This window comes from Mycobacterium montefiorense (genome assembly GCF_003112775.1).
GTDB lineage: Bacteria > Actinomycetota > Actinomycetes > Mycobacteriales > Mycobacteriaceae > Mycobacterium > Mycobacterium montefiorense.
In genome coordinates, this window is the sequence record NZ_BFCH01000036.1 from 338,419 (window position 1) to 396,089 (window position 57,671).

The 57,671-nt window shown below is 64.3% G+C and carries 47 protein-coding genes (1 of these 47 running past the window's edge); 28 read left to right on the forward strand and 19 right to left on the reverse strand.

What is annotated here, in order from left to right; translation table 11 throughout:
• The 11 genes from DB708_RS25445 to DB708_RS25495 all read right to left on the reverse strand — a co-directional run.
• Window positions 1–335, reverse strand: partial view of an RNA polymerase sigma factor gene (locus DB708_RS25445; protein WP_108926213.1) — the start only. Its footprint begins 892 nt before the window's first position; 335 of the gene's 1,227 nt are visible here — the first part of the coding sequence; the start codon lies at window positions 333–335; its stop codon lies off the left edge, out of view.
• Window positions 336–344: 9 nt separating this feature from the next.
• Window positions 345–1,043: a YciI family protein gene (locus DB708_RS25450; protein ID WP_108926214.1), complete on the reverse strand. Its 699-nt coding sequence runs from the start codon at window positions 1,041–1,043 to the stop codon at window positions 345–347.
• A gap of 102 nt (window positions 1,044–1,145) precedes the next feature.
• Entirely contained in the window at window positions 1,146–2,042 is an 897-nt protein-coding gene (mmaA4, locus tag DB708_RS25455) for a hydroxymycolate synthase MmaA4 (RefSeq protein ID WP_108926215.1), read from the reverse strand.
• A 143-nt stretch (window positions 2,043–2,185) separates the two neighbouring features.
• The gene (locus DB708_RS25460; RefSeq protein WP_108926216.1) at window positions 2,186–3,067 is read right to left on the reverse strand and encodes a cyclopropane mycolic acid synthase family methyltransferase; all 882 of its coding nucleotides are present in this window, start codon (window positions 3,065–3,067) and stop codon (window positions 2,186–2,188) included.
• 147 nt (window positions 3,068–3,214) lie between these two features.
• Window positions 3,215–4,078 carry a cyclopropane mycolic acid synthase MmaA2 gene (mmaA2, locus tag DB708_RS25465; RefSeq protein WP_108926217.1) on the reverse strand — a complete coding sequence of 288 codons (864 nt, stop codon included), beginning with the start codon at window positions 4,076–4,078 and terminating at the stop codon, window positions 3,215–3,217.
• A 91-nt stretch (window positions 4,079–4,169) separates the two neighbouring features.
• Window positions 4,170–5,033, reverse strand: coding sequence for a cyclopropane mycolic acid synthase family methyltransferase (locus tag DB708_RS25470; protein WP_108926218.1), 864 nt, complete (start codon window positions 5,031–5,033; stop codon window positions 4,170–4,172).
• 151 nt (window positions 5,034–5,184) lie between these two features.
• Window positions 5,185–6,045: a cyclopropane mycolic acid synthase family methyltransferase gene (locus tag DB708_RS25475; protein WP_108926304.1), complete on the reverse strand. Its 861-nt coding sequence runs from the start codon at window positions 6,043–6,045 to the stop codon at window positions 5,185–5,187.
• A gap of 98 nt (window positions 6,046–6,143) precedes the next feature.
• Entirely contained in the window at window positions 6,144–7,049 is a 906-nt protein-coding gene (locus tag DB708_RS25480) for an alpha/beta fold hydrolase (protein ID WP_108926219.1), read from the reverse strand.
• On the reverse strand, window positions 7,049–8,395 hold the full coding sequence (locus DB708_RS25485) for an ABC1 kinase family protein (RefSeq protein WP_201263618.1): 1,347 nt from the start codon (window positions 8,393–8,395) through the stop codon (window positions 7,049–7,051). The genes DB708_RS25480 and DB708_RS25485 overlap by 1 nt, the downstream gene beginning before the upstream one ends.
• A gap of 129 nt (window positions 8,396–8,524) precedes the next feature.
• Entirely contained in the window at window positions 8,525–9,973 is a 1,449-nt protein-coding gene (locus DB708_RS25490; RefSeq protein WP_108926306.1) for a gamma-aminobutyraldehyde dehydrogenase, read from the reverse strand.
• A gap of 78 nt (window positions 9,974–10,051) precedes the next feature.
• Window positions 10,052–11,524 (reverse strand): APC family permease, encoded by a 1,473-nt coding sequence (locus DB708_RS25495; RefSeq protein ID WP_235616955.1) that lies wholly within the window; start codon window positions 11,522–11,524, stop codon window positions 10,052–10,054.
• Window positions 11,525–12,217: 693 nt separating this feature from the next.
• Between DB708_RS25495 and DB708_RS25500 the strand changes: the two genes are divergently transcribed.
• The 6 genes from DB708_RS25500 (at window position 12,218) to DB708_RS25525 (ending at window position 21,478) form a co-directional block, all read left to right on the forward strand.
• On the forward strand, window positions 12,218–12,661 hold the full coding sequence (locus DB708_RS25500; protein ID WP_235616956.1) for an Lrp/AsnC family transcriptional regulator: 444 nt from the start codon (window positions 12,218–12,220) through the stop codon (window positions 12,659–12,661).
• On the forward strand, window positions 12,658–14,013 hold the full coding sequence (locus DB708_RS25505; RefSeq protein WP_108926221.1) for an aspartate aminotransferase family protein: 1,356 nt from the start codon (window positions 12,658–12,660) through the stop codon (window positions 14,011–14,013). Before DB708_RS25500 ends, DB708_RS25505 begins: the two co-directional genes overlap by 4 nt.
• Before the next feature lie 546 nt (window positions 14,014–14,559).
• A complete protein-coding gene (gene ald, locus DB708_RS25510) occupies window positions 14,560–15,675 on the forward strand; it encodes an alanine dehydrogenase (protein ID WP_108926222.1) in 1,116 nt (371 codons plus the stop codon).
• Window positions 15,676–15,788: 113 nt separating this feature from the next.
• Window positions 15,789–19,952, forward strand: a complete 4,164-nt coding sequence (locus tag DB708_RS25515; protein WP_108926223.1) for a glycoside hydrolase family 38 N-terminal domain-containing protein — start codon at window positions 15,789–15,791, stop codon at window positions 19,950–19,952.
• Window positions 19,949–20,566, forward strand: a complete 618-nt coding sequence (locus DB708_RS25520) for a DUF7158 domain-containing protein (protein WP_108926224.1) — start codon at window positions 19,949–19,951, stop codon at window positions 20,564–20,566. The genes DB708_RS25515 and DB708_RS25520 overlap by 4 nt, the downstream gene beginning before the upstream one ends.
• Window positions 20,567–20,572: 6 nt before the next feature.
• On the forward strand, window positions 20,573–21,478 hold the full coding sequence (locus DB708_RS25525) for an ROK family protein (protein WP_108926225.1): 906 nt from the start codon (window positions 20,573–20,575) through the stop codon (window positions 21,476–21,478).
• Here the strand turns inward: DB708_RS25525 and DB708_RS25530 are convergent.
• Window positions 21,475–21,810: a winged helix-turn-helix transcriptional regulator gene (locus DB708_RS25530; protein ID WP_108926226.1), complete on the reverse strand. Its 336-nt coding sequence runs from the start codon at window positions 21,808–21,810 to the stop codon at window positions 21,475–21,477. The two genes, DB708_RS25525 and DB708_RS25530, sit on opposite strands and share 4 nt — an antisense overlap.
• A gap of 81 nt (window positions 21,811–21,891) precedes the next feature.
• Here DB708_RS25530 and DB708_RS25535 point away from each other — a divergent pair, with 81 nt between their 5' ends.
• The 3 genes from DB708_RS25535 to rplL all read left to right on the forward strand — a co-directional run bounded on the left by DB708_RS25535 (window position 21,892) and on the right by rplL (window position 23,657).
• Window positions 21,892–22,332 (forward strand): DUF1772 domain-containing protein, encoded by a 441-nt coding sequence (locus DB708_RS25535; protein ID WP_108926227.1) that lies wholly within the window; start codon window positions 21,892–21,894, stop codon window positions 22,330–22,332.
• A gap of 255 nt (window positions 22,333–22,587) precedes the next feature.
• On the forward strand, window positions 22,588–23,229 hold the full coding sequence (gene rplJ, locus DB708_RS25540) for a 50S ribosomal protein L10 (RefSeq protein WP_108926228.1): 642 nt from the start codon (window positions 22,588–22,590) through the stop codon (window positions 23,227–23,229).
• A 32-nt stretch (window positions 23,230–23,261) separates the two neighbouring features.
• A complete protein-coding gene (rplL, locus tag DB708_RS25545) occupies window positions 23,262–23,657 on the forward strand; it encodes a 50S ribosomal protein L7/L12 (RefSeq protein WP_108926229.1) in 396 nt (131 codons plus the stop codon).
• 66 nt (window positions 23,658–23,723) lie between these two features.
• Here the strand turns inward: rplL and DB708_RS25550 are convergent, their stop codons facing one another.
• Window positions 23,724–24,398 (reverse strand): TetR/AcrR family transcriptional regulator, encoded by a 675-nt coding sequence (locus DB708_RS25550; protein ID WP_108926230.1) that lies wholly within the window; start codon window positions 24,396–24,398, stop codon window positions 23,724–23,726.
• Between the two features lie 94 nt (window positions 24,399–24,492).
• On the opposite strand from DB708_RS25550, the gene DB708_RS25555 reads away from it, so the two are divergent.
• The 4 genes from DB708_RS25555 to DB708_RS25570 all read left to right on the forward strand — a co-directional run bounded on the left by DB708_RS25555 (window position 24,493) and on the right by DB708_RS25570 (window position 35,135).
• On the forward strand, window positions 24,493–26,019 hold the full coding sequence (locus DB708_RS25555; RefSeq protein WP_108926231.1) for a carotenoid oxygenase family protein: 1,527 nt from the start codon (window positions 24,493–24,495) through the stop codon (window positions 26,017–26,019).
• A 172-nt stretch (window positions 26,020–26,191) separates the two neighbouring features.
• Complete coding sequence (locus DB708_RS25560; protein ID WP_201263619.1) at window positions 26,192–27,202, forward strand: ABC transporter ATP-binding protein; 1,011 nt, start codon at window positions 26,192–26,194, stop codon at window positions 27,200–27,202.
• A 441-nt stretch (window positions 27,203–27,643) separates the two neighbouring features.
• Entirely contained in the window at window positions 27,644–31,126 is a 3,483-nt protein-coding gene (gene rpoB, locus DB708_RS25565) for a DNA-directed RNA polymerase subunit beta (RefSeq protein WP_409347630.1), read from the forward strand.
• A gap of 58 nt (window positions 31,127–31,184) precedes the next feature.
• Entirely contained in the window at window positions 31,185–35,135 is a 3,951-nt protein-coding gene (locus DB708_RS25570) for a DNA-directed RNA polymerase subunit beta' (RefSeq protein ID WP_108926234.1), read from the forward strand.
• Window positions 35,136–35,232: 97 nt separating this feature from the next.
• Here DB708_RS25570 and DB708_RS25575 read toward each other — a convergent pair whose 3' ends face one another.
• From DB708_RS25575 to DB708_RS25585, 3 genes are all read right to left on the reverse strand, one after another.
• The gene (locus DB708_RS25575) at window positions 35,233–36,930 is read right to left on the reverse strand and encodes an APC family permease (RefSeq protein WP_108926235.1); all 1,698 of its coding nucleotides are present in this window, start codon (window positions 36,928–36,930) and stop codon (window positions 35,233–35,235) included.
• A gap of 111 nt (window positions 36,931–37,041) precedes the next feature.
• A complete protein-coding gene (locus DB708_RS25580) occupies window positions 37,042–38,259 on the reverse strand; it encodes a saccharopine dehydrogenase family protein (protein ID WP_108926308.1) in 1,218 nt (405 codons plus the stop codon).
• Between the two features lie 169 nt (window positions 38,260–38,428).
• Window positions 38,429–39,919 (reverse strand): gamma-aminobutyraldehyde dehydrogenase, encoded by a 1,491-nt coding sequence (locus DB708_RS25585; protein ID WP_108926236.1) that lies wholly within the window; start codon window positions 39,917–39,919, stop codon window positions 38,429–38,431.
• Between the two features lie 564 nt (window positions 39,920–40,483).
• On the opposite strand from DB708_RS25585, the gene DB708_RS25595 reads away from it, so the two are divergent.
• The 5 genes from DB708_RS25595 (at window position 40,484) to DB708_RS25615 (ending at window position 45,382) form a co-directional block, all read left to right on the forward strand.
• Window positions 40,484–41,242, forward strand: a complete 759-nt coding sequence (locus DB708_RS25595) for a deoxyribonuclease IV (RefSeq protein ID WP_108926237.1) — start codon at window positions 40,484–40,486, stop codon at window positions 41,240–41,242.
• A gap of 66 nt (window positions 41,243–41,308) precedes the next feature.
• Window positions 41,309–42,937 (forward strand): acyl-CoA dehydrogenase family protein, encoded by a 1,629-nt coding sequence (locus DB708_RS25600; RefSeq protein ID WP_108926238.1) that lies wholly within the window; start codon window positions 41,309–41,311, stop codon window positions 42,935–42,937.
• An 8-nt stretch (window positions 42,938–42,945) separates the two neighbouring features.
• Entirely contained in the window at window positions 42,946–43,893 is a 948-nt protein-coding gene (locus tag DB708_RS25605; RefSeq protein ID WP_108926239.1) for a crotonase/enoyl-CoA hydratase family protein, read from the forward strand.
• A gap of 2 nt (window positions 43,894–43,895) precedes the next feature.
• Window positions 43,896–44,618, forward strand: coding sequence for a PaaX family transcriptional regulator C-terminal domain-containing protein (locus tag DB708_RS25610; RefSeq protein ID WP_108926240.1), 723 nt, complete (start codon window positions 43,896–43,898; stop codon window positions 44,616–44,618).
• Window positions 44,615–45,382, forward strand: a complete 768-nt coding sequence (locus tag DB708_RS25615; protein ID WP_108926241.1) for a crotonase/enoyl-CoA hydratase family protein — start codon at window positions 44,615–44,617, stop codon at window positions 45,380–45,382. Before DB708_RS25610 ends, DB708_RS25615 begins: the two co-directional genes overlap by 4 nt.
• A gap of 13 nt (window positions 45,383–45,395) precedes the next feature.
• Here DB708_RS25615 and DB708_RS25620 read toward each other — a convergent pair whose 3' ends face one another.
• Complete coding sequence (locus DB708_RS25620) at window positions 45,396–45,875, reverse strand: DUF3060 domain-containing protein (protein ID WP_108926242.1); 480 nt, start codon at window positions 45,873–45,875, stop codon at window positions 45,396–45,398.
• Window positions 45,876–45,913: 38 nt separating this feature from the next.
• Window positions 45,914–46,291: a DUF3060 domain-containing protein gene (locus DB708_RS25625; protein ID WP_108926243.1), complete on the reverse strand. Its 378-nt coding sequence runs from the start codon at window positions 46,289–46,291 to the stop codon at window positions 45,914–45,916.
• A 199-nt stretch (window positions 46,292–46,490) separates the two neighbouring features.
• Here DB708_RS25625 and DB708_RS25630 point away from each other — a divergent pair, with 199 nt between their 5' ends.
• From DB708_RS25630 to DB708_RS25675, 10 genes are all read left to right on the forward strand, one after another.
• The gene (locus DB708_RS25630) at window positions 46,491–47,138 is read left to right on the forward strand and encodes a TetR/AcrR family transcriptional regulator (protein WP_235616940.1); all 648 of its coding nucleotides are present in this window, start codon (window positions 46,491–46,493) and stop codon (window positions 47,136–47,138) included.
• Between the two features lie 271 nt (window positions 47,139–47,409).
• Complete coding sequence (gene rpsL, locus DB708_RS25635) at window positions 47,410–47,784, forward strand: 30S ribosomal protein S12 (RefSeq protein ID WP_007167812.1); 375 nt, start codon at window positions 47,410–47,412, stop codon at window positions 47,782–47,784.
• On the forward strand, window positions 47,784–48,254 hold the full coding sequence (rpsG, locus tag DB708_RS25640) for a 30S ribosomal protein S7 (protein WP_108926244.1): 471 nt from the start codon (window positions 47,784–47,786) through the stop codon (window positions 48,252–48,254). The genes rpsL and rpsG overlap by 1 nt, the downstream gene beginning before the upstream one ends.
• Before the next feature lie 106 nt (window positions 48,255–48,360).
• Window positions 48,361–50,466 carry an elongation factor G gene (gene fusA, locus DB708_RS25645; protein WP_108926245.1) on the forward strand — a complete coding sequence of 702 codons (2,106 nt, stop codon included), beginning with the start codon at window positions 48,361–48,363 and terminating at the stop codon, window positions 50,464–50,466.
• Window positions 50,467–50,567: 101 nt separating this feature from the next.
• The gene (tuf, locus tag DB708_RS25650; protein WP_077086305.1) at window positions 50,568–51,758 is read left to right on the forward strand and encodes an elongation factor Tu; all 1,191 of its coding nucleotides are present in this window, start codon (window positions 50,568–50,570) and stop codon (window positions 51,756–51,758) included.
• 168 nt (window positions 51,759–51,926) lie between these two features.
• A complete protein-coding gene (locus tag DB708_RS27115; protein ID WP_133251056.1) occupies window positions 51,927–52,739 on the forward strand; it encodes a PE family protein in 813 nt (270 codons plus the stop codon).
• A gap of 94 nt (window positions 52,740–52,833) precedes the next feature.
• Complete coding sequence (locus DB708_RS25660) at window positions 52,834–53,658, forward strand: SHOCT domain-containing protein (RefSeq protein ID WP_108926246.1); 825 nt, start codon at window positions 52,834–52,836, stop codon at window positions 53,656–53,658.
• An 89-nt stretch (window positions 53,659–53,747) separates the two neighbouring features.
• The gene (locus tag DB708_RS25665) at window positions 53,748–54,575 is read left to right on the forward strand and encodes a mycofactocin-coupled SDR family oxidoreductase (RefSeq protein WP_108926247.1); all 828 of its coding nucleotides are present in this window, start codon (window positions 53,748–53,750) and stop codon (window positions 54,573–54,575) included.
• A 25-nt stretch (window positions 54,576–54,600) separates the two neighbouring features.
• Complete coding sequence (locus DB708_RS25670; protein ID WP_108926248.1) at window positions 54,601–55,773, forward strand: NAD(P)/FAD-dependent oxidoreductase; 1,173 nt, start codon at window positions 54,601–54,603, stop codon at window positions 55,771–55,773.
• Between the two features lie 5 nt (window positions 55,774–55,778).
• A complete protein-coding gene (locus DB708_RS25675; protein WP_108926249.1) occupies window positions 55,779–56,762 on the forward strand; it encodes a D-2-hydroxyacid dehydrogenase family protein in 984 nt (327 codons plus the stop codon).
• 3 nt (window positions 56,763–56,765) lie between these two features.
• Here DB708_RS25675 and DB708_RS25680 read toward each other — a convergent pair whose 3' ends face one another.
• Window positions 56,766–57,593 (reverse strand): inositol monophosphatase family protein, encoded by an 828-nt coding sequence (locus tag DB708_RS25680; protein ID WP_108926250.1) that lies wholly within the window; start codon window positions 57,591–57,593, stop codon window positions 56,766–56,768.
• Between the last annotated feature and the right edge of the window lie 78 nt (window positions 57,594–57,671).

Consider the following 57,671-nt stretch of genomic DNA (forward strand, 5'->3'; position numbering starts at 1 on the left):
GTAAACATCATCCGCAGTTCGTCGTCGCGAACCGGATGTGGATCGGTCCGGTCGGTGCGTGCTCTGATGTCGTCCACGTAGCTTCTCCAAGCGGCCAATTCCTTTCCGGGACGGACAGATTCGCGGCGCAGCCGATCCCGGGCGCGGTTGCGGGCGACAGTGACCAGCCACCCGCCGGGGTTATCGGGCATACCGTCGTCGGGCCAGCTGCGCAGCGCCTCGGCGCAGGCCTCCTGGACGGCGTCCTCGGCGACGGCGAGGTCGCCCGACCACCGCGCGAGCGCGGCGACGGCGGGCCCCCATTCGCGCCGGAAGACGCCGTCCAGGTTGGTCATTGCGGGCGGTTAGAGTGCCGAGACGCCAGCCAATTGCCGCAGCTGCACCGTCGAAGCGGGGATCATCGATGCGATCTTGACGGCCTCGTCGCGATCCGCCGCGCCAATCAGGTAGATCCCGGTGGCGATTTCGGCGCCTTCCACATACGGCCCATCGGTGATCAGGACCTCGCCATCGCGCACCCGCACGGTCGTCGCGGTGGACCGATCGTGCAGCGCGGCGCCGCCGATCACATGATCGCCCGCGGCCGCGTGCAGATCCGCGTGCTTTGCCGCCACTGCTTCCCATTCCGGTGTGCCGGGCGTATGTGCGGTTGCCGGCGGTTCCAGCAGCAGCGCGAGCCAGTCGTTGCCGGTCAGCTCGCGGGACGGCTCAATCGAGTGGACCTCCGGCCACAACTCCACGGCACCGTATGTGGCGATCGGAATATCGCGGGCCAGTGCCAGCGCCTCGTCCAGGTTTTCCGCCTCGAACACGTAGTAGCCGCACGCCACCTCGGCGGCCTCGGCGAAGGGGCCGTCGGTGACCATCGGCGCATCTGGGCCGCCGGTGATAACCACCGCAGCGGCAGCGGGTGTCAGCGCGTCTCCGGCTTTGATCGCCGGACCGGCCTTGGTGTGGAAGTTCACCCATGCTTGCATCGCGGCGGCGGGGTCGTCGGGTGTGCGGTCTTGTTCCTTGCTGATCAACAGCGCGAAATACTGCATGTTCGTCACCTCCGGTAGCGAGCGAAGCCTCGTGCTCCACTCTCTACCTATCCGACGAACGACGCAGCCCTAATCCGACAGCTGCGGTGATATGGGGCCCAATTAGTTCGAGGCGCCCGGCTTGAGGTAGGTCACCAGGCTGCAGTCGAGAATCTCGTAATCGAAATAGTGCTCGCAGCCGCGCAGGTACTTCATGTAGCGGTCGTAGACCTCTTCGGACGTGACCTCGATGGCCTTGTCCCGGTTGGACTCCAGCGTGTCACCCCAGATATGCAGCGTCTTGACATAGTGCGGCTGCAGCGAGAGTGGTTCGGGGACAACAAATCCCGCTTTTTCGCCGTGTTCGACCATCATCTCGGTGGTCGGCAGACGGCCGCCCGGGAAGATCTCGGTGACGATGAACTTGATGAAGCGCACCGTTTCGAAGGTCAGCTTCTTGCCGCGGGCATTCATGTTGTAGGGGTGGTAGCTGACGCTGCTTTGGACGGTCATCCGGCCGTCGTCGGGCATGACGTTGAAACACCGCTTGAAGAAATCGTCGTAGTTCTCGTGTCCGAAGTGCTCGAACGCCTCGACCGACACGATCCGGTCGACCGGCTCGGTGAAGTCCTCCCAGTTCTGCAGCCGCACCTCACGCGAGCGGTTGGTGTCGATTCCGGCCAGCACCTGCTCGGCACGGGCGTGCTGATTCTTGGAAAGCGTCAGCCCGATCACATTGACGTCGTACTTCTCGATCGCGCGGCGGATGGTGGTGCCCCACCCGCAGCCGATGTCCAGCAGGGTCATGCCCGGCCTGAGATCCAGTTTGTCCAGGTTGAGGTCGATCTTGGCGTATTGGGCCTCTTCGAGGCTCAGGTCGGGGGGCTCGAAGTAGGCGCAGCTGTAGGTTCGGGTGGGGTCCTGGAATAAGGCGAAGAAATCGTCGGAGACGTCGTAGTGCGCCTGGATGTCTTCGGAGCGCGTCCGGATCTTCGTCGCACTAGTCGGTTGCTCAGCCATTGTCGTTTAGTTCTCCTGAATTCACTACTTCAAACCCATCGCCCACCGTCACCCGATTGACCAGCAACGATACTCACCCTTAATCGGACCGCTTAACCGCCGGCATTGCTGCGCGCCCGGCGCCCCCGTTGCCCCACACGAGTCTACTTTTCCAGCGTGAACTGGTTGCAGTCGATGTAGCCCACCCGGAATGCATTGGCGCAGCCGGTCAGGAACTTCATGTACCGCTCGTACATCTCCTCGGACTGCATCTCGACGGCCTGGTCCTTGTGCGCCTGCAAGGCCTGCGCCCACAGGTCGAGGGTCTGGGCAAAGTCCGACTGCAGCGAATGCCGGCGGGTCACATTGAAACCCACCTTGGCGCAGTGGTCCTGGACCTTCTCGATCGACGGCAGCCGGCCCCCCGGGAAGATGTCGTTCAGGATGAACCGGATGAACTTCGCCATCTCGATGGTCACCGGGATGCCGCGCTCCATCATCTGCTTTGGATGCAGCGCCGTGATCGAGTGCAGCAGCATCACCCCGTCTGCCGGCATGGAGTTGTAGGCGAATTTGAAGAAGTCGTCGTAGCGTTCGAAACCAAAGTGCTCGAGCGCCTCGATGATGACGATACGGTCGACGGGCTCGGTGAACTCTGCCCAGTCGCTCAGCAGCACCCGACGCGAGCGGCTCGAGTCGACGGTGCCGAGCACCTGCTTGCAGTAGGCGTACTGGTTCCTGGACAGGGTCACCCCGACGACGTTGACGTCATATTTCTCGATCGCACGCTTCATCACCGAACCCCAGCCGCAACCGATGTCGAGCAGGGTCATGCCCGGCTCCAGTCCGAGCTTGTCCAGCGTCATATCCAGCTTGGCGAGCTGCGCCTCCTGCAGCGACATGCCCTCGCGGGGAAAGTATGCGCAGCTGTAGGTGCGGGTCGGATCCTGGAACAGCGCGAAGAATTCGTTGGAAATGTCGTAGTGCGCTCGGACATCGGCCGCGTTGGACCGCGTCCGGGTGGCGCTTGCTGAGCTACTTGTCATATGTCCTCCCCGATGGACAGGCACCTCGGCGAGGAGGCTATGCCGGGGACCCTACACGTAGCCAGGCGCATCTCTGGCATTTGAGGTGTGATGCCACTGGATTTCTCGATGGCAGGTCCGCCACCCCTCAGTGTGACGACGTGATCGTTACTTCTCCAGGGTGAATTGGTTGACGTCGATGTAGCCGACCCGGAACGCGTCGGCGCAGCCGGTCAGGTACTTGATGTAACGCTCGTACACCTCTTCGGACTGGATCTCGATGGCCTCGTCCTTGTGCGATTCAAGGGCGGCGGCCCAGAAATCGAGTGTCCTGGCGTAGTGCGGCTGCAGCGATTGGCGGCGGGTCAACCGGAAACCGTGCTTCGACGAGTGGTCCTGGACCTTCTCGATGGAGGGTAGCCGGCCGCCCGGGAAGATCTCGGTGACGATGAACTTGATGAAGCGGGCCATGTCGAACGTGAGCGGGATGCCGCGTTCGGTGCACTGCTCTGGCTTTAGACCGGTGATGGTGTGCAGCAGCATCACGCCGTCGTCGGGCAGTACGCCGCGGGCCATCGTGAAGAAGTCGTCGTAGCGGTCGTGGCCGAAGTGCTCGAACGCGCCGATCGACACAATGCGGTCGACGGGCTCGTCGAACTGTTCCCATCCTTCCAGCAGCACCCGTCTGGTTCGCGGAGTGTCCATTTCGTCGAAGGACTTCTGCACATGGGCGGCTTGGTTTTTGGACAGCGTCAGGCCGACGACGTTGACGTCGTGCTTCTCGACCGCGCGGCGCATGGTGGCGCCCCAGCCGCAGCCGACGTCGAGCAGCGTCATGCCGGGCTGCAGTCCCAGCTTGCCGAGCGCCAAGTCGATCTTCGCGATCTGCGCCTCTTCCAGCGTCATGTCGTCGCGCTCGAAGTACGCACAGCTGTAGGTCTGGGTGGGATCCAGGAACAGCCGGAAGAAGTCGTCGGACAAGTCGTAGTGAGCCTGCACATCGGCGAAGTGCGGGGTCAGTTTTCGAGCCATGACAGTGAGCCTTCCTGACGAAACGCACCTAAAGATACCGTGTGCAAGCGTCAGGGCCAGCTATTCGATCCCGCAGCTCAAGGCTGCCGATTTACTTAGCCAAGGTGAATTGGTTGACGTCGACGTAGCCTTGCCGGAATTTGTCGGCGCAGCCGGTCAGGTATTTCATGTAGCGCTCATAGACCTCTTCGGACTGGATCTCGATGGCCTCGTCCTTGCGTGCCTGCAGCGCCTGCGCCCACAGGTCGAGGGTCCTGGCGTAGTGCGGCTGCAACGACTGGCGGCGAGTCAGCCTGAAACCGGCTTGGCTCGAATGGTCTTCCACCATCGGGATTTTCGGCAACCGGCCGCCCGGGAAGATCTCCCGCTGAATGAAGATGATGAAGCGCAGCAGGTCGATGGAGATGGGTAGACCCTGGTCGACGATTTCCTGTTTCGTGAAATCGGTGATCGTATGCAGCAGCATCACGCCGTCGCCGGGCATCACGTGGTAGGCCATTTTGAAGAAGTCGCTGTAGCGATCGTGGCCGAAATGCTCGAATGCGCCGACCGACACGATGCGGTCGACGGGTTCGTCGAACTCCTCCCAGCCGGCCAGCATCACGCGCGTGCTCCGTGGGGTATCCATTTCGTCGAACGACTTCTGCACGTGGGCGGCCTGGTTTTTGGACAGCGTCAGGCCGACGACGTTGACGTCGTACTTTTCGACCGCGCGGCGCATCGTGGCGCCCCAGCCGCAGCCGACGTCGAGCAGCGTCATGCCGGGCCGCAGACCCAACTTGCCCAGCGACAAGTCGATCTTGGCGATCTGCGCCTCTTCCAGCGTCATATCGTCGCGCTCGAAGTACGCACAGCTGTAGGTCTGGCTGGGATCCAGGAACAGTCGGTAGAAGTCATCCGACAGGTCATAGTGCGCCTGCACGTCTTCAAAGTGTGGTGCCAGTTTTTGAGTCATCAGTGTTACGTCCTCCCCGTAAAGCCCACCGAAAATCCCCCGAGCCGAGTGGGTGGAATTTTATTACTCAGCCTCTGCCCGGTTTGACGAACGGTGAAACCTCGCAGTTCAACGCGAATGTCACGTCGGGCGTGTCGCGGGCGGCAACGCCCTATTTGGTGAGGGTGAACTGGCCGACGTTGGAAATGCCTTTGCGGAAGAGGCCCGAGCAGCCGGTGAGGTAGCGCATAAACCGGTCGTAAACCTCTTCGGACTGGACTGCGATGGCGCGTTCGCGATTGGCCTCCAGATTGGCCGCCCACATGTCCAGAGTCCGCGCGTAATGCGGTTGCAGATATTGGGTCTGCTCGAGCGAGAAACCGCTGGCTCGTGAAAGGTCGACGATGTCGGGTTCGCCGCACATCTGCCCGCCGGGGAAAATCTCCTTGCCGAGGAAGTGCAGGAACCGCAGATCATTCATCGTGATCGGGATGCCGTGCTCTTTCCAGTACGACTGGGGATGCGTGAAGATGCTGTGCATCAGCATCCGGCTGCCGTCGGGGAGCGTCTCATAAGCCCAGTCCCAGAACGCGGGCCAACGCTCCTTTTTGAATGCGTCGAACGCCTCGAAGCTGATGATCCGATCGACGTGGTCGTCGAACTCTTCCCAGCCCTGCAGACGGGCTTCGGTCCGCCTCGTAGTCGGGACCGCAGCCAGCCTTTCTTTGGTGCGCGCGTAGTGATTTCGGCTGAGCGTGATGCCGATGACATTCACGTCGTATTTCTCAGCCGCTCGAACGACGGCTCCGCCCCAGCCGCATCCGACGTCGAGCAGCGTCATTCCCGGCTCGAGGTTCAGCTTGTCCAGCCCGAGGTCCAGCTTCGCCAGCTGCGCCTCTTCCAGCGTCATGTCATCGTTCTTGAAGTACGCGCAGGTATAGACCATGTTGGGGTCTAAGAACAGCGCGAAGAAGTCATCCGAAATGTCGTAAGTAGCTTGCGACTCTTCGTAATACGGCTTCAGTTTCGCCACCATCACGTCCCCTTCGGTGTTAACGCTACAACGCTGTGAGACCCCGCGGGAAAATCACCACGAACTATGAACGCCGAAGCCGCCTGCTCGACTCTGACTCAGCTGGCCTCGGCGAAATTGCCAGTCAAAACACCGATCACCGGATCCCACAGCTGCTGTGGCAGATCATGTCCCATTCCCTCGAATAACACCAATCGGGCTCCAGCTATTGCCCTCGCGATCGCCCGTCCGCCGAAAGGCCGCATGAGTTTGTCGGACCGACCGTGGATGACAACTGTCGGTGCCACGATGCGGCGGTCGTGGTGGGCCAGGCTCCCGCTTCCCAGAATTGCGCTGAATTGCCCGACGACGCCTTGCGGGTAGTAGTTGCGGTCGTATCCCTCGGCGGCCTCGGCGCGAACCTGCTCGTCGGGTATCCGGTAGCGCGGGCTGCCGATGATCCTGCTCACCCGGACCGCGTAGTCCAGGATCACGTCGCGGGGTGAGCTCGGCGGCGGGCCTTTGAGGAGCGCCAGCAGTGCGCGTGGTGCCGGCGGCGGCAGGAATGCCGAGTTATTGCTGGAGAAGATGACCCCGAGGGTTCGGGTCCGCTCGGCGAACTGCGCGGCGAAGACCTGGGCGATCATCCCGCCCATCGACGCCCCGACGATGTGGGCAGCCTCGACGCCCAGATGATCAAGCACGGCTGCGGCGTCGTCGGCCATGTCCTCGAGCGTGTAAGTCGCCTTGCTGGGCAGACCCACAAAGGAGCGGGCCAATCGCGTGACCAGTGGCTGTCCGACGCTGCGGCGCTCGGTTTTGCCGGACAGGCCGACATCGCGGTTGTCGTAACGGATTACCCGCAGGCCCTGGCTGACCAGCCTCTCGCAGAACTCGGTCCGCCACAGCAGCAGCTGCGCGCCGAGCCCCATGATCAGCAGCACGGGCGGGTCGTCGATATCGCCCATGTCCTCGTAGTAGAGCTTCAGGTCGCCCGAGGCGGCGCTGCCGCTGCGAATTTCCATCAGACCTCGACGTCTGACTGATGCTCGCGGCTGACCTCGACCATGAAGTTGGCGAAGTATCCCGTCAGCTGAGGGTCGGACATCATCTGCCATTTCGGTGCCAGCAGCTTCATGTATCGCTCGACGTAGAGGAACTGCTTGCCGATCAACACCAACTCGCGGGGCAGCTTGACGTCGTAGGCGTCGGCCAGTGTCGACAGTTGCCGCCCGATGTCGGCATAGGACATGTCGCCCAGCGTCTGCATGGTCAGCGGGGTGGCGAACTTCTCCAAATCCTTGGCAGCCACGGCTTCGGGCTTCATCGTGCCGACGGCCCCCATCAGCACGACGATCTTGCCCGCCGCGGCGTGGTCCTTCTTGACCAGCAGGGCGTACACCAATTCGCGCAGCAGCCAACGGGTGCGCGGGTCGATGCGGCCCATGATCCCGAAGTCGAAGAACACGATGCGGCCCTGGTCGTCGACGTAGAGGTTTCCGGCGTGCAGGTCGCCGTGGAACAGCCCGTGCCGCAGCCCGCCTTCGAAAAGCGAGAACAGCAGCGCCTTCACCAGCTCGGTGCCGTCGAACCCGGCCTTGCGGATGGCGGCGACGTCGTCGATGCGGATGCCCTGCACCCGCTCCATCGTCAGCACCCGGTCGCTGGTGAATTCCCAGTGCACGGTCGGCACCCGGATGTTGCGGCCCAGCGGCGACACGTGCAGGTGCGAGACCCACGCCTCCATCGACTGCGCCTCGAGGCGGAAATTCAGCTCCTCGGCCAGGTTGGCGGAGAAGTCGGCGACCACGTCCTGTGCCGAGAGCCGGCGGCCCAGCTTGGCCAGCTCGACGGCTTGGGCGAAGCGCTTGAGGATCTGTAGGTCGGCGGCGACGCGGCGGCGGATGCCGGGGCGCTGGATCTTGACGACGACCTCCTCGCCGCTGTGCAGCGTGGCGTAGTGCACCTGGGCGATGGAGGCCGACGCGAACGGGGTTTCGTCCCACTTGGCGAACAGGTCGGCCGGGTCGGCGCCGAGCTCGTCGACGAACAGCCTGTGCACTTCGCCGGAGTCGGCCGGCGGCACCCGGTCGAGCAGGCCACGGAATTCGCGCGACAGCGATTCGCCGAACGCGCCCGGGCTGGACGCGATGATCTGCCCGAACTTCACATACGTCGGTCCGAGGTCGGCGAAGGTCTGGGGGAGCTGTTTGATCACCTTTTGCTGCCACGGCCCTTTGCCTGACAGCTTGGCGACGACGCGGCCGGCGGAGCGGGTGAGCTGCCAACCAGTAACTGCGACTCGGGCCGCTTCGACCGGCAACGGCACCCGGTCCAGCTTGGCCAAGTCTCGGTGTTTGGTAGAACTCATCCCAGCAGTCTGCCAAACCGGGGTAAGCAAGAACCAATTCTTCTGCGCGTGCCTGCAGCGGGAGGCTGTGGATGGGCATCCAGCTGGTGGTTGCAATGGCCGCTGCCGCGAACGAGAGGGCTGACGGGCTTAGGCCTGAAACCCGTGCCAGTGCATCACGTGTTTGATCCGGGTGTAGTCCTCTAGGCCGTACATTGAGAGGTCTTTGCCGTAGCCGGAGTGTTTGAACCCGCCGTGCGGCATCTCGGCTGCCAGCGGAATATGGGTATTGATCCAAACACAGCCAAAATCCAGCTGGGCGGCCACGCGCGCGGCGGTGTCAACGTTTTTCGTCCACACCGAGGACGCCAAGCCGTATTCGGAGCCATTGGCCAACTCAAGCGCCTGGTTTTCATCGCTGAATCGCTGGGCGGTCACGACGGGTCCGAAAATCTCGGTCTGGACCAACTCGTCGTCCTGGCGTAGGTCAGCGATCAGGGTGGGCTCGTAAAAGAAGCCAGGGCAGTCTTTCCGCTCGCCACCGGCAAGAATTCGAGCATGTGCAGGCGTGCGGGACACCAGCTCGCAGATGCGGCGCATTTGGTCGGCGTTGTTGATCGGCCCGAACAAGATGTCCTCATCCGTCGGGTCATAGCCGGTGTTGGTGGTGGCGACCGATTCGACCATCGCGGACAGGAACTCGTCATAGATGTCGTCGTGGATGATGATCCGGGTGGCCGCGGTACAGTCTTGACCGGCGTTGAAATAGCCTGCGGCCGTGAGCCCCTCGACCGCGGCACCGATGTCGGCATCATTGAAGATAATCACCGGAGCTTTGCCGCCGAGTTCCAGGTGAGCACGCTTGAGGTCATTGGCCGCGCTGGCTGCCACGGCCATGCCGGCTCGGGTGGATCCGGTGATCGACACCATCCGCGGCACCGGATGCGCGACGAGCGCGGCACCCGTTTCACGACCGCCGCATACCAAATTGCACACCCCGGGTGGGAAGATCTCCTGCATCTTCTCCACCATCCAGTAAGACGATGCCGGCGTGGTTTCGGATGGCTTGAGCACCACGGTGCAGCCAGCGGCTAACGCCGGAGCGAACTTCCATGCCGCCATCATCATCGGGTAGTTCCACGGCGCTACCTGCGCGACCGGGCCGACCGGCTCACGACGGATCGACGAGGTATGCCCGCGCAAGTATTCGCCTTGTGAGCGACCTTCGAGTACTCGCCCTGCACCGGCAAAGAATCGGATCTGGTCGACCATCGGGGGAATCTCCTCCGACATGGTTAACGAGATCGGCTTGCCCGTGTTCTCGCTCTCGATCGCGACGAGCTCACCGGCGTTGTCCTCGATGACATCTGCGAGTTCCAGCAGCGCGCGCTGGCGTTCACTGGGGGTGGACCAGCGCCACGATTCGAATGCCGTCGCTGCCGCCTTAAACGCCTCATCTACGTCCCTGGCAGAGGAGTTCGGCGCCGATGCATATACCTCCCCCGTCGACGGGTTGACGAGATCCATCGCGTGGCCGTCGGCCGCTGCCTGGACTTGCCCTCCGATGATGTTGTAGAAGGACTTCTTTTCCGGTAACACGATCACCTCTTGGAGTTGTTTGTTCTCAACGTTGGGTATCCGGGCCGGCGCCCGCGTGACTTGCGGGGACGCGGAGGGTCATCGCAGGACACGGCTGGCCTGAGCCGTGGAAGTGGCCGCGGCCGAAAAAAATTTGGGCCGCAATATCCGCATCACAATCATCAAAACGAAACCGAGCAACAAAATGCCAAAACCCAGATAGAAGACCAACCCGATGCCCCCGATGGAGGCGCCGCTGCCATGGCTGGGGTTCATGCTCTCGCCTTCCGAGATCACGAAGACGAGCGCCAGCATGACTCCGCCCAGCAGTGGAAAGAGAAACTTGAACAGCGCGTTGCGGATGCTGTGGAAGAGCACCTTGCGGAAATACCATACGCATGCGAACGCGGTGATTCCGTAGTACCAGCACACCAGAATGCCAAGTGCTGCAACAGTATCCAGCAAGACTCTATCGGACAGCAATCTTACGATGACATAGAAGGCACTAGTGATGAGGCCAGCCGCGACAGTGCTGAAGACCGGCACCCGGAAGCGCGGGCTCATCCGTGCGAAGCGTTTGGGAAAGGCCTCGCTGGCACCCATCGCAAGCATGCATCGCGCCGCAGGCAGGATCGTGGTCTGTACGCTGGCTACCGCCGATGCAAGGATCGCCAAGAACAGTAGCTGGCTACCCCAGCTGCCGAGCACCGGTTGTGCCAGAGCGCCAAATGCGTTGTCCGAGTTGGCTGGATTTCCCAGACCCAACCCCTTGGTGCCGACGCCGGCGTACATCATCACTGCCACACTCACCAGCAAGTAGGTAAGCAGAACCGTGACGACGCACAGCATTCCGGCGCGGCCCGGCACTTTTTCGGGATCTTTGCATTCTTCCCCCAGGGTGAGGCAAGTGTCCCAGCCCCAGAAGGCGAACACCGAACCGGTGACACCAATGACGAACGCGCCCACGGTAATACCGGTGAAGGGGTTGAACCAGTCGAGGCTGAAGCTGAGGTCGGTCGGCCCGTAGCCCTGATCAGGACTAACGCTCACGATGGCCGCGATCGCGAAGCCCACCAGTACCACTATCTGGAAGCACACCAGGGCCCGCTGGAGTCGTGCGCTAGTTTCAATGCCGCGACTTGAAATCCAGGTTGCCACGACGATAAACGCCAGCGTAGTGACAATGTCGATCCATTTGTTCGCAGCCAGATCGGCGATTCCAGGATCATGAAACAGGCCTGCGAGGAACAAGTAGAAGAACTGAACCGCTACGGCGGCTGTGTTCGATAGGACGATAATCGTCGCGATCACCATCCCCCAACCGCACATCCATCCCACGTAGGGCCCAAATGCCTTGGTGGACCATGTAAACGATGCTCCGCAGTCAGGAGAATCAGAGTTAAGTTCGCGGTAGGCGAAGGCGGTCAGGAGCATCGGGATAAAGCCGCCGATAAATACCGCTGGCATTTTGAGTCCGACAGCGGCGACGATAAGGCCAATGCTTGCCGTCAGCGTGTAACCTGGTGCGACGCAGGAGATGCCGAGTATGGCACCAGAGAACGTGCCCACCATCCCGGCGGCTAGACCTTTGTCAACCGTTCCGCCGCCCTCGGGACCGTGGCCATTGCTAAGTGGCGCACTTGACGTTGAAATCGCTAATTGGCCGAGCTCCGATTCGGTGTCGGTCATGACGGGCCGTTCACCCGCGGTGTATCGGTACTTGGCAGGGACAATCGCCTGCATCGAGGTGCGCGGCCAGTCGGGTTGAGACCGCTCGTTCGGGAGGCACCCCGCTGGAGCGCTTGCACCACAACGACAATTTGCCAAGGTTGTCCAGATCCATTTGCAGGAGCCCCTTCGATCATGCTGCCTGGATAAAAACACCGATAGCCGAGGTGTTCGCGATCAACGACTGTCACGTCGCGCGGCACCGTATGCCGACGCGCGCGCCGTACATCAGGTAGAGCAGCGGTGCCCACCGACAGCCATTCTCTGGCTGGCACGTCTTCCACTGCTCCGCCGGTGACTGTTGATCAATCCCCTGCCAACGACACAGTTGGTGTCATGGAGCGAACATAGCCGACCGCCATGCGTGTGGCTACTGATTCCATGTAAAATCCGTGTTTATCCGATTGATTTCGTGTTTCAGTTGCATCTTTGACATGGATTCAGTACATAATGTCTCCTATGGGCAATTCCGTCGTTCCCGCCGGCGAGGAGCCGGCGCCGCGTTGCGCTCCCGGTGCGCTGAACCAGGGCGCGGCGATGCTCGATGAGTTGTCCAAAACGATCATCGAGATCCTGCAGGAAGATGGCCGGTCTTCTTACGCGAAGATTGCCAAGACCGTTGGGTTGTCGGAGGCAGCGGTCCGTCAGCGCGTACAACGGCTGATTGACTCCCGGGTGGTTCAGATCGTGGCCGTCACTGACCCAATGCAGCTCGGATTCGCCCGCCAGGCAATGATCGGTATCCGCTGTGCCGGCGACACCAACAAGCTCGCCGCTCAACTGGCGGCTATCGACTCGATCGATTACGTGGTGCTGACTGCAGGGTCTTTCGACCTGATCGTCGAGGTGGTCTGCAAAGACGACGGGGACCTGCTCGACCTACTCAACAGCAAGATCAGGGCGCTGGCCGGAGTCATCTCCACCGAGACATTCGTCTACCTGAAACTCGTTAAGCAACAATATAACTGGGGGACCCAATGACAGAAGTTTCCACCAAGGGCGCAAACCATCTGTGGGGCCACTTCGCCCGTCACGGCGCCGGCATCACACCTCCGATCATTACCCGGGGCGAGGGCGTAACCATCTGGGATGATCGGGGCAAGAGCTACCTCGACGGGTTGTCGGGATTGTTTGTTGTGCAGGCCGGACACGGCCGTCGCGAACTCGCCGAGGCCGCCACGCGGCAGGCGGAGACACTTGCTTTCTTCCCGCTGTGGTCGTATGCCACTCCGACCGCGGTCGAGCTGGCCGAACGTCTGGCGCACTATGCACCCGGCGACGACAACCGAGTGTTCTTCACCACCGGCGGCAGTGAGGCAGTCGAGTCGGCCTGGAAACTTGCAAAGCAGTACTTCAAGCTGACCGGTAAACCCGGTAAGTACAAGGCGATTTCGCGATCAGTCGCCTACCACGGGACACCCCATGGCGCGCTAGCCATCACCGGCGTGCCCGCGTTTCAGGCGCCGTTTGCACCGATCACCCCCGGCGGCGTGCGAGTCCCGAATACAAACTTTTATCGGGCGCCCGCGCGGTTTGACAACGATCTGAAGGCGTTCGGGCTGTGGGCGGCCAACCGGATTGCCGAGGCCATTGAGTTCGAAGGGCCCGATTCGGTAGCGGCGGTGTTTTTGGAGCCCGTGCAAAACGCGGGCGGATGCTTCCCGCCGCCGCCAGGCTATTTCGAGCGGGTACGTGAAATCTGTGATGAGTACGATGTGCTGCTCGTTTCCGACGAGGTGATCTGTGCGTTTGGTCGGGTAGGAGCGATGTTCGCGTGCGACGAGTTTGGCTACGAGCCCGACATCATCACCTGCGCCAAAGGCTTGACGTCGGGCTACTCCCCGCTTGGGGCGATGATCGCCACGGGCAAGCTATTCGAGCCCTTTAATGACGGTAAGACGACGTTTTCGCACGGCTACACCTTCGGTGGGCATCCAGTGTCGTGTGCGGTGGCGCTGGCCAACCTCGACATCTTCGAGCGTGAGGACCTCAACGATCACGTGAGAAGGACGGCGCCCGCCTTCCGCGCCACCCTAGAAGGTTTGCTTGACCTGCCAATCGTTGGCGATGTACGCGGCGAGGGATTCTTCTACGGCATCGAGCTGGTCAAGGACAAGGCCACCAAAGAAACCTTCAATGCCGACGAGAGCGAGCGGCTGCTACGCGGCTTCTTGTCGGGGGCGCTACTCGAGGCTGGACTGTATTGCCGCGCCGACGATCGTGGCGATCCGGTGGTCCAATTGGCGCCCCCGCTGATCAGCGGCCAAAAGGAATTCGACCAGATCACGCAGATTCTGCGCAGTGTCCTCGCGGAAGCCTGGTGTCGGCTGTAGCCATTGCCTGACGTTGCGAGGCGCCGCTGCGCGAGCTGAGCGACATCGTGCGCAAAGTTGTACTCGGCGGATGTCTAGCGGATCGACGGTGCTGAAGCGCGAAATGGATTGTGAGTGAGGAACATTGACTGAAATCGACTTCAGTGAGGCATTCGCCTTGGTTGATAACGGACTTCATCCTTGCCGTCAGTGCGATGACGGCCAGCCGCGACGGCGATGGCCGTTCGGTGGGAGATTTCGGCAGCGCCGCCGCGTGCTTTTCAGCGGCGGTCCAAAAACTCATGCCGAGCTTCGAGCGAAACGCGCCAAGCGCCGCGGCCGTTGATCGTGCGCCAATCTGCCACGCACACAACCGCACCCGAGAGCCCTGACTCAACACCTAGCAACGAGAGGAGGCGCGCCGGGTTGCCGAAGATTCATCGTCGAGTTCCGCCTCGCACACCGTGGGATCGATAAATATTCGAGTTTCTGCGACAGGCTTGCGAATAGGGCAGGTCTTCTTCGTCGTTGGGACGACCATTCCGTACCTTCTTCAGAGGAGTCACTATGCGTGTCGGCGTACCGGCCGAGATCAAGAACAATGAGTTTCGCGTAGCGATCACCCCCGCCGGGGTCGCAGAACTCACCCGACGTGAACACGCCGTCGTCATCCAGGCTGGAGCTGGCGAAGGCTCTGCGATATCTGACGCGGATTTCAAAGCCGCCGGCGCAGAAATCGCTGACACCGCCGACCAGGTATGGGCTGAGGCTGACCTCTTGCTCAAGGTCAAAGAACCCATTGAGGCCGAATACACCCGGATGCGGCGCGACCAGACGCTGTTCACCTACCTGCACCTGGCAGCGTCGCGACCGTGCACCGATGCGTTGCTTTCGTCCGCCACGACGTCCATTGCCTATGAGACGGTGCAGACTGACGACGGTGCGTTGCCGCTGCTTGCCCCGATGAGCGAAGTCGCCGGCCGGCTGTCGGCTCAGGCCGGCGCCTACCATCTGATGCGCACCCATGGCGGGCGCGGAGTGCTGATGGGTGGTGTTCCGGGCGTAGCGCCTGCAGATGTTGTGGTCATCGGTGGTGGGACGGCCGGGTACAACGCCGCCCGTGTTGCCGGTGGGATGGGTGCTGACGTGACGATCTTCGACATCAATATCAACCGGTTGCGCGAGCTTGACGCGGAGTTCGGCGGCCGCATTCAGACACGCATTTCGTCTGCGTACGACCTGGAGTCTGCGGTCAAAGACGCCGATCTGGTCATCGGAGCGGTGTTGGTGCCCGGGGCCAAGGCTCCCAAGCTGATCCCGAACTCTCTTGTCGCGCACATGAAGCCGGGCTCAGTGCTAGTGGATATCGCGATTGACCAAGGCGGATGCTTCGAGGACTCCCAGCCGACCACACACGATGATCCGACATTCACGGTGCACGACAGCGTGTTTTACTGTGTCGCCAACATGCCGGGTGCGGTGCCGAGGACGTCGACCTACGCCCTGACGAATGCGACCATGCCTTACGTACTGAAACTGGCCGGTCTCGGCTGGCGAGCGGCATGCACGTCCGATCCGGCGCTGGCAAAGGGTTTGTCGACCCACGATGGAAAATTGCTGTCGGAACAACTAGCAGCCGACCTAGGTCTCCCGTCAGCCGATCCGGCCGCAGAGCTGGTTTAGGGGCTCGGGAATCTGGCGCGGAAGCCTCCGTTGAACGTGGCGCGCCAACTCAATTGATGACGTGCAGGATCACTGATCGCACCGACCAGGCCGCCGCGAGTTAAGGTGCGGGCATGCAGCTGGTTTCGGCGCAGTCGACCGAACTGTTCGTCGGGCCGCCCGAAGCGCCATTACAGCTGGCCCGGGTTGTTGTCGGCGATGTAGCAGAGCCGACGCCGATCCGTATCGACGGCGACGGCCTGAGCGGGCAAGGGCTCGCCGGCGTGGGCGACGAGATCGTCGAGATTCCGGTGACGGTGCGCAGGCCGGTCGTCGGGCAGCGGCGGGCCGCTCGGGTGCGTGCCGGCGGCGCCAGCGCGCAGTTCGAGTTCAGCGTGGCTGAGCCCGGCTGGACGATGTACATGGTCAGCCATTTCCACTACGACCCGGTCTGGTGGAACACGCAAGGCGCCTACACCAGCGAATGGCGCGAAGACCCGCCAGGTCGACAAGCCAACGCTTTCGAATTGGTGCATGCGCACTTGGAAATGGCCCGCCGCGAGCCCGAGTACAAGTTCGTGCTCGCGGAGGTGGATTACCTCAAGCCGTACTGGGACACCCACCCCGAGGACCGTGCCGATCTTCGGCGCTTTATCGCCGACGGTCGAGTCGAAATCATGGGCGGCACCTACAACGAACCCAACACCAACCTCACCAGCCCGGAGACGACGATCCGAAACCTGGTGCACGGCATTGGTTTTCAGCGCGACGTGCTGGGTGCTGACCCGGCAACGGCATGGCAGCTCGACGTGTTCGGCCACGACCCGCAGTTTCCCGGGATGGCCGCCGATGCCGGGCTGACGTCGAGTTCGTGGGCCCGCGGACCGCACCACCAGTGGGGCCCGACCCACTCAGGCGGCGTCGAGGGCATGCAGTTCTGCAGCGAGTTCGAATGGATCTCCCCATCCGGCCGCGGTCTGCTCACCCACTACATGCCGGCGCACTACGGCGCGGGCTGGGGAATGGATTCGTCGGCCTCGCTGGCCGAGGCCGAGCAGTCCACCTATGCGTTGTTCGATCAGCTCAAGAGGGTCGCGCTGACACGCAACGTACTGCTGCCCGTCGGCACCGACTACACCCCGCCGAACAAGTGGGTCACCGAAATCCACCGCGATTGGGCCGCGCGCTACACCTGGCCGCGATTCGTGTGCGCGACACCGCGCGAGTTCTTCGCCGCGGTGCGCGCCGAGCTGGACGAGCGGGGGTCGGTGCCGTCGCCGCAAACGCGCGACATGAACCCGATCTACACCGGCAAGGACGTCTCTTACATCGACACCAAGCAGGCCAACCGGGCTGCCGAAACGGCGGTGCTGGATGCCGAGCGCTACGCGGTGTTCGCCGCGCTGATGACCGGCGCCGACTACCCGCATGCCGCCTTGGCCAAGGCGTGGGTGCAGCTGGCCTACGGGGCGCACCACGACGCGATCACCGGGTCCGAATCCGATCAGGTGTACCTCGACCTGCTGACCGGTTGGCGCAACGCGTGGGAGCTGGGTCGCGTGGTCCGCGACAACTCGTTGGCGGCGCTGTCGCGCGCCATCGACAGCCCGGCGGATGCCGTCGTGGTGTGGAACGCATTGACACACCAGCGCACCGACGTCGTCACCGCCCGGGTTGATCCGCCGCTGGCCGCCGGGGCGCGGGTGCTCGACGCCGGCGGTGTTGAGCTGCCGGCGCTGGTCGAACATGATGGTCGGTCGGTCAGCTGGCTGGCTCGCGACGTCCCGTCGCTGGGCTGGCGGGCCTATCGGCTGGTTCCCGCGGACCAGGTCACCGGCTGGGAACCGCTGTCCGGGCACCAGATCGAAAATGAGCATTACCGGTTGGCCGCCGATCCGGCTAGGGGCGGGGCGGTGGTGTCGCTCGTTCAGGACGGCCATCAGCTGATCGCGCAGGGACGGGTGGGCAACGAACTCGCCGTCTACGACGAATATTCCGCACACCCGCAGCAGGGTGAGGGTCCTTGGCATCTGCTGCCCAAGGGGCCGGTGGTGTGCTCGTCGGAATCGCCGGCGCAGGTGCGGGCCTACCACGGACCGCTCGGTCAGCGACTCGTCGTGCACGGCCGGATTGGCGAGATGCTGCGCTACACCCAGACCTTGACGTTGTGGCGCGGCGTGGCCCGGGTCGACTGCCGCACCACCATCGACGAGTTCACCGGCGAGGACCGGCTGCTGCGGCTGCGCTGGCCGTGTCCGGTGCCGGGCGCCATGCCAGTCAGCGAGGTGGGCGACGCCGTCGTCGGCCGAGGGTTCGCGTTGCTGCACGAAGGGTCGCGGTCGGTCGACACCGAGCATCTGCCCTGGACGCTGGACAACCCGGCTTACAGCTGGTTCGGGCTTTCATCGGCTGCCAGGATTCGATTGGGAGATAACGATATTCGTGCAATATCGGTAGCCGAAGTGGTGTCACCGTCGGAAACTGCGTCCGGCCCGCTGGCGCGTGGGCTGATGGTCGCGCTAGTCCGCGCCGGCGTCACGGCCACCTGCAGCGGCGCCGGCAAACCTCGCTACGGCAACCTCGCGGTTGACTCCAACCTGCCGGACGTCCGCATCGCGCTCGGCGGCCCGGACCGCAACGAATTCACGAAAGCGGTTCTGGCCGAGTCTAATCCGGTGTATGCCAAAGAGCTCGTTAGCCAACTGGCGAAGACCGGCCGGGCTCGGGTGTGGGTGCCGGCGGCGGCGCCGTTGGCGGCGGCCTGGGTGCCCGGCGCCAACCTGAGTGCGGTACTTGCGCTGCCTGTGCTGGTGATCGACGGCGCCGACGACAGCCGCCTCGACGCCGAGATTGCTTCCGTAACAGATGATCTCGATGACGCCGAGATCGTCGTCAAACAACAGGCCGGGCCCGGTACCCAACAGTTCGAATCCCGCACAGTCGCGTTGCTAAATCGCGGCGTGCCGAGCTTCGCCGTCGACACCGAAGGCACGCTGCACACCGCGCTATTGCGGTCCTGCACCGGCTGGCCGTCGGGCACCTGGATCGACGAGCCGCGCCGCACCGCACCCGACGGCTCTAACTTCCAACTTCAGCACTGGACACACCATTTCGACTACGCACTGGCAGGTGGGGACGGCGACTGGCGGCACGCCGAGATCCCGACCCGTAGCGCGCAGTTCTCCCATCCGCTGCGCGCGGTCTTCCCGAACCAGCGACGAGGCGACCTGGCGCCGACCGGATCGCTGCTGCAGGTCGAGCCCGCCGACACGGTGCATCTCGGGGCGTTCAAGGCGGCCGGCAACCCACTGACTGCCGGTCGTGCCGAGCCCGTCGACCCGGGCGCGGTGGCACTGCGGCTGGTCGAAACGACGGGTTCGCGCGCCCGCGTCTCGATCGGCTGCCCGCTCGGCAAGCTGGGCGGAATGCAGCTGGCCGACCTGCTGGAGACACCGCGGTCGCGCAAGCGATCGGTGGAACTGCACGGGTACCAGGTCGCCACCGTGCTGGCCCGGCTAAAGATCCCCAAGGCATTCGACGAGCCCAGCGCACTGGGCCCGGACGCCGAGATCGCTCAGCCGCTGTATGCGCGCTACTGGCTGCACAATCGCGGGCCCGCACCCCTGGGCGGCCTGCCGGCCGTCGCGCATCTGCACCCGCAGCGGGTCACCGCCGAGCCGGGTGCTGAGCTGGCGTTGCGGGTTACCGCGGCCAGCGACTGCACCGACGCGCAGCTGCACGGCGCTGTTGTACTGACGTGTCCGGACGGCTGGACGGCGACACCCGCGGAGTTACCGTTCACGCTGGGCTGCGGCGAGCACCGGGAGGCCGATGTGGGGCTGGCAATTCCGGCCGATGCCGCGCCCGGGCTGTACCCGCTTCGGGTGCAGTTGCGCATCACCGGCGACAAAGTTCCGGCCGCTTGGCGGCAGACGGTCGAGGATGTGTGCGTCGTGGAGGTCGGCGCGGGCCAGGACACCGAGCTGGTCTACCTCGTCGACGGGCCCGACCAGATCGCGCTGCGCGGCGGCGAGACGGCCCGCCTGGCCGTGACGATCGGCAGCCATGCCGGGGCGGACCTGTCGGCCGAGGCGCATCTGATCAGCCCCTGGGGCACCTGGGAGTGGATCGGTCCGGCCAGCCTCGGTGCGGTGCTGCCGGCCCGCGGCACCGTCGAACTCGGCTTCGACGTCAGTCCGCCCGTGTGGTTGGAACCCGGCGAATGGTGGGCCCTGATCCGGGTCGGCTGTGCCGGCCGGCTGGTCTATTCGCCCGCGGTCAAGGTGACCGTGACATGAGCGTGCACCCGGTTGCTACCGTCGCCGGCACGCCCGTCGCGGTCGAGGAAGTCGACGCGGCCGAGGCGCGACTGCGCAACGGCCCAGCCGCTGCCGCGCTGCCGGCCGGTGGCACCAGCGAGGGCCGCCAACTGCGGCGCTGGCTGACGCAACTGCTGGTAACCGAACGCGTGCTCGCGGCTGAGATCGCAGCCCGCGGATTGACCGCGCTCGGCGCACCGGCCGAGGACGAGTTGCTGCCCGACGTGACGGCTCGGCTGGAGATTGGCAGCGTGGCAGCGGCGGCGCTGGGGGACCCGCGGGCCCGGGCGCTGTTCGCCGACGTGACCTCCGCGGTCCGGGTCAGCGATCGCGAGGTGGCTGACTACCACGCCCGCAATCCGCTGCGGTTCGCCGCGGCGCGCCCCGACCAGCACGGCTGGCTCGCGCCGTCGTGCGTCGCGCCGCCGCTGGCCCAGGTCCGGTCCGCGATCACCGAGCACTTGGGTGGCGCCGCGCGGCGCCGTGCCTTCCGGATGTGGCTGGATGCCCGACGGTCCGCACTGGTCGAGCTTGCTCCGGGCTACGAGCACCCCGGCGACCCGCGCCAACCCGACAACACCCATCGGCACTGATCCGCCATGCTCACCCTCTGCCTGGACATCGGCGGCACGAAAATCGCTGTGGGCCTTGCTGATTCCGAAGGGTCGCTGGTGTACACCGCGACCCGGCCCACCCCGGCAGGCGGTTCAGCCGATCAGGTGTGGGCAATGGTCGCCGCGATGATCGCCGAGGCGTTGGCGGCGGCCGACGGTGCGGTGCGTGCGGTGGGCATCGCCTCGGCGGGCCCCATCGACCTGCACAGCGGAAGGGTCAGCCCGATCAACATCGAGGGCTGGCAAGGGTTTCCGTTACGGGACCGGGTCGCCGCCGCGGTACCCGGCGTGCCGATACGGCTGGGCGGCGACGGCGTATGCATGGCACTCGGCGAACACTGGCTCGGCGCGGGGCGGGGTGCGCGCTTCCTGTTGGCCATGGTGGTGTCGACCGGTGTGGGCGGCGGATTGGTGCTCGACGGGGCGCCCTATCCCGGGCGCAGCGGCAATGCCGGGCACGTCGGTCACGTGGTGGTCGAACAAGACGGCGAGCCGTGTACCTGCGGGGGCCGCGGCTGCGTCGAAACGGTGGCGGCTGGACCCTGGCTGGTGCGCTGGGCGCGGGCTCACGGCTGGTCTGCACCGCGCTCAGCCGACGCCCGCGAGCTGGCCGCCGCGGCGACGGCCGGCGACGAGGTCGCGTTGCGTGCGTTCGACAGGGGCGCCACCGCGCTCGCGATGATGATCGCATCGGTGGCGGCGGTTTGCGACCTGGACCTTGTCATCATCGGGGGAGGCGTGGCCAAATCCGGGCACCTGCTGTTCGACCCGCTGCGCGCGGCGCTGGCCGGTTACGCCGGGCTGGATTTTCTGTCCGGTCTGCGCGTGGTGCCGGCCGCTCTCGGCGGCGAGGCCGGCCTGATTGGCGCGGCCCGGCTTGCGGGAGCCTAACCAACTTCGTTGCGTTGCATGTGCTTTCGTCCCCAGTCGCACAGGCTCGCCAGCACCGGGCCCAGCGTCAATCCGTACTCGGAAATCGAGTAGTGCACGCAGGGCGGAACGGTGCGGGCGTCGTGGCGCTGGATGATCCCGGCGTCAACCAGCTCGTGCAGGTGACGGATCAGCATCCGTTCGGTGATGCCCGGGATGCTGCGCCGCAGCTCGGCAGTGCGCAGCGGTCCGTCGCACAACCGCCAAAGGATGGTGCCCTTCCAGCGGCCGTCGATCACCGACAGCGCGGCGTCGATCGGGCAGTCGCCGACTTCCTTTTTTGATACCGGCATCGCAGTTCCCAGCCTCGCAGCTATGCTGACTAATTTGTCAGTACCTTGATATTTGGCAGCATAACAGCCAGGGTCGTTCTGATGAGCGACATTCTGAACGCGGTTGCGGTTATGGTCACCGGCTCGATGGTGGGGGTGGAGTTATCGGTCGCCGCGTTCTTCAATCCACTGTTCGCGCGGCTGCCCGACGATGCCTTCCGCGCGGCGCGCGGGCGGGCCGCGCGGGTCCTGGGTGCGGTGATGCCGTTCTGGTACATGGGCACCCTGTTGGTCCTGGCCGTCGCCGGCGTCCGCGCGTGGGGCGGGACGGCCGGCTGGCTGTGTGGCGTCGCCGCGGGTCTGATGGCCGGCGCCGTGCTGTTGACGGTGACGATGCTGGTGCCGATCAACAATCGCATCGCGAAGTGGCCGGCCACCGGTGAGGTATCGCGCGAGCTTGCGGCGCGCTGGGACCGTCTGCACTGGCTGCGGGTGCTGGTGCTGCTGGCCCTGTTGGCTCTGCTGAGTGTCGCCGTCACCTGAGATCCGCCGTTTTGGTGACCAGGGCGTGTCACGCTATTCTTAGTCCCGATCCACCGAAGACCGTCGGTCACCGAGCAATCGGTCGAAGGTCCGGGAACATCCCGGCGGCCCACGCAGGAGGACGAGGCATTACCGCCGGCACCTGTGCCGGTGTATCCCAACGCCCCGTGCTGCTTCCTGCGCCGGGGCGTTCGTCGTTCCTCGGGTGATCACCGACGACACGTCTAACCGTGACTTTTCACCGAGGAGGTATGCATGGCCAGAGCCGACAAGGCCACCGCCGTTGCGGACATTGTCGAGCAGTTCAGCACCTCGACCGCGACCGTCATCACTGAATACCGGGGCCTGACGGTTGCCAACCTGGCAGAGCTGCGCCGCTCGTTGTCGGGTTCGGCCACCTACACCGTGGCCAAGAACACGCTGATCAAGCGGGCTGCGACAGAAGCGGGGATCGAAGGTCTCGACGAGCTGTTCGCAGGCCCGACGGCCATCGCGTTCGTCAGCGGCGAGCCCGTCGACGCCGCCAAGGCCATCAAGACCTTCGCCAAAGACAACAAGGCGCTGGTCATCAAGGGTGGCTACATGGACGGCCACGCGCTGACGGTGGCCGAAGTCGAGCGCATCGCCGACCTGGAATCGCGCGAGGTGTTGCTGGCCAAGCTGGCGGGTGCCATGAAGGGCAACCTCGCCAAGGCCGCCGGCCTGTTCAACGCGCCGGCCTCGCAGTTCGCCCGCCTCGCGGCCGCCCTGCAGGAGAAGAAGACGGCCGAGCCGGCCGCGACCCCGGCCGCCGAACCAGCTGCGGAAGCACCCGCTGCCGCAGCACCCGCCGATTCACCGGCCGACGCGGCACCCGCTGCGGAGGCACCCGCCGAGACATCCGCCGACGCCGAATAACCAAAAACCCAAGTTCAGGAAGGACCCACACCATGGCAAAAATCTCCACCGACGACCTGCTTGACGTCTTCAAGGAAATGACCCTGCTGGAGCTCTCGGAGTTCGTGAAGAAGTTCGAGGACACCTTCGAGGTCACCGCGGCCGCTCCGGTCGCCGTCGCTGCTGCAGGTGGTGCCGCCGCCGGTGGCGCGCCCGCCGAGGCCGCCGAGGAGCAGTCGGAGTTCGACGTCATCCTCGAAGCCGCTGGCGACAAGAAGATCGGCGTCATCAAGGTTGTCCGCGAGATCGTCTCCGGCCTGGGCCTCAAAGAGGCCAAGGACCTGGTCGACGGCGCGCCCAAGCCGCTGCTGGAGAAGGTCGCCAAGGAAGCTGCCGAGGAGGCCAAGGGCAAGCTCGAGGCCGCCGGCGCGACCGTCAGCGTCAAGTAGTTCAACTCGCGCAGACCCCCGGGAACCTAGTAGCTGGCCAGCTCTAGTCTCGGGGGTTTCGTGTGCTCAGGCCGAGATCGCGGACTGCAGCGATCGAGCCACATGCTCCGTTGAATCTCCCAGCGCGACAAGAAGATTTGACGTCATGGCGCCGAGCACCGGGGTGACGGCCGAGCCGTCGTCGCCGTAGTAGCCGGCGAGTTCTAGCATCACGAACCCGTGGATCAACGCCCAGAACTGCGCCGCGGTGGCCACGACGGCAGCATCGTCTTCTGCTGAGCCGACAGTGATCCGCCCGGCCTGCATGCACCGGTGCACGCCGCGCACCACGTGCGCAAAGCTCTGATAGCGCTCCTCGATCTCGGCGAGCGTCAGCGTTAGGACGTTGTGCGCGGGGGCGTTGATTCCGTGCGCACTGGTGCTGCCGAACATCAGCCGATACATGTGCGGTCGCTCAATGGCATAGCGGCGGTAGGCGCCGCCGACAATGAACAGGTCGGCGACCGGGTCGTCGGACGGCGGCACCGTCAACGCCTCGTCGAATTGCCGCAACCCCTCGTCAGCGACCGCTGCGATCAGCGCTTGCATCCCGCCGAAGTGGGTGTACACCGACATCGTCGAGGTCCCCGCGGCGCCGGCCACCTTGCGGGTCTGCAATGCGTCGGGCCCATGCTCGTCGAGCAGGCCGACCGCGGCGTGCAGCATCTCGTCGCGGACACCGCGCTGAATTTCCGTAGCCATCTCTCCAACCATCTCCGATGAGGCCTTGCCATCTTCTCACCGTCGGCGTACCGTCTCAATAACGCTGAAATATCAATGTTATAGGAGTTCAGCCATGACTTCCACCCAAACCGCTAAATCCGAGAACCCGTATCTCGAGGGCTTCCTGGCGCCCGTCGCCGCTGAGGTAACCGCGACCGACCTGCATGTCACCGGGCAGATCCCGGAGCACCTGGACGGGCGCTACCTGCGTAACGGGCCCAACCCAGCCGCGGAGGTCGACCCGGCCACCTATCACTGGTTCACCGGCGACGCGATGGTGCACGGCGTGGCCTTACGCGACGGCAAGGCCTGCTGGTATCGCAACCGCTGGGTCCGCACCCCATCCACGTCCGCCGCGCTGGGCGAGCCCGAGCCCAAGGGTCTGAATGCACGGGCCGGGATGTTGTCGGTCGGCCCCAACACCAACGTGCTGACCCACGCGGGGCGCACGTTGGCGCTCGTCGAGGGGGGTGGCGCCAACTACCAGCTCACCGACGACCTCGACACCGTCGGCCCATGCGACTTCGACGGAACCCTGTTCGGCGGCTACACCGCTCACCCGCACCGGGATCCGCGCACCGGCGAACTGCACGCGGTGTCCTACAGCTTCGGCCGCGGGCATACCGTGCAGTACTCGGTGATCGACACCGCCGGCCATGCGCGGCGCACCGTCGACATCGAGGTGACCGGGTCGCCGATGATGCATGACTTCTCCCTGACGGATAAGTACGTGGTGATCTACGACCTGCCGGTGACGTTCGACCCGGCGCAGGTGCTGCCGGCCAACGCCCCGCGCTGGCTGAGTTTGCCGGCCCGCCTGGTGCTGCAGTCGGTGCTCGGTCGGGTCCGGATTCCCAGTCCGCTGATGACGGCGCTGAACAGCAATCGGCAACCCATTCATCGGATGCCTTACAGCTGGAAGGACAGCTACCCGGCGCGCATCGGGGTGATGCCCCGGGAAGGCGGCAACGCGGACGTGCGCTGGTTCGATATCGAACCCTGCTACGTCTTCCACCCGCTCAACGCCTACTCGGAGATGCGTGACGGCGCCCGAAAAAAGGAAGAGGTCCTGGTGCTCGACGTTGTCAGCTACGCGCGGATGTTCGAAGCCGACCTGCGGGGTCCCGGCGACAGCCGACCCGTGCTGGAGCGCTGGACCATCAACCTGACGACCGGCGCAGTGAGTACCGAATGCCGCGACGATCGCCCGCAGGAGTTCCCGCGCATCGACGAGACCCTGCTGGGTGGGCGGCACCGATTCGGCTACGCCGTTGGGATGGATGGCGGCTACCTGTCCGGTGGCATAACCGAGATGACCTCGGCGCTCTACAAGCACGACTATGCGACTGGATCGAGCTCGGCCGCGACCCTGGACCCCGACGTTTTGATCGGCGAGATGTCCTTTGTGCCGAATCCCGCAAACGGCACAAAGGAGCGGGCCGAAGACGACGGCGTCCTGATGGGTTACGGATATCACCGTGGCCGTGACGAAGGGCAATTGCTGTTGCTGGACGCACAGACTCTCGAGTCGGTTGCGACCGTTCACCTGCCCCAGCGCATACCTATGGGTTTCCACGGAAACTGGGCTCCGGCCACCTGAGCCCTTTACCGGCACGGCCATGACCACTAGCCTCCGTGCAGGGCGGGTCTCAGGTCAGCGAATTTTTCACTCCGGTGCTGTGCAACCATGCTGCGTGGTCCCGGGCGTGCGCTACAGTGACTCAAGCCACACAAAGGGGCAGGTGGCAGCAGGTGTCGACGGAAGGATTCCAATGGGCGTCGCTATCGAGGTCAGTGGTCTGACCAAGTCCTTCGGATCCTCGAGGATTTGGGAAGACGTGACCCTGGATATCCCCTCTGGGGAGGTCAGCGTTTTGCTGGGCCCGTCGGGTACCGGCAAGTCCGTGTTCTTGAAGTCCTTGATCGGCCTCCTTCGTCCGGAACGTGGCTCGATTGTCATCGACGGCACCGACATCATTGAGTGTTCGGCCAAGGAGCTCTACGAGATCCGCACGCTGTTCGGTGTGCTGTTCCAGGACGGCGCGCTGTTCGGTTCGATGAATCTCTACGACAACACCGCCTTCCCGCTGCGCGAGCACACCAAGAAGAAGGAAAGCGAGATCCGTGACATCGTCATGGAGAAGCTCGAGATGGTCGGCCTCGGCGGTGACGAAAGAAAGTTCCCCGGCGAGATCTCCGGTGGTATGCGCAAGCGTGCCGGCCTGGCCCGCGCCCTGGTGCTGGACCCGCAGATCATTCTCTGCGACGAGCCCGACTCCGGTCTGGACCCGGTCCGTACGGCCTACCTGAGCCAGCTGATCCTCGACATCAACGCGCAGATCGACGCCACGATCCTGATCGTGACGCACAACATCAGCGTCGCCCGCACCGTGCCGGACAACATCGGCATGCTGTTCCGCAAGCACCTGGTGATGTTCGGCCCGCGCGAGGTCCTGCTGACCAGCGATGAGCCGGTGGTGCGCCAGTTCCTCAATGGCCGCCGTATCGGTCCGATCGGCATGTCCGAGGAGAAGGACGAGGCGACGATGGCCGAAGAGCAAGCCATGGTCGACGCGGGTCACCACTCCGGCGGCACCGAGGAGATCGAGGGTGTGCCACCCCAGATCGTCGCGACGCCGGGCATGCCGGAGCGCAAGGGCGTGGCTCGCCGCCAGGCCCGGGTGCGCGAGATGTTGCACACCTTGCCGAAGAAGGCGCAGGCGGCGATCCTCGACGACCTCGAGGGCACCCACAAGTACCAGACGCACGAATTCCGCGACTAGTCGCAACCGTCTGATCGTCCTACCCGCCCCCGACTTGCGGGGTGGGGTCTGGCCCTACGTGCCCGAAACTGCAGCCACAGGATTTTGCACACAACTTGCCGCGCCTTCCTCTTGACGAACGGGCGTGCACAGGTCAATCTGTTGGGCAGCATGTACCCGCGGGAAAGTCGAGATGCCGGCCAGCGCCGATCTCCCTGACTGGGTAGTTGAGGAATGCGCGCGCCTGCGCTATTGTTGGACGTTGCGCTGGCTACCTCCTGCCCACCTCACCCGCCACTTGACACCGTGGTCTTAGCCTGAGCCCCCTCTGCGGCTCAGCTATTTAGTTGCGCGCGTGAGGCTCGGGTAGATCGTTCGCCGGCTTAACCGACACAATTCGCGGCGAACAGGTCCGGTGGCCCCGGTTCTCGTGAGTCGCACGAGGTGCTGGAAGGATGCATCTTGGCAGTTTCTCGCCAGAGCAAGACGGATTCCTCTTCTAACAACTCCGTGCCCGGAGCACCCGACCGAGTATCTTTCGCCAAGCTCCGCGAACCGCTTGAGGTTCCGGGGCTACTCGACGTGCAGACGGACTCGTTTGAGTGGTTGATCGGTGCGCCGCGTTGGCGCGAGATCGCCTCCGGCCGCGGGGACGTCAACCCGGTCGGCGGCCTCGAAGAGGTGCTGTACGAGTTGTCGCCGATCGAGGACTTCTCGGGCTCAATGTCGCTGTCGTTCTCCGACCCTCGCTTCGACGAAGTCAAGGCGCCGGTGGACGAATGCAAAGACAAGGACATGACGTACGCGGCGCCGCTGTTCGTCACGGCCGAGTTCATCAACAACAACACCGGTGAGATCAAGAGCCAGACGGTCTTCATGGGTGATTTCCCGATGATGACCGAAAAAGGCACCTTCATCATCAACGGCACCGAGCGCGTCGTGGTCAGCCAGCTGGTCCGGTCGCCCGGTGTGTACTTCGACGAATCGATCGACAAGTCGACCGAGAAGCTGCTGCACAGCGTCAAGGTGATTCCGAGTCGCGGTGCGTGGCTGGAGTTCGACGTCGACAAGCGCGACACCGTCGGTGTGCGCATCGACCGCAAGCGCCGCCAGCCGGTAACCGTGCTGCTCAAGGCACTGGGCTGGACCAACGAGCAGATCCACGAGCGGTTCGGCTTCTCCGAGATCATGATGTCGACGCTGGAGAAGGACAACACCGCCGGTACCGACGAGGCGCTGCTGGACATCTACCGCAAGCTGCGTCCAGGCGAGCCGCCGACCAAGGAATCCGCGCAGACCCTACTGGAGAACCTGTTCTTCAAGGAGAAGCGCTACGACCTGGCCCGCGTCGGCCGCTACAAGGTCAACAAGAAGCTCGGACTGAACGCCGGCAAGCCGATCACGTCGTCGACGCTGACCGAAGAAGACGTCGTCGCCACCATCGAGTACCTGGTGCGCCTGCACGAGGGCCAGCCGACCATGACGGTTCCCGGCGGCAGCGAGGTTCCGGTGGAGACCGACGACATCGACCACTTCGGCAACCGTCGTCTGCGTACCGTCGGTGAGCTGATCCAGAACCAGATCCGGGTCGGTATGTCCCGGATGGAGCGGGTCGTCCGTGAGCGGATGACCACGCAGGACGTCGAGGCCATCACGCCGCAGACCCTGATCAACATCCGTCCCGTCGTGGCGGCGATCAAGGAGTTCTTCGGCACCAGCCAGCTGTCCCAGTTCATGGACCAGAACAACCCGCTGTCGGGTCTGACGCACAAGCGCCGCCTGTCGGCGCTGGGCCCAGGTGGTCTGTCGCGTGAGCGCGCGGGCCTCGAGGTTCGTGACGTGCACCCGTCGCACTACGGCCGGATGTGTCCGATCGAGACCCCTGAGGGTCCGAACATCGGTCTGATCGGTTCGCTGTCGGTGTACGCGCGGGTCAACCCGTTCGGCTTCATCGAGACGCCGTACCGCAAGGTGGTCGACGGTGTGGTCAGCGATCAGATCGACTATCTGACCGCCGACGAGGAGGACCGCCACGTCGTGGCGCAGGCCAACTCGCCGATCGACGCCAACGGCCGGTTCGAGGAGACACGCGTTCTGGTTCGCCGGAAGGCGGGCGAGGTCGAGTACGTGCCGTCGTCCGAGGTGGACTACATGGACGTGTCGCCGCGCCAGATGGTGTCGGTGGCCACGGCCATGATTCCGTTCCTCGAGCACGACGACGCCAACCGTGCCCTGATGGGTGCGAACATGCAGCGCCAGGCGGTTCCGCTGGTGCGTAGCGAGTCGCCGCTGGTCGGTACCGGTATGGAGCTGCGCGCCGCGATCGACGCCGGCGACGTGGTGGTGGCCGACAAGGCGGGCGTCATCGAGGAGGTGTCCGCCGACTACATCACCGTGATGGCCGACGACGGCACCCGGCACACCTACCGGATGCGCAAGTTCGCGCGGTCCAACCACGGCACCTGCGCCAACCAGTCGCCGATCGTGGACTCCGGTGACCGGGTCGAGGCCGGCCAGGTGCTCGCCGACGGTCCGTGCACCGAAAACGGTGAGTTGGCTCTGGGCAAGAACCTGCTCGTGGCGATCATGCCGTGGGAGGGCCACAACTACGAGGACGCGATCATCCTCTCCAACCGCCTGGTTGAGGAGGACGTGCTCACCTCGATCCACATCGAGGAGCACGAGATCGACGCCCGCGACACCAAGCTGGGCGCCGAGGAGATCACCCGGGACATCCCGAACGTCTCCGACGAGGTGCTGGCCGATCTCGACGAGCGCGGCATCATCCGCATCGGTGCCGAGGTTCGGGACGGCGACATCCTGGTCGGCAAGGTCACCCCGAAGGGTGAGACCGAGCTGACTCCGGAAGAGCGGCTGCTGCGGGCCATCTTCGGTGAGAAGGCCCGCGAGGTCCGCGACACCTCGCTGAAGGTGCCGCACGGTGAGTCCGGCAAGGTGATCGGCATTCGGGTGTTCTCGCGTGAGGACGACGACGAACTGCCCGCCGGTGTCAACGAACTCGTCCGCGTCTACGTGGCCCAGAAGCGCAAGATCTCCGACGGTGACAAGCTCGCCGGACGCCACGGCAACAAGGGCGTCATCGGCAAGATCCTGCCGGTCGAGGACATGCCGTTCATGCCGGACGGCACTCCGGTGGACATCATCCTGAACACCCACGGTGTGCCGCGACGGATGAACATCGGCCAGATCCTGGAGACTCACCTCGGTTGGGTCGCCAAGGCCGGTTGGAACATCGAGGGTGCCCCCGAGTGGGCGGCGAACCTGCCGGAGGACCTGCGGCATGCCGCGCCGGACCAGATCGTGTCGACTCCGGTGTTCGACGGTGCCAAGGAAGAGGAGCTGCAGGGGCTGCTGTCCTGCACGCTGCCAAACCGTGACGGCGACGTGATGGTGAACGCAGACGGCAAGTCCAGGCTGTTCGACGGCCGCAGTGGCGAACCGTTCCCGTACCCGGTGACCGTTGGCTACATGTACATCATGAAGCTGCACCACCTGGTGGACGACAAGATCCACGCACGGTCCACGGGTCCGTACTCGATGATCACGCAGCAGCCGCTGGGTGGTAAGGCACAGTTCGGTGGACAGCGATTCGGTGAGATGGAGTGCTGGGCCATGCAGGCCTACGGCGCGGCGTACACGCTGCAGGAGCTCTTGACCATCAAGTCCGACGACACCGTCGGCCGGGTCAAGGTGTACGAGGCGATCGTCAAGGGCGAGAACATCCCGGAGCCGGGTATCCCCGAGTCGTTCAAGGTGTTGCTCAAGGAGCTGCAGTCACTGTGCCTCAACGTAGAGGTGCTGTCCTCGGACGGCGCGGCGATCGAACTGCGCGAGGGCGAGGACGAAGACCTCGAACGTGCCGCGGCGAACTTGGGAATCAACCTGTCTCGCAACGAATCTGCGTCCGTTGAGGATCTGGCCTGACCGCGGCGTAGCCGCGGCGCTAACTGGTTACTAAACCCGCAAGGGGAAAGGAAGTTACGTGCTCGACGTCAACTTCTTCGATGAACTCCGTATCGGCCTGGCCACCGCGGAGGACATCAGGCAATGGTCTTACGGCGAGGTCAAGAAGCCGGAGACAATCAACTACCGCACGCTGAAGCCAGAGAAGGACGGCCTGTTCTGCGAGAAGATCTTCGGACCTACTCGCGACTGGGAGTGCTACTGCGGCAAGTACAAGCGCGTGCGCTTCAAGGGCATCATCTGTGAGCGCTGTGGCGTCGAGGTGACTCGCGCCAAGGTGCGTCGGGAACGGATGGGGCACATCGAGCTGGCCGCGCCGGTCACGCACATCTGGTACTTCAAGGGTGTGCCGAGCCGGTTGGGTTACCTGCTCGACCTGGCGCCCAAGGACCTCGAGAAGATCATCTACTTCGCGGCGTATGTCATCGTCGGGGTCGACGATGAGATGCGGCACAACGAGCTGTCGACGCTCGAGGCCGAAATGGTGGTGGAGCGCAAGGGTGTTGAGGACCAGCGTGATGCCGACCTGGAAGCCCGCGCGCAGAAGCTAGAGGCCGACCTGGCCGAGCTCGAGGCCGAGGGCGCGAAAGCCGATGCGCGGCGCAAGGTTCGGGACGGCGGCGAGCGTGAAATGCGTCAGCTCCGCGACCGCGCCCAGCGTGAGCTGGACCGGCTGGAGGACATCTGGACGACCTTCACCAAGCTGGCTCCCAAGCAGCTGATCGTCGACGAGAACCTCTACCGTGAGCTCATCGACCGTTACGGCGAGTACTTCACCGGTGCCATGGGTGCGGAGTCGATCCAGAAGCTGATCGAGAACTTCGACATCAACGCCGAGGCCGACATCCTGCGCGACGTCATCCGGAATGGCAAGGGACAGAAGAAGCTTCGTGCGCTGAAGCGTCTGAAGGTCGTCGCGGCCTTCCAGCAGTCGGGCAACTCGCCGATGGGCATGGTTCTCGACGCGGTGCCGGTGATCCCACCGGAGCTGCGTCCGATGGTGCAGCTCGACGGTGGCCGGTTCGCTACCAGCGACCTCAACGACCTGTACCGCCGCGTGATCAACCGCAACAACCGTCTCAAGAGGCTGATTGACCTCGGTGCGCCCGAGATCATCGTCAACAACGAGAAGCGGATGCTGCAGGAGTCCGTCGACGCGCTGTTCGACAACGGTCGTCGTGGCCGTCCGGTCACCGGGCCGGGCAACCGCCCACTCAAGTCGCTGTCGGATCTGCTCAAGGGTAAGCAGGGCCGGTTCCGGCAGAACCTGCTCGGAAAGCGTGTCGACTACTCGGGCCGTTCGGTCATCGTGGTCGGTCCGCAGCTCAAGCTGCACCAGTGCGGTCTGCCCAAGCTGATGGCGCTGGAGCTGTTCAAGCCCTTTGTGATGAAGCGGCTGGTCGACCTCAACCACGCGCAGAACATCAAGAGCGCCAAGCGAATGGTCGAGCGTCAGCGTCCCCAGGTGTGGGACGTGCTCGAAGAGGTCATCGCCGAGCACCCGGTTCTGCTGAACCGCGCGCCTACCCTGCACCGACTCGGCATTCAAGCCTTCGAGCCAATGCTGGTGGAGGGCAAGGCCATTCAGCTGCACCCGTTGGTTTGTGAGGCTTTCAACGCCGACTTCGACGGTGACCAGATGGCGGTGCACCTGCCGCTGAGTGCCGAGGCGCAGGCTGAGGCTCGCATCCTGATGTTGTCGAGCAACAACATCTTGTCGCCCGCGTCCGGCCGTCCGTTGGCCATGCCGCGACTCGACATGGTCACCGGCCTGTTCTTTCTGACCACCGAGGTGGACGGGGCCGAGGGCGAATACCGGCCGGCTGCCAAGGATCAACCCGAGGTGGGCGTGTATTCCTCGCCGGCCGAGGCGATCATGGCGTCGGACCGTGGTGTGCTCTCGGTGCGGGCAAAGATCAAGGTGCGGCTGACGCAGCTGCGTCCGCCGGCCGAGATTGAAGCCGAGCTGTTCGGTCAGAACGGTTGGCAGCCCGGTGATTCATGGATGGCCGATACGACCCTGGGCCGGGCGCTGTTCAACGAGCTGCTGCCGCTGGGCTATGCGTTCGTGAACAAGCAGATGCACAAGAAGGTGCAGGCTGCCATCATCAACGATCTGGCCGAGCGCTACCCGATGATCGTGGTTGCGCAGACGGTCGACAAGCTCAAGGACGCAGGTTTCTACTGGGCGACCCGAAGCGGTGTCACGGTCTCGATGGCCGACGTGTTGGTTCCGCCGCGTAAGAAGGAGATCCTCGACCACTACGAGGACCGGGCGGACAAGGTCGAAAAGCAGTTCCAGCGTGGTGCTTTGAACCACGACGAGCGCAACGAGGCGCTGGTGGAGATCTGGAAGGAAGCCACCGACGAGGTCGGTAAGGCGCTGCGGGAGCACTACCCGGCCGATAACCCGATCATCACGATCGTCGACTCGGGCGCCACGGGTAACTTCACCCAGACCCGAACGCTGGCCGGCATGAAGGGTCTGGTGACCAACCCGAAGGGTGAGTTCATCCCGCGTCCGGTCAAGTCGTCGTTCCGCGAGGGCCTTACCGTGCTGGAGTACTTCATCAACACGCACGGTGCTCGAAAGGGCTTGGCGGACACCGCGTTGCGTACCGCCGACTCCGGGTACCTGACCCGTCGTCTGGTGGACGTCAGCCAGGACGTCATCGTCCGCGAGCACGACTGCGAGACCGAGCGTGGCATCATCGTCGAGCTGGCTGAGCGTCAGCCGGACGGCACCCTGATCCGCGACCCGTACATCGAAACCTCGGCGTATGCACGGACTTTGGGCGCCGACGCGGTCGACGAGGCCGGCAACGTGGTTGTCGCGCGTGGTGAAGACCTGGGTGACCCGTCGATCGAGGCTCTGCTGTCCGCGGGCATCACGCAGATCAAGGTGCGCTCGGTGCTGACCTGCACCACCGGCACCGGCGTCTGCGCGACCTGCTACGGGCGCTCGATGGCCACCGGCAAGCTGGTGGACATCGGCGAGGCCGTCGGTATCGTCGCGGCGCAGTCCATCGGTGAGCCCGGCACGCAGCTGACCATGCGTACCTTCCACCAGGGTGGTGTCGGTGAGGACATCACTGGCGGTCTGCCTCGTGTGCAGGAGCTGTTCGAGGCGCGGGTGCCGCGCGGTAAGGCGCCGATCGCCGACGTCACCGGGCGGATTCAGCTCGAGGACGGCGAGCGCTTCTACAAGATCACCATCGTCCCCGACGATGGTGGCGAGGAAGTCGTCTACGACAAGCTCTCCAAGCGGCAGCGGCTGCGTGTGTTCAAGCACGAAGACGGTTCCGAGCGAGTGCTTTCCGACGGCGATCACGTCGAGGTTGGCCAGCAGCTGATGGAAGGCTCGGCTGACCCGCATGAGGTGCTGCGCGTGCAGGGCCCCCGCGAGGTGCAGATCCACCTGGTCCGCGAGGTCCAGGAGGTCTACCGCGCTCAGGGTGTGTCGATCCACGACAAGCACATCGAGGTGATCGTTCGCCAGATGCTGCGCCGCGTCACGATCATCGACTCGGGTGCGACCGAGTTCCTGCCGGGTTCGCTGATCGAGCGTGCCGGGTTCGAGTCGGAGAACCGTCGGGTGGTGGCCGAGGGTGGCGAGCCCGCCGCCGGCCGTCCGGTGCTGATGGGTATCACGAAGGCGTCGCTGGCGACCGACTCGTGGCTGAGTGCGGCGTCGTTCCAGGAGACCACGCGAGTGCTGACCGATGCGGCGATCAACTGCCGCAGCGACAGGCTCAACGGTCTGAAGGAGAACGTGATCATCGGAAAGCTGATCCCGGCCGGTACCGGTATCAACCGGTACCGCAACATCCAGGTGCAGCCGACCGAAGAAGCCCGTGCTGCGGCGTACACGATCCCGTCCTACGAGGATCAGTACTACAGCCCGGACTTCGGCCAGGCCGCCGGTGCTGCGGTTCCGCTGGACGACTACGGCTACAGCGACTACCGCTAAGTCAACAATCGAAAAAGCCCCGGGTTTTGCCCGGGGCTTTTTCGTGCGCCCGGGTCGTCGGCGGCAAGACGCGACCCTTGGGGTGTTTCGCGAACTTCTAGCCGGTCTGCGACGGGTTGGCGACACCTTCAGCCGCCGGCAGGCTGGACATGTTGGACAAGTCCGCGGCGATCACTGTCTGGGTGGCGCAGGAGACGTGCGGCGCGAAGTGCGGGGCCGTGGTCATGGCCGGTTCGGACAATGCTTCGGCGCACTGGCGCCGAAGCGTCCGGCCGTGAAAGAAGCTCGGCGATATTGCCCACCAAGTGAACATCAGGATTACCCCGAGCACCATCGAGCCGACGCCGACCACAGCCACCGCGCCGAACCCAAAGATCGTGACGTTGCGATCGTGGTCGACGAGCCAGTCCGCCTTGGCATATTCGATCAGGCCGAAGACGAAGACGATTGTCAGCAGGACCCCGCCTAGCAGCGGAAGCACTCCGCGCATCACGAAGTCGCGTAGTGAATTGGTGAGGGTCTTGCGGTAGTACCGGACGCAGGCGTAGCCGGTGAGCCCATAGTAGAACGCGATCACCAATCCGACCGACCCGATCAGGGCGCTGAGCAAACTCGAACTGATCACCGTAAATAGGACGTAGAACAGGATCGATGCCGCTCCCATCACGATCGTCGACACGGTCGGCGTGAGGTATCGGGGGTGCATCTTCGTGAATGAGTCGGGCAGCGCCTTAAACACTGCCATCGACAGCGTGGTCCGCGCGGTCGGCATGATGGTCGTCTGTGTCGAGGCCGACGCCGACGTCAGGATCGATGCCGAGAGCAACAGCAGCCCGATCTTGCCGAGCAAGCCGTCGCCGAACAGGGCCGGGCCGAACGCGGAGAATACATCCTCGGAGTTATCCGGATTGCCCAAGCCGCTGCCTTCGACGCCGATGCCGGCGAACGCGATGGTCGACACCGTCACCAAGGCGTAGGTCGCCAGCAGCAGGAAGGTCGAGAGTACGGCCGCGCGCCCGGGGGTGTGGCCGGGATCGTCGGACTCTTCGTTGCACGCCACCGCGGTGTCAAAGCCCCAGTAGATGAAAATTGTGATGAGCAACGCCGGGGCGATGGACGTGCTGAAGTCCAGACCGCCGGGCCAGAACCAGGACAGCGACGGCCGTAGCGAGCCCGGCGGGGCGTTGTTGGTGTAAACCCTAATCAGCGCGATAGCTGAGATGGCTACCAACACAACGATTTCGACGGATAGCAGTATGTACTGAAGCCGGGCCGACACTTCGATGCCGCGGTAACAAATGTAGGTCATCGCTGCGATCCAGATCACGCCCGCGAGCGTGGTCCACACTGTACTGCTGGCCAGGCCGGCAGCCGAATGCCAGCCGAGATCTGCGACGAACGTGAACGAGTACGTGCCGGCGATTTGCGCCAGGTTAGCCATCACGATCACGTCGGCAGCGATGATGCCCCAGCCCCCGAGCCATCCGGTGATCGGCCCGAATGCGCGCGATGCCCACGTGAATGTCGTCCCGCAGTCGGGTTCGGCTTTGTTCAGCTCCTGGTACGCGACGGCGATCAGATACATAGGGATGAACGAGAGCAGTACGATCGCCGGGGCCTTCACACCGCAAAGCAACGCGCCGCGGTGAGCGACGATGAGCCCCAACGTCGCCGCCAAGCTGTAAGCCGGTGCGGTGGAGGCCGTGCCGATGACGATGCTGGAGAGCAACCCGACCACGCCGCCTTTGAGGCCCTTGCTATTCACGGGAATGCTCGTGGCTTCGCCCTTGCTCATCCAACCTCCTGCTGATCGCTTGGTCCTGCAAAGCGTGCGGTTGTGCGGTGAGTCTGCTTGCTCGCCAACCGAATCGGTTCTGCACCGTGACCACAAGGCCACAGATGTAACTCAACTTCGGATGGGCAACTCTTGTAAGCCCCACGGCGACCCGTAGGCGCCGAGTAGCTCTAAGAAGGGCACCGAGTCGAACGCCTCCGGGCCGAGCACCCCCGAACCGCGCCAGGTCCCGCTGGCCAACAGCTCAAGCGCCACAACCGGATTGATCGCCGTCTGCCAGACCACACACTGGTGCCCATACTCGTCCATCGACCATTGGTTATCGACGACGTGATACAGGTAGGTCGACCGCGGGTTGCCGTCCTTGCCGGTTCCGGTCACCCACAAACCTGCACATGTCTTTCCGTGCATCTTCGGTCCCAGGGTCGCCGGATCGGGCAGGCATCCCGCGACCACGTCGCGCGGGCTGACTTGCGCGCCACCGACCGCGACCTTCCCCGTGCGGTCCAGCCCGAGCTTGTGGAGCGTCTTGAGCACGTCGATGAACTCAGAGCCCAGACCGTATTTGAAGGTGACCCGCTTAGCTTTGACCCAGCGCGGCATCAACAGCACTTCCTCGTGCTCCACGTTGACGCATTCCACCGGGCCGATGCCGTCTGGGAAGTCGAAAACCTCTGGCTCGCTGAAGGGTTCAGTGACGAACCAGCCGCGGTCGTGCTCCCAGATAACCGGCGGGTTGAGGCACTCCTCGATGGTGGTCCAGATCGAAAACGACGGCGCGAAGTCGTATCCATCCACGGTGAGATTGGCGCCGTCACGGGTGCCAAGCTCGTCGATTTCGGTGAACAGGTGATCGGCGGCATACCGGGCAAATACGTCGGAAAGCCCCGGCTCGACCCCCATGCCGAGCAGCGCAAGCCGATCAGCCGCCCGCCATTGCTCGGCGGCGGAGAACTGCTGGTCGCCGAGCTTGATTCCCGCCAGCCGATAGGGCTCTTCGGGGTGGCGCTGGGACAAGCTCATCGCCATGTCCAGATAGTCGGCTCCGGCGGCCAGCGCCCCATCGAAGATCGGCATCACGAATCGCGGGTCGACCGCGTTCACTACGTGGGTGATTCGGTGTTGCCGTGCCGCGGCGGCCACCGCGTCCGCGGATCCAGCGTCCAGGCGATCTGCAGTAAATCGGCTATCGGCCAACGCTTGGGTGATTTGATTCGCTTTTGCTTCGTTGTAATCACAGACCACGACGTGCTGAAAGAAGTTGCGGCGCGACGCTATCGAGCAGAACGCGGCGCCTACGCCCCCGGCGCCTACTAACAAGATTCGCATCGGTGAACTGCCCGATTGCGGAATCGTGGCAGATGACGATTTGTGCTGCACTTCCAACTTGGTCATGCGCTATCTAGACCTTCCTGGTCAGCTCGGAGATATTGGACGGAATCGGCGTGTGCCGCAGAAGCTGGGTGCATCGAAGAGCGGTCGTAGGACGACCGGGACGTCAGTTGCGGATCGCAAAAACTGTTCGATGCCAAGGTTTTTCGGCCACTCCGGTGATGTCGCTCATCACGTGTTTGATGGTCAGGTACTCCTCGAGCGAATAGTCGGACATGTCCTTGCCAAAGCCGGACGCCCCGAGGCCGCCGTGTGGCATCTCGCTGATGATCGGGATGTGGTCGTTGATCCAGACGCAGCCGGCCTTGATCTCGCGCGAAGCCCGCTGCGCCCGGTAGATGTCGCGGGTCCATGCAGAGGCCGCCAGGCCATAGTCGGTGTCGTTGGCCTGCCGCAGCGCGTCATCGTCGCCGTCGTGCGGTCGCACTGTGAGCACCGGGCCGAATATCTCGTCGCGATAGGCTTGCGAGCGTTCGTCGACGTCGGCGAGCAGCGTCGGTGGGTAGAACGCGCCGACCGAATCTGGCGATTTGCCGCCGACGACGATGCGGGCTCCCTCAGCGGGCGCTCTGGCAACGATGTCCGCCACCCTGCGGCGATGGGCGAGTGAAATCAGGGGCCCTAAGTCGGTATCGGGATCGGTGGGATCGCCCACCACTACCTTCGACATCACCTCGGCCACTCCGCAGATGAAGTCGTCGTAGAGGTCACGGGCCACGATCGCGCGGGTGGCCGCGGTGCAGTCCTGGCCCGAGTTGATCAACGCGCCAGCCACCGCGCCGTGCACGGCGGCATCGATGTCGGCGTCGTCGAACACCACGAATGGCGCCTTGCCGCCGAGCTCAAGCTGGGTACGGTGACCGTGGACGGCCGCAGCCGCCATCACATTGCGGCCCACCGCCGTCGAGCCGGTGAAAGTAACCATGTCCACGCCTGGGTGGGCAGCCAACGCGGTCCCGACGTCGGCGCCCAGGCCGGTGACGACGTTGAACACACCGTCGGGCAGTCCAGATTCGGTCGCGAGCCGGGCCAGCGTCAGTGTTGTGAGTGGGGTGAGTTCGCTGGGCTTGATGACGACGGTGCAGCCGGCTGCCAACGCCGGCAATGTCTTCCACACCGCCATTTGCAGCGGATAATTCCAGGGCGTGATGGCAGCCACCACGCCGAGCGCTTCGCGGCGGATGTTCGAGGTGTGCTCGGCAGAGTACTCCGCGCTTGCCAGTCCATGCAGATGTCTTGCGGCGCCGGCGAAGAACCCGATGTTGTCGACGCTGCCGGGCACATCGAATTCCTCGGCCAATCGCAGAGGCTTACCGGTTTGGCGCACCTCTTCATCGACGAGTTCACGCGCGTGTAGCTCGGTCAGCTCCGCCAGCCTGGTCAGCACGGTGCAGCGTTGCGCGGGGGTGGCGGTGGCCCATTCCCGCAGCGCGAGACGCGCCGCGGGAATGGCGCGATCGACGTCGGCGGGCGTACCAAGGGTCAATTCCGCCACCGTTTCCTGGTTGGCAGGGTTTATCACCGCGTGCCGACCCCCAGAGCTGACTTCCGAGGCGCCGTTGATCCAACTTCCGGCGAGCGACACGGTTGCTGTCATGAGGCCAAGATAGCTGACTATCAAAAGGAAATGCGATGTATATCGCACTTCTGGTCAATGATAACGACGTTTTCACTATTGAAATTGACATTCAACAACGGATTCCGTAGTTCAGCGGCGTGGTGACCGAAACCGGAGCGACTGCACACCGGATGCGGCAAGTTAGCCGACCAGACTGCGACGCTGTCCGGCTTGCTCTCAACCCGGCGTCATTTACTCCAAATGCGTTGAACTGTAATGGAATTAGTGAGAATGAATGACAGACCTCTCCGCCGCCGCTGAGCTATTTCGAACAAGTGCAAGAGGTCTGCGATGAATACGACGGGCTGCTTGTCTCCGATGAGTTGATTTGCGTGTCCGGCTGCCTAGGAGTGAGGTTCGTGCGCAACGAATTTGGCTACGCGTCCGATACCCGCAACGATCGACACGGGCAAGTCATTTGAGCGCTTTAACGATTGCAAAACTTTCCGTACCACGTTGGAGAAGCTGTTCGATTTGCCGATCGTCCGGTGATGTGCGCGACGCCACCGCGGGCCGTCGGAACCCCTTACTAGACTGGCCAGGGTGCTCATTGGTTCACACGTCAGTCCGCAAGATCCGCTGGGCGCAGCGGAGGCCGAGGGCGCTGACGTAGTACAGATTTTCCTTGGCAACCCGCAGAGTTGGAAGGCGCCCAAGCCGCGCGAGGACGCCGCCGTCTTGAAGGCCGCGGCGTTGCCGATATACGTGCATGCGCCCTACCTGATCAATGTCGCGTCGGCGAACAATCGGGTACGGATTCCGTCGCGCAAGATCCTGCAGCAGACCTGCGACGCGGCCGCCGACATCGGCGCGGCGGCGGTCATCGTGCACGGTGGCCATGTCGCCGACGACAACGATCTCGATGAGGGTTTTGCGCGCTGGCGCAAGGCGCTCGATCAGCTGGAATCCGCCGTGCCGGTGTACCTGGAAAACACCGCGGGCGGGGACCATGCGATGGCCCGCCATTTCGATACCATCGCCAGACTGTGGGATGTCATCGGCGACAACGGAATTGGCTTCTGTCTCGACACTTGCCACACCTGGGCGGCCGGTGAGGCCCTGATCAATGCCGTCGATCGGATCAAGGCGATCACCGGCCAGATCGATCTGGTGCACTGCAACGACTCCAAGGACGAGGCCGGCTCCGGCCGGGACCGCCACGCCAATTTGGGCACCGGACAGATCGATCCCGACTTGCTGGTCGCGGCCGTCAAAGCCGCGGACGCTCCGGTGATCTGTGAAACCTCCGACGAGGGCCGCAAGGACGACATCGCGTTCCTGCGCGAGAACACCACCGGCTGAGCCAAGGCGCGCCGGGCCAGTATTACACCTCTTGTGCGGTTGTTGGAAAAATGTAATATGGGTGGCATGTCAGACACGCACGTCGTCACCAACCAGGTTCCACAGCTGGAGAACTACAACCCCGCGACAGCACCCATGCTTGTCGAGGCGCTGATTCGCGAGGGCGGCCAGTGGGGGCTGGACGAGGTGAACGCGGTCGGCGCGCTGTCGGCCAGCCACGAAGCCCAGCGCTGGGGTGAGCTTGCCGACCGCAATCTGCCCGTCCTGCACACCCACGACCGCACCGGGCACCGTGTCGACGAGGTCGAGTACGACCCGGCTTACCACCAGCTGATGCGCGCGGCCATCGCGCACGGCCTGCATGCCGCGCCGTGGGCCGACGAACGCCCGGGCGCCCATGTGGTGCGGGCGGCCAAGATGTCGGCCTGGAACGTGGAGCCGGGCCACGTCTGTCCGATCTCGATGACCTACGCCGTCGTCCCGGCACTGCGCTACAACCCCGAGCTGGCGGCGGTCTACGAACCGCTGCTGACCGGTCGCGAGTACGACCCGGAACTCAAGCTGGCCACCACCAAGGCCGGTATCACCGCGGGCATGTCGATGACCGAGAAGCAGGGCGGCTCCGACGTGCGTGCCGGCACCACGCAGGCGACCCCGAACGGCGACGGCACTTACAGCCTGATCGGCCACAAATGGTTCACCTCGGCGCCGATGTGCGACATCTTCTTGGTGCTGGCGCAGGCACCGGGCGGGCTGTCGTGCTTCATGCTGCCCAGGGTCCTGCCCGACGGCACACGTAATCGGATGTTCTTGCAGCGCCTCAAGGACAAGCTCGGCAACCATGCCAACGCGTCCAGCGAGGTCGAATACGACGGTGCCACAGCGTGGTTGGTGGGGGAAGAGGGCCGTGGTGTACCGACCATCATCGAGATGGTCAACCTCACCCGACTGGATTGCACGCTGGGCAGTGCCACCAGCATGCGTACCGGTCTGACCCGTGCGATCCACCACGCCCAGCACCGGAAAGCCTTCGGCGCCTATCTGATCGACCAGTCGCTGATGCGCAATGTGCTCGCCGACCTGGCCGTCGAGGCCGAGGCCGCGACGATCGTCGCGATGCGGATGGCCGGTGCCACCGACAGTGCGTTGCGCGGAGACGAGAAGGAGACGCTGCTGCGCAGAATCGGCTTGGCGGCAAGCAAGTACTGGGTATGCAAGCGTTCCACCCCGCATGCCGCCGAAGCGCTGGAATGCCTGGGCGGCAACGGCTTCGTCGAAGAGTCCGGGATGCCGCGCCTGTACCGGGAAGCGCCACTGATGGGCATCTGGGAAGGATCCGGCAACGTCAGCGCGCTGGATACCCTGCGCGCCATGGCAACTCGCCCGGAATGTGTCGAGGTACTCTTCGCCGAACTGGCCGAGAGCGCTGGCCAGGATCCACGCCTGGGGAGCCACATCGAGCGGTTGCGGCAAGACCTGACCGATCTGGACACCATCGCCTATCGCGCCCGCAAGGTCGCCGAGGACATCTGCCTGGCCCTGCAGGGCTCGCTGCTGGTGCGTCACGGTCATCCCGCCGTCGCCGAGGCATTCCTGGCCACCAGGCTGGGTGGCCAGTGGGGCGGCGCATTCGGCACCATGCCGACGGGGCTGGATTTGGTGCCCATTCTGGAGCGCGTCCTGGTAAAGGGCTGAGTCGCAACATGACTCATGCGATCAGGCCGGTCGATTTCGGCAATCTGAAGACGATGACCTACGAGGTCACCGACCGGGTTGCGCGGATCACGTTCAACCGGCCGGAGAAGGGCAACGCGATTGTCGCGGACACCCCGTTGGAGCTGTCGGCATTGGTGGAGCGAGCGGATCTGGACCCCAACGTGCACGTCATTCTGGTATCCGGTCGCGGGGAAGGCTTTTGCGCGGGCTTCGACTTGTCCGCCTACGCCGACCGCACCGGCTCTGCGGGCGACGCGGGTCTAAAGGGTGCGTATGCGGGCACCGTGCTGGACGGTAGGACCCAGGGCGTCAATCACATGCCGGATCGCCCGTGGGACCCGATGATCGACTACCAGATGATGAGCCGCTTCGTGCGTGGCTTCTCCAGTCTGATGCACGCGGACAAGCCAACGGTGGTGAAGATCCACGGCTATTGCGTGGCCGGCGGCACCGACATCGCGCTGCACGCCGACCAGGTGATCGCCGCCGCCGACGCCAAAATCGGTTATCCGCCCACGCGGGTGTGGGGTGTTCCGGCGGCGGGCCTGTGGGCACACCGGCTCGGTGACCAGCGGGCCAAACGTCTACTGTTCACCGGTGATTCCATCACTGGCGCGCAGGCCGCCGAATGGGGCTTGGCGGTCGAGGCGCCGGATCCCAAAGACCTCGACGAGCGTACTGAGCGACTGGTGGAACGCATTGCGGCCGTCCCGGTCAACCAGCTGATCATGATCAAACTCGCGCTGAATTCGGCTCTGCTGCAACAGGGTGTGGCCACCAGCCGGATGGTGAGCACGGTGTTCGACGGTGTTGCGCGGCATACCCAAGAGGGGCACGACTTCGTTGCCGATTCGGTCGAGCACGGCTTCCGCGAAGCGGTACGGCATCGCGACGAGCCATTCGGCGACTACGGCCGCCGCGCCTCCGGGGTGTAGCCATGCCGAACATGACGGCCCGATCGGTGGTATTGAGTGTGCTGCTCGGCGCTCACCCTGCCTGGGCAACGGCGAGCGAATTGATCAGGCTGACGGCTGATTTCGGAATCAAGGCGTCGACGTTGCGGGTAGCGCTGACCCGGATGGTCGGCGCCGGTGACCTGATCCGCTCCGCCGACGGCTACCGTCTCTCCGATCGACTGCTGGCCCGCCAGAGCCGCCAGGACGAAGCCATGCGACCGCAAACCCGGGCCTGGCGCGGGCACTGGCACGTGGTGATCGTCACCAGCGTCGGCGCCGATGCTCGCACCCGGGCAGCGCAGCGAGCCAGTATGTACCGCAAGCGCTTCGGTGAACTGCGCGAAGGTGTGTGGATGCGGCCCGACAACCTCGACCTCGACTTGGAACCCGGTGTTGCCGATCGGGTGCGGGTGCTCAACGCGCGCGACGACGCACCCGGGCAGCTGGCCGCCGAGCTGTGGGATCTGCCCGCGTGGGCGAGTGCCGGTCAGCAGTTGGTTGACGAAATGGCCGATACCCCAGATGTTCCCGGCCGATTCATGGTGGCAGCGGGGATAGTGCGACACCTGCTCACTGACCCGATGCTGCCTGCCGAACTGCTGCCCGATGATTGGCCGGGTGCGCGGCTGCGCAGCGCCTACCACGACTTCGCGACCGAGCTGCTGGATCGGCGCGATGCAACTCAACTCTTGGAGGCTACATGAGTGATCCGGTGCGGGTGGAACGTAAGGGCCCGGTGACCACGGTGATCATCAATAGGCCGGGCGCGCGCAACGCCGTCAACGGTCCGACCGCCACCGCGCTGTACGCAGCGTTCGAGGAATTCGACCGTGACGATTCCGCGTCGGTGGCCGTGTTGTGGGGCGCGGGCGGAACCTTCTGCGCCGGAGCCGATTTGAAGGCGTTCGCTACGCCGGACGCCAATATCGTGCATCGGACCGGTCCCGGCCCGATGGGCCCGTCGCGAATGGTGTTGTCCAAGCCCGTGATTGCCGCGGTGAGCGGCTACGCCGTCGCTGGGGGTCTGGAGCTGGCCATCTGGTGCGATCTGCGGGTGGCCGAGCAGGATGCCGTGTTCGGTGTGTACTGCCGGCGATGGGGGGTGCCGCTGATCGATGGCGGCACCGTGCGGCTGCCACGCCTGATCGGGCAGAGCCGGGCGATGGACATGATCCTCACCGGCCGCAGTGTCGACGCCGATGAAGCACTCGCGATCGGACTCGCCAATCGCGTTGTCCCCAAAGGCCAAGCGCGACAGGCGGCTGAGGAGTTGGCCGCTGAATTGACCGCCCTGCCCCAGCAGTGTCTGCGCGCGGATCGGCTTTCGGCGCTACATCAGTGGGGGTTGCCGGAGCCGGAGGCCATCGACCAAGAATTCGCGAGCATCGCCAAAGTTGCCGTGGAGGCCAGTGCAGGGGCGGGGCGGTTCGCCGCCGGCGCCGGCCGCCATGGGGCGCCCGCAAGCTAGGCCTTCGCCAGGGTCAGCTGGCCTTATTGATGGTGTTGCCCGAGCCGAGGTTGTCCACCTTCGGGTCGCCGTCCTTGTAGGTGATGGTGTTGTCCAAGCCCAGCACCGTGATTCGGGTTTCGACCTTGTCGATGGTGATCTTGTTGTTCGCGCCGCCGATGCTCACCGTCACGCAGGAGCCGGTGACGGTCAGAGTGTTGTTGGAGCCGGCGACATTCAGGGACTTGCCGGTGGCGCAGTCCAGCGTGCTCGTGGTCCCCATCGATCCGTAGTTCAGCGTGTTCCCGATCTCGACGGAAGCGGTGGTGCTTTCGCCGCTCGTCCCGGTCGTCGGTGCGGCCGCGCTGGTCTTCGTTGTCGTTGTGGTTGTCGTGCTGGGGCCCCCGGGCGGGTTGGCTGTCGAGCTGCAACCGGACAGCACCACAGCCGCGGCCGCCGGCGCCAGAGCGAGTGCCGCGAGCCGCGACGATCGGTCAGTGATGTGGACGCGCATATTCCCCTCCTCGGTGCGGCAACGGCAGTCGCTGAGCCTCAGGCAGGCACCTGCTGCAGCCGATTAACCATTCCCAGTTCGCGGCCGCGGTCCCAAAGGATCGGCGCGCCAGTGTGATAGAAGACGGTCTGGTCGTAGCCGTACACCGTGATGTCGTGCGTGACCGAGTCCGCGATGATGGTGTTGCCCGAGCCCATCACCGTCACCGCCCAGCAGTTGCCCATCGCGTTGACGTAGTTCCCACTGCCGTTGACGATCAGGGTCGCGTCATTGCAGTCCAGTGTCTGCTGGAGGCCCTGTCCAATGACGTGGGTGTCGCCGTTCTTGGCCTGCGCGACCGGCGTCAAAGCGGAGGGCGTGGCGGCGATTGTGATGACACATGTTGCAAGCGACCCGGCGACGGTTCTCCAAAGCACCGCTGCCCCCTTCGCTGGGTATGTCTCTGACGGGAATCTGCTGGATTGAGCCTACGTGTATTTGCCTGATTGATGGCAAATAATTTTCGTCGCGGCCAACTGCGACCCGCCCCGGATCCGCCCGGGTAGATTGGCGACTCCGTCAACTAGAGTCATTAGTTGACCTTCACCAATTCACCGCAATCGAAGGGCGATCGCCATGGCAGTTCACCCGGAACAGCCGTCGGCGGGTGGGCGCCTGCGTGCCGGCAGGTCCGGATCCCGGCACGGCAAGCTGAGCCGCGACGGCATCGTCGATGGCGCGCTGACGTTCCTGGACCGGGAGGGCTGGGACTCCCTGACCATCAACGCGCTGGCGACTCAGCTGGGTACCAAGGGGCCGTCGCTCTACAACCACGTAGACAGTCTGGAAGACCTGCGTCGCGCGGTTCGGATCCGGGTCATCGACGACATCATCATGATGCTGAATCGGGTCGGTGAGGGCCGCTTCCGCGACGACGCGGTGCTGGTGATGGCCGGCGCCTACCGCAGTTATGCCCACCACCACCCGGGGCGGTACTCGGCCTTCACCCGGATGCCGCTGGGCGGCGACGACCCCGAGTACACCGCGGCGACCCGAGGGGCGGCCGCACCCGTGATCGCCGTGTTGTCCTCTTACGGTCTTGATGGCGAAGAGGCATTTTTCGCCGCACTGGAATTCTGGTCGGCGTTGCACGGGTTCGTCTTGCTCGAAATGACCGGTGTCATGGACGATATCGACACGGATGCGCTGTTCACCGAGATGGTGTTGAGGCTGGCGACAGGCATGGACAAGCGCAGCGCGCCGGACGGTCCCGTACCGAAATAGCTGCCGACTGGACACGCGCGCCGAGGTGAGCGGTTTGGGTGCAGCTGGCGCTTTGACCTGCCAGACCAGCGGCGGGTATTGTGGTGGCTCGTGCCTGGCGGCTTACGGCGCCTGACGTAAGGAAGTGGATGCCGGGCGAATTCGCATGTCCACCACGCATCGGATGAATCCGGTGCCGAGCGGGTGCGACACACCCGGCCGCGGGGTAGTGCGGCAGGGCATAACTGCAGTACAGAGACTTGACACCGAACGAAACACAGAAAGCCGGTAGATGCCAACCATTCAGCAGCTGGTCCGCAAGGGTCGCCGCGACAAGATCGCCAAGGTCAAGACCGCGGCCCTGAAAGGCAGCCCGCAGCGCCGTGGCGTATGCACGCGCGTGTACACCACCACCCCGAAGAAGCCGAACTCGGCGCTTCGGAAGGTCGCGCGCGTGAAGCTGACTAGCCAGGTCGAGGTCACTGCCTACATCCCCGGCGAGGGCCACAACCTGCAGGAGCACTCGATGGTGCTGGTGCGCGGTGGTCGTGTGAAGGACCTGCCCGGTGTGCGGTACAAGATCATCCGCGGCTCGCTGGACACCCAGGGTGTCAAGAACCGCAAGCAGGCTCGCAGCCGTTACGGCGCCAAGAAGGAGAAGAGCTAATGCCGCGCAAGGGGCCCGCGCCGAAGCGTCCGCTGGTCAATGATCCGGTCTACGGGTCGCAGCTGGTAACGCAGCTCGTCAACAAAGTCTTGCTGGACGGGAAGAAATCCCTGGCCGAACGCATTGTTTACGGTGCGCTCGAGCAAGCTCGCGACAAGACCGGCACGGATCCCGTAATCACGCTGAAGCGCGCCATGGACAACGTCAAGCCCGCCCTTGAGGTGCGCAGCCGCCGCGTCGGTGGTGCGACTTACCAGGTCCCGGTCGAAGTGCGTCCGGAACGCTCGGTGACGCTGGCACTGCGTTGGCTGGTCAGCTTCTCCAAGCAACGTCGCGAGAAGACGATGATCGAGCGCCTGGCGAACGAGATCCTGGACGCCAGCAATGGCCTGGGTGCTGCCGTCAAGCGGCGTGAGGACACGCACAAGATGGCCGAGGCTAACCGCGCCTTTGCCCACTATCGCTGGTAGAGCAATGCGCGGCTCCCAGAGCTGCGAAGGTGGCGACATCAGCGAAGATGCCGGGCGTAAACCGACAGCGAACTAACTACGCAATCGAAAGAGTGGGAAGACTTCTGTGGCACAGAAGGACGTGCTGACCGACCTGACCAAGGTCCGCAACATCGGCATCATGGCGCACATCGACGCGGGCAAGACGACGACGACCGAGCGCATCCTCTACTACACCGGTATCAGCTACAAGATCGGTGAGGTCCACGACGGCGCCGCCACGATGGACTGGATGGAGCAGGAGCAAGAGCGCGGAATCACCATCACCTCCGCTGCCACCACCTGCTTCTGGAATGACAACCAGATCAACATCATCGACACCCCCGGCCACGTCGACTTCACCGTCGAGGTGGAGCGCAGCCTGCGCGTACTCGACGGTGCCGTAGCCGTCTTCGACGGCAAGGAAGGTGTCGAGCCACAGTCCGAGCAGGTCTGGCGTCAGGCCGACAAGTACGACGTCCCGCGCATCTGCTTCGTCAACAAGATGGACAAGATCGGTGCCGACTTCTACTTCTCGGTCAAGACCATGGAAGACCGGCTGGGCGCCAACGTCATCCCGATCCAGCTGCCCGTCGGTTCCGAGGGTGACTTCGAGGGCGTCGTCGACCTGGTCGAGATGAAGGCCAAGGTCTGGCGCGGCGAGACCAAGCTCGGCGAGACCTACGAGACCATCGACATCCCCGCCGAATTTCAGGAGAAGGCCGACGAGTACCGCACCAAGCTGCTCGAGGCTGTCGCGGAAACCGACGAGGCGCTGCTGGAGAAGTATTTCGGGGGCGAGGAGCTGTCGGTCGCCGAGATCAAGGGCGCGCTGCGCAAGCTGACCATCAGCTCTACGGCCTACCTGGTGTTGTGCGGTAGCGCGTTCAAGAACAAGGGCGTGCAGCCGATGCTGGACGCGGTCATCGACTACCTGCCCTCGCCGCTGGACGTGCCGCCGGCCGTCGGCCACGCGCCGGGCAAGGAAGATGTCGAGATCACCCGCAAGCCGTCGACCGACGAGCCGTTCTCCGCGCTGGCGTTCAAGGTCGCCACGCACCCGTTCTTCGGCAAGCTCACCTACGTCCGGGTGTACTCGGGCAAGGTCGACTCCGGCAGCCAGGTCATCAACGCCACCAAGGGCAAAAAGGAGCGGCTGGGCAAGCTGTTCCAGATGCACTCCAACAAGGAAAACCCGGTGGAGACGGCGTCGGCGGGACACATCTACGCGGTGATCGGCTTGAAGGACACCACCACCGGTGACACCCTGAGCGACCCGAACGACCAGATCGTGCTCGAATCGATGACCTTCCCCGATCCCGTCATCGAGGTGGCCATTGAGCCGAAGACCAAGAGCGACCAGGAAAAGCTGAGCCTGTCGATTCAGAAGCTGGCCGAAGAAGACCCGACGTTCAAGGTGCACCAGGACGCCGAGACCGGCCAGACCGTGATCGGTGGCATGGGCGAGCTGCACCTGGACATCCTGGTCGACCGGATGCGCCGCGAGTTCAAGGTTGAAGCCAACGTCGGTAAGCCGCAGGTTGCCTACAAGGAAACCATCAAGCGGACCGTGGAGAAGGTCGAGTTCACCCACAAGAAGCAGACGGGTGGCTCGGGCCAGTTCGCGAAGGTGCTTATCAGCCTCGAGCCGTTCCACGGCGAGGATGGTGCCACCTACGAATTCGAGAACAAGGTCACCGGTGGCCGTATCCCGCGTGAGTACATCCCGTCGGTGGATGCCGGGGCCCAGGACGCGATGCAGTACGGCGTGCTGGCCGGTTATCCGCTGGTGAATGTGAAGGTCATCTTGCTCGACGGTGCCTACCACGAGGTGGACTCGTCGGAAATGGCCTTCAAGATCGCAGGTTCGCAGGTGCTGAAAAAGGCTGCGCACCAAGCCCAGCCGGTGATCCTGGAGCCGATTATGGCGGTCGAAGTGACCACACCCGAGGACTACATGGGTGACGTGATCGGCGACCTGAACTCCCGCCGTGGCCAGATTCAGGCCATGGAGGAGCGGTCTGGTGCGCGCGTCGTCAGGGCGCACGTGCCGCTGTCGGAGATGTTCGGCTATGTCGGGGACCTGCGGTCCAAGACTCAAGGCCGGGCGAACTACTCCATGGTGTTCGACTCGTATGCCGAAGTCCCAGCGAACGTCTCGAAGGAGATCATCGCGAAGGCGACGGGCGAGTGAATATCAGCTCGGAGTAACCTGGCCCGGTTACCACCGCGGCACTTACAACAACATCAACACTGCTTTAACCAAAGCACCAACAAGTCCAGGAGGACACAGAAGTGGCGAAGGCGAAGTTCGAGCGGACGAAGCCGCACGTCAACATCGGGACCATCGGTCACGTTGACCACGGCAAGACCACACTCACCGCGGCGATCACCAAAGTTCTGCATGACAAGTACCCGAACCTCAACGAGTCGCGCGCCTTCGACCAGATCGACAACGCGCCCGAGGAGCGTCAGCGCGGTATCACGATCAACATCTCCCACGTGGAGTACCAGACCGAGAAGCGCCACTACGCCCACGTGGACGCCCCGGGTCACGCCGACTACATCAAGAACATGATCACCGGCGCGGCTCAGATGGACGGCGCGATCCTGGTGGTGGCCGCCACCGACGGCCCGATGCCGCAGACGCGTGAGCACGTGCTGCTCGCCCGTCAGGTGGGTGTGCCCTACATCCTGGTCGCCCTGAACAAGGCCGACATGGTGGACGACGAGGAGCTGCTCGAGCTCGTCGAGCTGGAGGTCCGCGAACTGCTGGCCGCCCAGGAATTCGACGAGGAGGCTCCGGTTATCCGGGTCTCGGCGCTCAAGGCACTCGAGGGCGACGAGAAGTGGGTCAAGTCCGTCGAAGAGCTGATGGATGCGGTCGACGAGTCGATTCCGGACCCGGTTCGCGAGACCGACCGTCCGTTCCTGATGCCCGTCGAGGACGTCTTCACGATCACCGGTCGTGGCACCGTGGTCACCGGTCGTGTCGAGCGCGGTGTGGTCAACGTGAACGAGGAAGTCGAGATCGTCGGCATCAAGCCGACCAGCACCAAGACCACGGTCACCGGTGTGGAGATGTTCCGCAAGCTGCTCGACCAGGGGCAGGCCGGCGACAACGTCGGGCTGTTGCTGCGTGGTATCAAGCGGGAAGACGTCGAGCGCGGCCAGGTTGTGGTCAAGCCCGGCACCACCACGCCGCACACCGAGTTCGAGGGCAGCGTCTACATCCTGTCCAAGGACGAGGGCGGCCGGCACACGCCGTTCTTCAACAACTACCGTCCGCAGTTCTACTTCCGCACCACCGACGTGACCGGTGTGGTGACACTGCCGGAGGGCACCGAAATGGTGATGCCCGGTGATAACACCAACATCTCGGTGAAGCTGATTCAGCCCGTCGCCATGGACGACGGTCTGCGCTTCGCGATCCGCGAGGGTGGCCGCACCGTCGGCGCCGGCCGGGTCGTCAAGATCATCAACTAGCTCTACCGCAGCGCAAGGCCCGGATTGCCGATTTCGGCGGTTCGGCCTTTGCGCATTTCGGCTGCGAAGAACCGGCATAAATGGCGGGCAAAATTCCGGTAAGCTATCTCGATGTCAGTAATTGACGGTTGGGGTATTTGACCGTCGCCGTCTGGCCAGGAGGTTCGGATGTCGTTCGTGAATGCGACGCCGGAGTATGTGGCGTCTGCCGCATCTGACTTGGCAAAAATCGGGTCCGCCATCGAGTACGCCAACTCGACAGCGTCGGGCGTGACCTCGGCCGTTGAGGCAGCTGGCGCCGACGCGGTGTCGACGAGCATTTCGCGACTGTTCGGCGCGCACGCCGCCGCCTATCAAGCGATCAGCTCCCAGGCGGTGCTGTTCCATCAGCAGTTTGTGCAGCTTATGAGCGGTGGTGCGACGGAATATGCGAGTGCCGAGGTCGCCAACGCCGCACCCCTGGATATCGCGCCGCAGGCCGTGCTGGGCGCGGCCAATGCCTCCGGCCACGCGCTAGGCGCCCAGCAGCCGGTCATCGGAGCCGCGGCACAAGCAAGTGCCTTGGCGTCTGGGGTACCGGTGGGTGCTGCGATGCAGCCCGGTGCCGCGGTGCCGGCGGCCGTGTCAGCGACGGCGGCTGCGCCGGCAACGGCGCCGATCGCTCCGATGGCCGCGACCACCTCGGTGGCAGCCGCGCCGGCGGGATCCGCGGCCCAGGGAGCCTCGGGAGGGGCTTCGAACGCGCAGACACCGGCTTATGCACCGGTGGCGGCGACCGCCGCGGCGGCAGCCGCGGCCACGGCAGCTGCACCGGACGTGTCCGGCCCGCTGACCGCCTCGACCGCCCCGGCGGCTGTGGCAAGCGCAGAACTCACTTCGGCCACCATGCTGCCGACGGCGATGCCGACACCGTCGACCGGTCCGGCCACGCCGCCCCCGCCGGCCTCTCCCAAGAGCCGCCCGCCTACACCGTCGCGCTGACTGGCGGGGCGGATGCCCGGATGCGGTTTGCACCTAAGGCGCACGCGACAGCGCTAATCTGACACGAACTTCCCGGCAAGGCGAGGAGACTCACGTGTTGGCGCGCTATCTCAAGACGCAGTTAATAGTTTTGCTGTGCGGCGGTTTGGTCGGGCCGATCTTTCTGGTCGTCTACTTCACTCTCGGTCTGGGCAGCCTGCTGCAGTGGATGTTCTATGTCGGCCTGCTCATCACTGTGGCCGACGTCCTCATCGCGCTCGCGCTCACCAACTACGGCGCGAAGTCGGCGGCCAAATCAGCGTTGCTGGAGCAACACGGGGTGCTGGCGCTCGCGCAGATCACCGGGCTCGCCGAGACGGGTACCCGAATCAACGAACAGCCGCTAGTCAAGGTCGATTTGCACATTGCCGGACCGGGGTTCACGGCGTTCGACAGTCAGGACCGGGTCATCGCCAACGTGACCAGGTTAGGCAATCTCACCGCGCGCAAGCTCGTGGTACTAGTCGACCCCACCACGCAGCAATACCAAATCGACTGGGAGCGAAGCGCTTTGGTCAACGGGCTGATGCCCGCGCAGTTCACGGTCGCCGAGGACAACCGGACCTACGACCTGAGTGGGCAAGCCGGGCCGTTGATGGAGATCCTGCAGATCCTCAAGGACAACAACATTGCGCTCAACCGGATGGTCGACATCCGGTCAAACCCGGCACTGCGTCAGCAGATCCAGGCGGTGGTGCGCCGCGCGGCGCAGCAGGCCCCCGCGGCGCAAGGAGCCCCGGCCGGGGCGGCGCCGGTCGGCACAACCCCTCAGACGTCGATCGGTGAGCGGCTCCAGCAGCTCGAGACGTTGCGCGCCAGTGGCGCTTTGACCGATGACGAGTACAACGCGCGCCGGACCCAGATCATCTCGGAGATCTGAACCCTCCCGGTCATCTAGCCGAGTTAGAACACGTTTCAGTTCCGCTGCTAGCCTGTGATTCGGCGAGAGGCCGGCGAAAGGGGCGTGCTGTGGCGGGACGTGAAGGATCACTGCAAGGACGGGTGGCATTCGTTACCGGTGCCGCCCGCGCGCAAGGGCGCGCACACGCGGTACGGCTGGCCGCCGAGGGCGCCGACATCATCGCGCTCGACATCTGCGCGTCGGCGTCGAGCACCATTACCTACACGCCGGCCACACCCGAGGACCTCAACGAGACCGTCCGCTTGGTGGAGGCGCAGGGCCGCAAGGTGCTGGCCCGCGAGGTGGACATTCGCGACGACCCCGCGGTGCGGCAGCTGGTGGCCGACGGCGTTGAGCAGTTCGGCCGGCTCGACATTCTGGTGGCCAACGCCGGAGTGCTGGGCTGGGGCCGGGTCTGGGAACTCAGCGACGAGCAGTGGGACACCGTCATCGGGGTCAATTTGACCGGCACCTGGCGCACCCTGCGCGCCGCGATACCCGTGATGATCGAGGCCGGCAACGGTGGATCCATCGTGGTCGTGAGCTCGTCGGCCGGTATCAAGGCCACGCCCGGCAACGGCCACTACGCGGCCAGCAAATTCGGATTGACCGCACTGACCAACACCCTGGCTATCGAGCTCGGCGAATACAACATCCGGGTCAACTCCATCCACCCCTACTCGATCGACACCCCGATGATCGAACCGGAAGCGATGATGGAGATCTTCGCCAAGCATCCCCGCTTCGTGCACAGCTTCCCGCCAATGCCGATGCAGTACAAGGGATTCATGGCCCCCGAAGAGGTTTCCGACGTTGTCGCCTGGTTGGCCGGCGACGGCTCGGGCACGGTGACGGGCATGCAGATCCCCGTTGATAAGGGTGCCCTAAAGTACTGACCGCCGCGCGTGCTATGAACTCCACGTGAGCAATAACGGAATCGTGATCGTCGGGGGAGGGCTCGCTGCTGCCCGCACGGCCGAGCAATTGCGCCGGTCGGAGTACACCGGGCCCGTCACGATCGTCAGCGACGAGGTGCATCTGCCCTACGACCGGCCGCCGCTGTCCAAGGAAGTGCTGCGCAAAGAGGTCGATGACGTCGCCCTCAAGCCGCGTGAGTTCTACGACGAGAACAACATCACGCTGCGGCTGGGTGCGGCGGCCACCAGCTTGGACACCGCCGCGCAGACGCTGACTCTGTCCGACGGCACGTCGCTTGGCTACGACGAGCTGGTGATAGCGACCGGATTGGTGCCGCGGCGCATTCCAGCGTTCCCGGATCTCGACGGCATCCGCGTGCTGCGGTCGTTCGACGAGAGTGTGGCGCTGCGCGAGCACGCGTCCGAGGCGCAGCGCGCGGTGGTGGTCGGCGCCGGTTTCATCGGCTGCGAGGTCGCGGCGAGCTTACGCGGTCTGGGGGTTGAGGTCGTGCTGGTGGAGCCGCAGCCGACGCCGTTGGCCTCGGTGCTCGGCGAACAGATCGGTGAATTGGTGACGCGGTTGCATCGCGGCGAGGGTGTCGATGTGCGCACCGGTATCGGTGTTGCCGAGGTACGCGGCCAGCGGCACGTGGAGACGGTCTTGCTGACCGATGGCAGCGAGCTGGTGACAGACCTCGTTGTCGTCGGGATCGGATCACGGCCGGCCACCGAGTGGCTGCAGGGCAGCGGCGTCGACGTCGACAACGGTGTCATCTGCGACGAGGCCGGGCGAACGAGTGCGCCCAACGTGTGGGCGCTCGGTGACGTTGCCTCCTGGCGCGATGCGACGGGACATCAAGCACGCGTGGAGCATTGGAGCAACGTTGCAGATCAGGCCCGGGTTGTGGTGCCCGCGATGCTCGGCCAAGAGGTGCCTTCGATCACGGTCGTTCCGTACTTCTGGAGCGACCAGTACGACGTCAAGATCCAGTGCCTGGGGGAGCCGGAGGCCACCGACATCGTGCATCTGGTCGAGGACGACGGACGAAAGTTCTTAGCCTACTACGAGCGTGACGGGGTAGTGGTGGGCGTGGTCGGCGGCGGCCTGCCGGGCAAGGCCATGAAGGCTCGCGGCAAAATCGCTGCCGCAACACCCATTTCGGAGCTGCTAGGCTGACGGCCATGCCCCGGGTGGCGATACTCGACGACTACGCCGACATGGCACTCGAGCTCGCCGACTGGTCTTCAGTGCAGAGCCGATCCGAGATCACCGTCTTCGACCGGCATTTGTCCGAAGCGGAAGCGGCGGACGTTCTGCAGCCGTTCGACGTGATCTGTACCCTGCGCGAACGTATGGCGTTGCCGCGCACGCTGATCGAGCGACTACCCAACTTGAAGCTGATCACGATCGTGGGCATGAGCCTGCCGAATTTGGACATGGCCGCGGCCAGCGAACACGGTGTGCTGGTTGCCCATTCGGATTTCGCCAACCCCCGGTACCGGGCCCTGCGCGATTCCACCCCCGAGCTCGCCTGGGGCCTGCTGATCGCGACGGTGCGCAATCTGGCCGAAGAGCATCGGCGGATGCGCGATGGTGGGTGGCAGAGCAGCGTCGGCGTGACGCTTGCCGGTAAGACACTTGGGTTGCTGGGTCTGGGCAGGACGGGCAAGCGGATGGCCGAATACGGAGGCGTGTTTGGCATGGAAGTCGTTGCGTGGAGCCAGAATCTCACAGAGGAGGCCGCGATCGCGGTTGGCGCGCGCCGGGTCGAGAAAGCGGCCTTGTTCGAATCCTCCGATGTGGTCTCGATCCACCTGGTGCTCTCCGAACGGACGAGAGGTTTGGTCGGCGAACCCGAACTGGCTCTGATGAAGCCGCACGCCTACTTGGTCAACACGTCGCGGGGCCCGATCGTCGACGAGGCAGCGCTGATCGCGGCGCTGCAAAGCGGACGCATCGCCGCAGCCGGACTCGACGTCTTCGACGCCGAACCGCCCCCCTCGGACCATCCGCTGCGCCGCCTGCCGAATGTGACGTTGTCCCCCCACCTGGGGTACGTCACCCGCGAAATGCTGAACGCCTTCTACTCGGACAGCATCGAAGCCGTGGTGTCTTGGCTGGACGGAACGCCGATTCGGATCGCCAACCCCGAGGCGCTGACCTAGAGATCAGGTTGCGGTTGTCGCCTGCAGAATACCGGGGGCGCAAGCGGTTTCGACGACCGTCGTGAGTTCGCGGGCGATGCCCGGCGCGGTGGCGATCGTCGAGGCGGAGCGGTGGGTGTGCGGATTGCCTTGCGCGTCGACGACATGCGCTCCGGCTTCACGGGCGATCAGCGTTCCCGCGGCGGTGTCCCATGGCTTGTTGGACATCATGACGCAGGCGTCCAGCGCTCCCTCGGCGACGAACGCGAGATCGAGAGTCGCGGCGCCGACCATCCGAATGCGTTCCACGCGAGGCACCAGCTCGGCGGTGAGCGCGAGCCGGGGCTCGTTGAGCGCGGCAGCATCGTGGCCGACGGCGTAGTCGCCGAGAGACACGATTGCCTCGGCGAGGCGGGTGGAGCCGCTGACGTCGATCGGCTCACCGTTGAGGAAGGCGCCCTGATTCTGGATGGCGTGATACCTGCGGCCAAGCAACGGCGCGTGGGTGACGGCGACGACGGTGGCGCCGCGGTACATCAAGGCCAGCGAGACCGAGCACAGCGGTAGCCCATGCACGAAATTCGACGTTCCGTCGATGGGGTCCAGCACCCAGAGCCATTCCGCGGTCTCGATATCGGGTTGCGCGGGCGATTCCTCGGCAAGCAGCGGGATGTCGGGTGTGGCTTTGCGCAGGTAGTCGTCGATGTCGCGTTGAATCGCAAGATCGATATCGGTCACCAGATCGCGGTCACCCTTGTGATGCACAGCGTCCGGATTCGACGTCTCGAGTGTTATCGCACCGATTTGTGTTGCATCGCAAGCAATTTTGAATAGATCGTCGTAGGTCTTCATCCGGCGGCATGCCTCGCTTCCAGAGTCTGGGCGTGTGTTCGGCTCCCCGAGCATAGAGGCTGCCGGATTCCGCTTTGC

Bases quoted from the DNA above. Each gene is read 5' to 3' on its own strand.
- DB708_RS25470 (WP_108926218.1), bottom strand. From the start codon at position 5,033: ATGACTCAAAAACTGGCACCACACTTTGAAGACGTGCAGGCGCACTAT.
- DB708_RS25575 (WP_108926235.1), bottom strand. From the start codon at position 36,930: ATGAGCAAGGGCGAAGCCACGAGCATTCCCGTGAATAGCAAGGGCCTC.
- DB708_RS25600 (WP_108926238.1), top strand. From the start codon at position 41,309: ATGTCAGACACGCACGTCGTCACCAACCAGGTTCCACAGCTGGAGAAC.
- DB708_RS25530 (WP_108926226.1), bottom strand. From the start codon at position 21,810: ATGCCGGTATCAAAAAAGGAAGTCGGCGACTGCCCGATCGACGCCGCG.
- DB708_RS25605 (WP_108926239.1), top strand. From the start codon at position 42,946: ATGACTCATGCGATCAGGCCGGTCGATTTCGGCAATCTGAAGACGATG.
- DB708_RS25460 (WP_108926216.1), bottom strand. From the start codon at position 3,067: ATGACAAGTAGCTCAGCAAGCGCCACCCGGACGCGGTCCAACGCGGCC.
- rpsL (WP_007167812.1), top strand. From the start codon at position 47,410: ATGCCAACCATTCAGCAGCTGGTCCGCAAGGGTCGCCGCGACAAGATC.
- DB708_RS25535 (WP_108926227.1), top strand. From the start codon at position 21,892: ATGAGCGACATTCTGAACGCGGTTGCGGTTATGGTCACCGGCTCGATG.
- DB708_RS25555 (WP_108926231.1), top strand. From the start codon at position 24,493: ATGACTTCCACCCAAACCGCTAAATCCGAGAACCCGTATCTCGAGGGC.
- DB708_RS25505 (WP_108926221.1), top strand. From the start codon at position 12,658: ATGACAGAAGTTTCCACCAAGGGCGCAAACCATCTGTGGGGCCACTTC.
- DB708_RS25485 (WP_201263618.1), bottom strand. From the start codon at position 8,395: ATGAGTTCTACCAAACACCGAGACTTGGCCAAGCTGGACCGGGTGCCG.
- DB708_RS25580 (WP_108926308.1), bottom strand. From the start codon at position 38,259: ATGCGAATCTTGTTAGTAGGCGCCGGGGGCGTAGGCGCCGCGTTCTGC.
- DB708_RS25610 (WP_108926240.1), top strand. From the start codon at position 43,896: ATGCCGAACATGACGGCCCGATCGGTGGTATTGAGTGTGCTGCTCGGC.
- DB708_RS25560 (WP_201263619.1), top strand. From the start codon at position 26,192: ATGGGCGTCGCTATCGAGGTCAGTGGTCTGACCAAGTCCTTCGGATCC.
- DB708_RS25520 (WP_108926224.1), top strand. From the start codon at position 19,949: ATGAGCGTGCACCCGGTTGCTACCGTCGCCGGCACGCCCGTCGCGGTC.
- DB708_RS25515 (WP_108926223.1), top strand. From the start codon at position 15,789: ATGCAGCTGGTTTCGGCGCAGTCGACCGAACTGTTCGTCGGGCCGCCC.
- DB708_RS25630 (WP_235616940.1), top strand. From the start codon at position 46,491: ATGGCAGTTCACCCGGAACAGCCGTCGGCGGGTGGGCGCCTGCGTGCC.
- mmaA2 (WP_108926217.1), bottom strand. From the start codon at position 4,078: ATGGCTCGAAAACTGACCCCGCACTTCGCCGATGTGCAGGCTCACTAC.
- DB708_RS25620 (WP_108926242.1), bottom strand. From the start codon at position 45,875: ATGCGCGTCCACATCACTGACCGATCGTCGCGGCTCGCGGCACTCGCT.
- rplL (WP_108926229.1), top strand. From the start codon at position 23,262: ATGGCAAAAATCTCCACCGACGACCTGCTTGACGTCTTCAAGGAAATG.
- DB708_RS25675 (WP_108926249.1), top strand. From the start codon at position 55,779: ATGCCCCGGGTGGCGATACTCGACGACTACGCCGACATGGCACTCGAG.
- DB708_RS25450 (WP_108926214.1), bottom strand. From the start codon at position 1,043: ATGCAGTATTTCGCGCTGTTGATCAGCAAGGAACAAGACCGCACACCC.
- rpsG (WP_108926244.1), top strand. From the start codon at position 47,784: ATGCCGCGCAAGGGGCCCGCGCCGAAGCGTCCGCTGGTCAATGATCCG.
- DB708_RS25525 (WP_108926225.1), top strand. From the start codon at position 20,573: ATGCTCACCCTCTGCCTGGACATCGGCGGCACGAAAATCGCTGTGGGC.
- DB708_RS25500 (WP_235616956.1), top strand. From the start codon at position 12,218: ATGCTCGATGAGTTGTCCAAAACGATCATCGAGATCCTGCAGGAAGAT.
- DB708_RS25495 (WP_235616955.1), bottom strand. From the start codon at position 11,524: ATGGTGGGCACGTTCTCTGGTGCCATACTCGGCATCTCCTGCGTCGCA.
- DB708_RS25615 (WP_108926241.1), top strand. From the start codon at position 44,615: ATGAGTGATCCGGTGCGGGTGGAACGTAAGGGCCCGGTGACCACGGTG.
- DB708_RS25680 (WP_108926250.1), bottom strand. From the start codon at position 57,593: ATGAAGACCTACGACGATCTATTCAAAATTGCTTGCGATGCAACACAA.
- DB708_RS25550 (WP_108926230.1), bottom strand. From the start codon at position 24,398: ATGGCTACGGAAATTCAGCGCGGTGTCCGCGACGAGATGCTGCACGCC.
- DB708_RS25480 (WP_108926219.1), bottom strand. From the start codon at position 7,049: ATGGAAATTCGCAGCGGCAGCGCCGCCTCGGGCGACCTGAAGCTCTAC.
- mmaA4 (WP_108926215.1), bottom strand. From the start codon at position 2,042: ATGGCTGAGCAACCGACTAGTGCGACGAAGATCCGGACGCGCTCCGAA.
- DB708_RS25585 (WP_108926236.1), bottom strand. From the start codon at position 39,919: ATGACAGCAACCGTGTCGCTCGCCGGAAGTTGGATCAACGGCGCCTCG.
- ald (WP_108926222.1), top strand. From the start codon at position 14,560: ATGCGTGTCGGCGTACCGGCCGAGATCAAGAACAATGAGTTTCGCGTA.
- rplJ (WP_108926228.1), top strand. From the start codon at position 22,588: ATGGCCAGAGCCGACAAGGCCACCGCCGTTGCGGACATTGTCGAGCAG.
- DB708_RS27115 (WP_133251056.1), top strand. From the start codon at position 51,927: ATGTCGTTCGTGAATGCGACGCCGGAGTATGTGGCGTCTGCCGCATCT.